At 63.7% G+C, this 55,272-nt stretch carries 59 protein-coding genes, 1 tRNA gene and 3 pseudogenes (1 of these 63 running past the window's edge); 29 read left to right on the forward strand and 34 right to left on the reverse strand.

Translation table 11 applies throughout. The features are described from left to right. Positions 1-87 precede the first annotated feature (87 nt). The gene (locus AB0J29_RS07600; protein WP_364780881.1) at positions 88-699 is read right to left on the reverse strand and encodes a hypothetical protein; all 612 of its coding nucleotides are present in this window, start codon (positions 697-699) and stop codon (positions 88-90) included. 528 nt (positions 700-1,227) lie between these two features. Between AB0J29_RS07600 and AB0J29_RS07605 the strand changes: the two genes are divergently transcribed. From AB0J29_RS07605 to AB0J29_RS07620, 4 genes are all read left to right on the forward strand, one after another. After that, positions 1,228-1,599 (forward strand): rhodanese-like domain-containing protein, encoded by a 372-nt coding sequence (locus AB0J29_RS07605; protein ID WP_364780884.1) that lies wholly within the window; start codon positions 1,228-1,230, stop codon positions 1,597-1,599. Positions 1,600-1,783: 184 nt separating this feature from the next. Then, positions 1,784-2,722, forward strand: a complete 939-nt coding sequence (locus tag AB0J29_RS07610; RefSeq protein ID WP_364780887.1) for a DUF4328 domain-containing protein — start codon at positions 1,784-1,786, stop codon at positions 2,720-2,722. Then, entirely contained in the window at positions 2,719-3,486 is a 768-nt protein-coding gene (locus AB0J29_RS07615; protein WP_364780890.1) for a glycerophosphodiester phosphodiesterase, read from the forward strand. Before AB0J29_RS07610 ends, AB0J29_RS07615 begins: the two co-directional genes overlap by 4 nt. 270 nt (positions 3,487-3,756) lie before the next feature. Further along, the gene (locus AB0J29_RS07620) at positions 3,757-4,680 is read left to right on the forward strand and encodes a DUF5926 family protein (RefSeq protein ID WP_364780893.1); all 924 of its coding nucleotides are present in this window, start codon (positions 3,757-3,759) and stop codon (positions 4,678-4,680) included. Positions 4,681-4,964: 284 nt separating this feature from the next. On the opposite strand, the gene AB0J29_RS07625 is transcribed toward AB0J29_RS07620, so the two are convergent. The 4 genes from AB0J29_RS07625 to AB0J29_RS07640 form a co-directional block, all read right to left on the reverse strand. Next, positions 4,965-5,513, reverse strand: a complete 549-nt coding sequence (locus tag AB0J29_RS07625; protein WP_364780896.1) for a ferritin — start codon at positions 5,511-5,513, stop codon at positions 4,965-4,967. A gap of 71 nt (positions 5,514-5,584) precedes the next feature. Beyond that, on the reverse strand, positions 5,585-6,133 hold the full coding sequence (locus AB0J29_RS07630) for a ferritin (protein WP_364780899.1): 549 nt from the start codon (positions 6,131-6,133) through the stop codon (positions 5,585-5,587). 9 nt (positions 6,134-6,142) lie between these two features. Beyond that, the gene (locus tag AB0J29_RS07635) at positions 6,143-7,522 is read right to left on the reverse strand and encodes an LCP family protein (RefSeq protein WP_364780902.1); all 1,380 of its coding nucleotides are present in this window, start codon (positions 7,520-7,522) and stop codon (positions 6,143-6,145) included. A 108-nt stretch (positions 7,523-7,630) separates the two neighbouring features. Continuing rightward, positions 7,631-8,422, reverse strand: coding sequence for a CPBP family intramembrane glutamic endopeptidase (locus tag AB0J29_RS07640; protein ID WP_364780905.1), 792 nt, complete (start codon positions 8,420-8,422; stop codon positions 7,631-7,633). A gap of 209 nt (positions 8,423-8,631) precedes the next feature. Between AB0J29_RS07640 and AB0J29_RS07645 the strand changes: the two genes are divergently transcribed. Next, positions 8,632-8,763: a hypothetical protein gene (locus tag AB0J29_RS07645; protein WP_364780908.1), complete on the forward strand. Its 132-nt coding sequence runs from the start codon at positions 8,632-8,634 to the stop codon at positions 8,761-8,763. A 54-nt stretch (positions 8,764-8,817) separates the two neighbouring features. Here AB0J29_RS07645 and AB0J29_RS07650 read toward each other — a convergent pair whose 3' ends face one another. Beyond that, the gene (locus AB0J29_RS07650; RefSeq protein ID WP_364780911.1) at positions 8,818-9,579 is read right to left on the reverse strand and encodes a DUF2470 domain-containing protein; all 762 of its coding nucleotides are present in this window, start codon (positions 9,577-9,579) and stop codon (positions 8,818-8,820) included. A 347-nt stretch (positions 9,580-9,926) separates the two neighbouring features. On the opposite strand from AB0J29_RS07650, the gene AB0J29_RS07655 reads away from it, so the two are divergent. Genes AB0J29_RS07655 through AB0J29_RS07665 form a run of 3 tightly spaced genes read left to right on the forward strand, consistent with a single transcriptional unit; the run spans position 9,927 to position 11,951 of the window. Next, complete coding sequence (locus AB0J29_RS07655) at positions 9,927-10,367, forward strand: hypothetical protein (protein ID WP_364780914.1); 441 nt, start codon at positions 9,927-9,929, stop codon at positions 10,365-10,367. A 10-nt stretch (positions 10,368-10,377) separates the two neighbouring features. Then, positions 10,378-11,292, forward strand: a complete 915-nt coding sequence (gene pheA / locus AB0J29_RS07660) for a prephenate dehydratase (RefSeq protein WP_364780917.1) — start codon at positions 10,378-10,380, stop codon at positions 11,290-11,292. Continuing rightward, a complete protein-coding gene (locus AB0J29_RS07665) occupies positions 11,289-11,951 on the forward strand; it encodes a histidine phosphatase family protein (RefSeq protein ID WP_364780920.1) in 663 nt (220 codons plus the stop codon). Before pheA ends, AB0J29_RS07665 begins: the two co-directional genes overlap by 4 nt. 31 nt (positions 11,952-11,982) lie before the next feature. Here the strand turns inward: AB0J29_RS07665 and AB0J29_RS07670 are convergent, their stop codons facing one another. From AB0J29_RS07670 to AB0J29_RS07695, 6 genes are all read right to left on the reverse strand, one after another. Beyond that, complete coding sequence (locus AB0J29_RS07670) at positions 11,983-12,816, reverse strand: ESX secretion-associated protein EspG (RefSeq protein ID WP_364780923.1); 834 nt, start codon at positions 12,814-12,816, stop codon at positions 11,983-11,985. Continuing rightward, complete coding sequence (locus AB0J29_RS07675; RefSeq protein ID WP_364780926.1) at positions 12,813-13,973, reverse strand: PPE domain-containing protein; 1,161 nt, start codon at positions 13,971-13,973, stop codon at positions 12,813-12,815. The genes AB0J29_RS07670 and AB0J29_RS07675 overlap by 4 nt, the downstream gene beginning before the upstream one ends. Before the next feature lie 51 nt (positions 13,974-14,024). Next, positions 14,025-14,336 (reverse strand): PE family protein, encoded by a 312-nt coding sequence (locus tag AB0J29_RS07680; protein WP_364780930.1) that lies wholly within the window; start codon positions 14,334-14,336, stop codon positions 14,025-14,027. A gap of 167 nt (positions 14,337-14,503) precedes the next feature. Further along, the gene (locus AB0J29_RS07685; protein WP_364780938.1) at positions 14,504-14,854 is read right to left on the reverse strand and encodes a metallopeptidase family protein; all 351 of its coding nucleotides are present in this window, start codon (positions 14,852-14,854) and stop codon (positions 14,504-14,506) included. Beyond that, entirely contained in the window at positions 14,854-15,993 is a 1,140-nt protein-coding gene (locus tag AB0J29_RS07690; RefSeq protein ID WP_364780941.1) for a septum formation family protein, read from the reverse strand. Before AB0J29_RS07690 ends, AB0J29_RS07685 begins: the two co-directional genes overlap by 1 nt. 89 nt (positions 15,994-16,082) lie before the next feature. Continuing rightward, positions 16,083-16,340 (reverse strand): hypothetical protein, encoded by a 258-nt coding sequence (locus tag AB0J29_RS07695; protein WP_364780944.1) that lies wholly within the window; start codon positions 16,338-16,340, stop codon positions 16,083-16,085. 139 nt (positions 16,341-16,479) lie between these two features. Between AB0J29_RS07695 and serS the strand changes: the two genes are divergently transcribed. The 3 genes from serS (at position 16,480) to AB0J29_RS07710 (ending at position 21,228) form a co-directional block, all read left to right on the forward strand. Then, complete coding sequence (gene serS, locus AB0J29_RS07700; RefSeq protein ID WP_364780947.1) at positions 16,480-17,742, forward strand: serine--tRNA ligase; 1,263 nt, start codon at positions 16,480-16,482, stop codon at positions 17,740-17,742. Between the two features lie 113 nt (positions 17,743-17,855). Further along, on the forward strand, positions 17,856-19,718 hold the full coding sequence (locus AB0J29_RS07705; protein ID WP_364780950.1) for a bifunctional diguanylate cyclase/phosphodiesterase: 1,863 nt from the start codon (positions 17,856-17,858) through the stop codon (positions 19,716-19,718). Between the two features lie 115 nt (positions 19,719-19,833). Next, positions 19,834-21,228: an MFS transporter gene (locus tag AB0J29_RS07710; protein ID WP_364780953.1), complete on the forward strand. Its 1,395-nt coding sequence runs from the start codon at positions 19,834-19,836 to the stop codon at positions 21,226-21,228. Between the two features lie 176 nt (positions 21,229-21,404). Here AB0J29_RS07710 and AB0J29_RS07715 read toward each other — a convergent pair whose 3' ends face one another. Further along, entirely contained in the window at positions 21,405-22,268 is an 864-nt protein-coding gene (locus AB0J29_RS07715) for an aminotransferase class IV family protein (RefSeq protein WP_364780956.1), read from the reverse strand. 27 nt (positions 22,269-22,295) lie between these two features. Between AB0J29_RS07715 and AB0J29_RS07720 the strand changes: the two genes are divergently transcribed. Then, a complete protein-coding gene (locus tag AB0J29_RS07720) occupies positions 22,296-22,640 on the forward strand; it encodes a MerR family transcriptional regulator (RefSeq protein ID WP_364780959.1) in 345 nt (114 codons plus the stop codon). 330 nt (positions 22,641-22,970) lie between these two features. Then, entirely contained in the window at positions 22,971-24,002 is a 1,032-nt protein-coding gene (locus tag AB0J29_RS07725; protein WP_364780962.1) for a DMT family transporter, read from the forward strand. A gap of 194 nt (positions 24,003-24,196) precedes the next feature. Here AB0J29_RS07725 and AB0J29_RS07730 read toward each other — a convergent pair whose 3' ends face one another. Genes AB0J29_RS07730 through AB0J29_RS07740 form a run of 3 tightly spaced genes read right to left on the reverse strand, consistent with a single transcriptional unit; the run spans position 24,197 to position 27,295 of the window. Continuing rightward, positions 24,197-24,676, reverse strand: a complete 480-nt coding sequence (locus AB0J29_RS07730) for a hypothetical protein (RefSeq protein ID WP_364780964.1) — start codon at positions 24,674-24,676, stop codon at positions 24,197-24,199. Between the two features lie 60 nt (positions 24,677-24,736). After that, entirely contained in the window at positions 24,737-26,335 is a 1,599-nt protein-coding gene (locus AB0J29_RS07735; RefSeq protein ID WP_364781201.1) for a Rieske 2Fe-2S domain-containing protein, read from the reverse strand. A gap of 42 nt (positions 26,336-26,377) precedes the next feature. Then, the gene (locus AB0J29_RS07740) at positions 26,378-27,295 is read right to left on the reverse strand and encodes a hypothetical protein (protein WP_364780967.1); all 918 of its coding nucleotides are present in this window, start codon (positions 27,293-27,295) and stop codon (positions 26,378-26,380) included. A gap of 100 nt (positions 27,296-27,395) precedes the next feature. On the opposite strand from AB0J29_RS07740, the gene AB0J29_RS07745 reads away from it, so the two are divergent. Next, the gene (locus tag AB0J29_RS07745; RefSeq protein WP_364781204.1) at positions 27,396-28,148 is read left to right on the forward strand and encodes a lysophospholipid acyltransferase family protein; all 753 of its coding nucleotides are present in this window, start codon (positions 27,396-27,398) and stop codon (positions 28,146-28,148) included. Between the two features lie 8 nt (positions 28,149-28,156). Then, positions 28,157-28,903 (forward strand): lysophospholipid acyltransferase family protein, encoded by a 747-nt coding sequence (locus AB0J29_RS07750; protein WP_364780970.1) that lies wholly within the window; start codon positions 28,157-28,159, stop codon positions 28,901-28,903. Here the strand turns inward: AB0J29_RS07750 and AB0J29_RS07755 are convergent. Next, entirely contained in the window at positions 28,897-29,673 is a 777-nt protein-coding gene (locus AB0J29_RS07755; RefSeq protein WP_364781207.1) for a helix-turn-helix domain-containing protein, read from the reverse strand. The genes AB0J29_RS07750 and AB0J29_RS07755 overlap by 7 nt on opposite strands. A gap of 102 nt (positions 29,674-29,775) precedes the next feature. Between AB0J29_RS07755 and AB0J29_RS07760 the strand changes: the two genes are divergently transcribed. Both AB0J29_RS07760 and AB0J29_RS07765 read left to right on the forward strand, forming a co-directional pair. Next, the gene (locus tag AB0J29_RS07760; RefSeq protein WP_364780973.1) at positions 29,776-30,651 is read left to right on the forward strand and encodes an NAD(P)H-binding protein; all 876 of its coding nucleotides are present in this window, start codon (positions 29,776-29,778) and stop codon (positions 30,649-30,651) included. A gap of 99 nt (positions 30,652-30,750) precedes the next feature. Further along, positions 30,751-30,826, forward strand: a tRNA-Gly gene (locus AB0J29_RS07765). Between the two features lie 317 nt (positions 30,827-31,143). On the opposite strand, the gene AB0J29_RS07770 is transcribed toward AB0J29_RS07765, so the two are convergent. After that, entirely contained in the window at positions 31,144-31,356 is a 213-nt protein-coding gene (locus AB0J29_RS07770) for a hypothetical protein (protein ID WP_364780976.1), read from the reverse strand. Between the two features lie 481 nt (positions 31,357-31,837). Further along, the gene (locus AB0J29_RS07775) at positions 31,838-32,035 is read right to left on the reverse strand and encodes a hypothetical protein (RefSeq protein ID WP_364780979.1); all 198 of its coding nucleotides are present in this window, start codon (positions 32,033-32,035) and stop codon (positions 31,838-31,840) included. A 56-nt stretch (positions 32,036-32,091) separates the two neighbouring features. Here AB0J29_RS07775 and AB0J29_RS07780 point away from each other — a divergent pair, with 56 nt between their 5' ends. Beyond that, the gene (locus AB0J29_RS07780) at positions 32,092-32,598 is read left to right on the forward strand and encodes a hypothetical protein (protein ID WP_364780982.1); all 507 of its coding nucleotides are present in this window, start codon (positions 32,092-32,094) and stop codon (positions 32,596-32,598) included. A 139-nt stretch (positions 32,599-32,737) separates the two neighbouring features. Here the strand turns inward: AB0J29_RS07780 and AB0J29_RS07785 are convergent, their stop codons facing one another. Next, complete coding sequence (locus AB0J29_RS07785; protein WP_364780985.1) at positions 32,738-32,959, reverse strand: hypothetical protein; 222 nt, start codon at positions 32,957-32,959, stop codon at positions 32,738-32,740. A 6-nt stretch (positions 32,960-32,965) separates the two neighbouring features. After that, positions 32,966-33,112 (reverse strand): hypothetical protein, encoded by a 147-nt coding sequence (locus AB0J29_RS07790; protein ID WP_364780988.1) that lies wholly within the window; start codon positions 33,110-33,112, stop codon positions 32,966-32,968. A gap of 113 nt (positions 33,113-33,225) precedes the next feature. Here AB0J29_RS07790 and AB0J29_RS07795 point away from each other — a divergent pair, with 113 nt between their 5' ends. Continuing rightward, positions 33,226-33,435 (forward strand): hypothetical protein, encoded by a 210-nt coding sequence (locus tag AB0J29_RS07795; RefSeq protein ID WP_364780991.1) that lies wholly within the window; start codon positions 33,226-33,228, stop codon positions 33,433-33,435. Positions 33,436-33,582: 147 nt separating this feature from the next. On the opposite strand, the gene AB0J29_RS07800 is transcribed toward AB0J29_RS07795, so the two are convergent. Then, positions 33,583-33,801 (reverse strand): hypothetical protein, encoded by a 219-nt coding sequence (locus tag AB0J29_RS07800; protein WP_364780994.1) that lies wholly within the window; start codon positions 33,799-33,801, stop codon positions 33,583-33,585. Positions 33,802-34,098: 297 nt separating this feature from the next. Between AB0J29_RS07800 and AB0J29_RS07805 the strand changes: the two genes are divergently transcribed. Beyond that, positions 34,099-35,307: a helix-turn-helix transcriptional regulator gene (locus AB0J29_RS07805; protein WP_364780997.1), complete on the forward strand. Its 1,209-nt coding sequence runs from the start codon at positions 34,099-34,101 to the stop codon at positions 35,305-35,307. Here AB0J29_RS07805 and AB0J29_RS07810 read toward each other — a convergent pair whose 3' ends face one another. The 3 genes from AB0J29_RS07810 to dcm form a co-directional block, all read right to left on the reverse strand. Beyond that, complete coding sequence (locus tag AB0J29_RS07810; protein WP_364781000.1) at positions 35,308-35,706, reverse strand: hypothetical protein; 399 nt, start codon at positions 35,704-35,706, stop codon at positions 35,308-35,310. A gap of 42 nt (positions 35,707-35,748) precedes the next feature. After that, positions 35,749-36,759 carry a DUF4928 family protein gene (locus tag AB0J29_RS07815; protein ID WP_364781210.1) on the reverse strand — a complete coding sequence of 337 codons (1,011 nt, stop codon included), beginning with the start codon at positions 36,757-36,759 and terminating at the stop codon, positions 35,749-35,751. 86 nt (positions 36,760-36,845) lie between these two features. After that, a complete protein-coding gene (gene dcm, locus AB0J29_RS07820) occupies positions 36,846-37,994 on the reverse strand; it encodes a DNA (cytosine-5-)-methyltransferase (RefSeq protein ID WP_364781003.1) in 1,149 nt (382 codons plus the stop codon). Between the two features lie 217 nt (positions 37,995-38,211). Between dcm and AB0J29_RS07825 the strand changes: the two genes are divergently transcribed. Then, the gene (locus AB0J29_RS07825; RefSeq protein WP_364781213.1) at positions 38,212-38,640 is read left to right on the forward strand and encodes a very short patch repair endonuclease; all 429 of its coding nucleotides are present in this window, start codon (positions 38,212-38,214) and stop codon (positions 38,638-38,640) included. Between the two features lie 1,042 nt (positions 38,641-39,682). Continuing rightward, entirely contained in the window at positions 39,683-40,432 is a 750-nt protein-coding gene (locus tag AB0J29_RS07830; protein ID WP_364781006.1) for a hypothetical protein, read from the forward strand. Positions 40,433-40,594: 162 nt separating this feature from the next. Here AB0J29_RS07830 and AB0J29_RS07835 read toward each other — a convergent pair. The 3 genes and pseudogenes from AB0J29_RS07835 to AB0J29_RS07845 form a co-directional block, all read right to left on the reverse strand. Further along, a pseudogene (locus AB0J29_RS07835) lies at positions 40,595-41,365 on the reverse strand (ATP-binding protein). Next, complete coding sequence (locus tag AB0J29_RS07840) at positions 41,362-41,577, reverse strand: hypothetical protein (RefSeq protein WP_364781009.1); 216 nt, start codon at positions 41,575-41,577, stop codon at positions 41,362-41,364. Before AB0J29_RS07840 ends, AB0J29_RS07835 begins: the two are co-directional and overlap by 4 nt. Positions 41,578-41,923: 346 nt before the next feature. Then, a complete protein-coding gene (locus AB0J29_RS07845; protein ID WP_364781012.1) occupies positions 41,924-42,118 on the reverse strand; it encodes a transposase family protein in 195 nt (64 codons plus the stop codon). A 331-nt stretch (positions 42,119-42,449) separates the two neighbouring features. Between AB0J29_RS07845 and AB0J29_RS07850 the strand changes: the two genes are divergently transcribed. The 5 genes from AB0J29_RS07850 (at position 42,450) to AB0J29_RS07870 (ending at position 49,044) form a co-directional block, all read left to right on the forward strand. Then, positions 42,450-43,292: a hypothetical protein gene (locus AB0J29_RS07850; RefSeq protein ID WP_364781015.1), complete on the forward strand. Its 843-nt coding sequence runs from the start codon at positions 42,450-42,452 to the stop codon at positions 43,290-43,292. Positions 43,293-43,296: 4 nt separating this feature from the next. Continuing rightward, a complete protein-coding gene (locus AB0J29_RS07855) occupies positions 43,297-44,595 on the forward strand; it encodes a ParB N-terminal domain-containing protein (RefSeq protein WP_364781018.1) in 1,299 nt (432 codons plus the stop codon). Positions 44,596-44,599: 4 nt separating this feature from the next. Continuing rightward, positions 44,600-46,483 carry a DEAD/DEAH box helicase gene (locus tag AB0J29_RS07860; protein WP_364781021.1) on the forward strand — a complete coding sequence of 628 codons (1,884 nt, stop codon included), beginning with the start codon at positions 44,600-44,602 and terminating at the stop codon, positions 46,481-46,483. 139 nt (positions 46,484-46,622) lie between these two features. Then, positions 46,623-47,426: a DUF3883 domain-containing protein gene (locus AB0J29_RS07865; RefSeq protein WP_364781024.1), complete on the forward strand. Its 804-nt coding sequence runs from the start codon at positions 46,623-46,625 to the stop codon at positions 47,424-47,426. Positions 47,427-47,499: 73 nt separating this feature from the next. Beyond that, on the forward strand, positions 47,500-49,044 hold the full coding sequence (locus tag AB0J29_RS07870; RefSeq protein WP_364781027.1) for a PIN-like domain-containing protein: 1,545 nt from the start codon (positions 47,500-47,502) through the stop codon (positions 49,042-49,044). 756 nt (positions 49,045-49,800) lie between these two features. On the opposite strand, the gene AB0J29_RS07875 is transcribed toward AB0J29_RS07870, so the two are convergent. From AB0J29_RS07875 to AB0J29_RS07895, 5 genes and pseudogenes are all read right to left on the reverse strand, one after another. Further along, positions 49,801-50,025 (reverse strand): hypothetical protein, encoded by a 225-nt coding sequence (locus AB0J29_RS07875; protein ID WP_364781030.1) that lies wholly within the window; start codon positions 50,023-50,025, stop codon positions 49,801-49,803. Positions 50,026-51,489: 1,464 nt separating this feature from the next. Beyond that, positions 51,490-52,404: a serine hydrolase gene (locus AB0J29_RS07880; RefSeq protein ID WP_364781033.1), complete on the reverse strand. Its 915-nt coding sequence runs from the start codon at positions 52,402-52,404 to the stop codon at positions 51,490-51,492. A gap of 114 nt (positions 52,405-52,518) precedes the next feature. Further along, positions 52,519-52,620: pseudogene (locus tag AB0J29_RS07885) on the reverse strand (aldo/keto reductase); the annotation flags it as partial. 371 nt (positions 52,621-52,991) lie between these two features. Further along, positions 52,992-53,297, reverse strand: coding sequence for a hypothetical protein (locus tag AB0J29_RS07890; RefSeq protein ID WP_364781036.1), 306 nt, complete (start codon positions 53,295-53,297; stop codon positions 52,992-52,994). A 32-nt stretch (positions 53,298-53,329) separates the two neighbouring features. After that, a complete protein-coding gene (locus AB0J29_RS07895) occupies positions 53,330-53,566 on the reverse strand; it encodes a DUF6400 family protein (protein ID WP_364781039.1) in 237 nt (78 codons plus the stop codon). A 241-nt stretch (positions 53,567-53,807) separates the two neighbouring features. On the opposite strand from AB0J29_RS07895, the gene AB0J29_RS07900 reads away from it, so the two are divergent. After that, entirely contained in the window at positions 53,808-53,972 is a 165-nt protein-coding gene (locus tag AB0J29_RS07900) for a hypothetical protein (RefSeq protein ID WP_364781042.1), read from the forward strand. A 34-nt stretch (positions 53,973-54,006) separates the two neighbouring features. Then, positions 54,007-54,162: pseudogene (locus tag AB0J29_RS07905) on the forward strand (integrase core domain-containing protein); the annotation flags it as partial. 156 nt (positions 54,163-54,318) lie between these two features. Here the strand turns inward: AB0J29_RS07905 and AB0J29_RS07910 are convergent. Next, a protein-coding gene (locus AB0J29_RS07910) for a sugar-binding domain-containing protein (RefSeq protein WP_364781045.1) crosses the window boundary here: on the reverse strand, positions 54,319-55,272 show its 3' portion. The gene runs 21 nt beyond the window's last position; 954 of the gene's 975 nt are visible here — the last part of the coding sequence; the start codon falls outside the window, past its right edge; its stop codon occupies positions 54,319-54,321.

The raw sequence follows: 55,272 nt of genomic DNA on the forward strand, positions 1-55,272 counted from the left end.
ATGTGACGGGGCAGCTGTCCGGCCGGACCGGGTGCCTGAAATACGACCGCACACCCGGGGTGACCGAGTGTGCGGTGACGAATGGCGCTACAGCTGCGGCACGATTCCGGCGCGCATAGTCCGCAGATCGCCCGCGTCGTGCGCCGCCCACCAGCGCACCCCACCTGCGATGAATTGCTGCAGCGGGATTTCGGCGCCGTTGGTGTCCTGAATCATGATGTCGTCGAACCACACCCGCACATCGAGTTCACGCGGATCGATGCCCTCCTCCTGGGAGAACTCGAGTACGTGCGCGGAGACGTGCGAGTCGATCCGGGTGTCGAAGCTGAGTAGTTCACTCCAGTGCACCCAGCCACTGTCGTCTACATCGATGAATTCCCAGCCGTGCAGTCGACCGCCGCCGAAGCTACGGATGGCCGCGTCCAGCTTGTCCAGTTGTAGTGGCAGCACGCTGGCCTTCAGATCGTCCCACGCCTGCATGCGCAGTGAGGCCGCGACTCGACTGACACCGGTGCAGGTCAGCTGCACGCGATAGTCCTCGGGCGCGGCTCCCTCAGCCGGAAGCGTCAGAACTTCCAGGTCGAGGCTCAGTCGTGCGTTCGCTGTATCGACGTCCACGCCTAGGCATGTGGCCTCGGAGAGTGCTGTGTTGAGTGCTGCCGTATCCATTCCGTCGAGTAGCCCCCTGCTCACGTTCATGCATCCAGGCTACCGACAGCACCTGTAGGAACCCGGTATTTCAGCTATCGGCCGGTGTTGTCGTTTTTCGGGGGAACCGATCGGCCATCAGCGGCGTCCAAGTAGATATCGGGACCTGCACAGCCTCAGATCCCGAGGTAGCGGCGAATGACCGCTCCGGGATGGCAAGGAGGGGAGTCTCGGATCGGTCATTCGTGCCGCGACCGTTTCAGCAATCTGCTTGGCTCGCCCGACTGATGCGGGGTCCAGCACATCGTCCCTCGTAGATCGGCAGCTGCTCGACAACCGCGGTGTGTGATCAGTGTGCTGTTCGATAGCTGAGCCCTGTGGATCAAGCTGTGGATTATGTGGATAACTTCGATCGAGATATGCACAAGCGGCCCCGGAGCGGGGCATCGGACAGGATCCAGAGGCACAGAACATACCCGAGGTAACGTGCCGATGTCGAGGCCGTGAAGTGCCCGTGGGGCAACCGCATCGTGGGGCCGGAACTCCCCGGTGGTGCGCCACCCATGGCAGGATCGAAGCGTGACGAGCCCCGAAGTGTCGTCGGTGCCGGTGGAAGCCGTACCGGACGAATTCGATAAGACCGAGCGTGTCGTGGCGGACGCCCCGGCGGCGATTCTGCTCGATGTGCGCGAGTACGACGAATGGCAGCTCGGACACGCACCGGGGGCGATCCACATTCCGATGGTCGACGTGCCCGCCCGCGTCGACGAGCTGGATTACGACGCCCAGCTGTACGTGATCTGCCGCCAGGGTGGCCGGTCCATCGAGGTGGTCAAGTACCTGGCGTACATCGGCTACGACGCGGTCAATGTCAGCGGTGGCATGGTGGCGTGGCAGCGGGTGGGGCGACCATTGGTTGCGGACGGCGATCATCAGGCGAAGATCTACTGAGGCTAGAGAGAGGGGTACGCGGCATGAACGTCAGGCCCGGAGGCGGCCGCCTGCGTAACCACGTGCTGCCCGGGCATGCCGCAAGGGAGACACCGTGAGTACGGTGGTGCAACCTTGTGCGCGCTGTGGCGCGCGCTGGGCCGTGCAGACGACGCCGATGCACTGGTGTCCGCGGTGCCGGGGTGTGCTGTTGTCACCGGCGCCCATCGATGCCCCCGCCGAGCGGCGCAATTACCGGTGGGTGGCACGCCGCCCCGATCAGCGCACGCGCAAGCTGAGCTCGGGTCGGCCGCGGCCATCCGTGGAAACACCCCGCTACCAGCAGATTCCGCGTTGGGGCCTGCTGGATCCGCCGGTCGAGTCCGCGTCGGCGCCGCAACGGCCGCTGGACCGGATGACCAATAGGGCCGGTCCGCTACTCATCGCGACCGCGGCGGTTTTCGCGGTCGCCGCCTGCGCTGAACTCGGGCGCTATCTGATTCTGCTCCGCAATCGCACCCGGCTGATTCCGCCGTGGTTGCTGCACATCTCCGATGCCATGGTGTGGCTGTCCGCATGGGTCGGCCTCGTTCTGGGGTTGATCACCGCGATCGCGATGTTCGGCTGGTTGATCGAAACGCGGCGGGCCGCCTTCGCCACGCTCGGCCGCCGCGACCCGCGGTTGGTCCGGACGCTCGCGCTCGGCTGCCTGACACCGGTGGTGAATCTGTTGTGGCCCGGCGTCTTTCTCACCGAGGCGGTCGCCGTGCGTCCGGATCCCCGGACACTGCGGGCCGTGCGCATCTGGTGGGTCGGCTGGGTGCTCGGCGCTGGCTGCACGGTCGCGGCGCTGCTGTGGCGGACTGCGGATACCTTGCAGGCCAAGGCGGATGGGGTGCTGTTCACCGCGTTCACCGATCTGGTCGCGGCCGGGGTCGCGGTGCTGACCCTCTGGGTGCAGCGCTCGATGACGGGTCGTGACCTGTTCGGCCGCACCAGGTTCGCGCGGCGGTGGGTGATCGCCGTCGATCCGGCGGTACCGGTTATCGAACCGGTGCAGCCGGGTGGCGGCGCGTCGAAGCGGCCGGTCGCGCCCGAAACAAATACACCGCACCGTGAGTATGAGGAGGTTTTGGCCAAGTGAGCCAGGGCAGTCGCGCACCATTCGTCGTCGCGCACCGGGGTTCGTCGGCGGCACGCCCGGAACATACGCTCGGCGCGTATGAGCTAGCGCTACAGGAGGGCGCCGATGGTGTGGAGTGTGATGTCCGGCTGACCAAGGACGGGCACCTGGTCTGCGTGCACGACCGCACCGTCGACCGGACCTCGTCGGGCACCGGACTGGTCAGCGAACTGACCCTGGACGAACTCAAGGGACTCGACTTCGGGGCCGACGGCGCGCCCGCATCGGTGCTCACCCTCAGTGAATTGATCGGGCTGGTACTCGATTGGCGCAGTAGGCCGACCAAGCTGTTCATCGAGACCAAGCATCCGGTGCGCTACGGCGCGCTGGTGGAGAACAAGCTGCTCGCCGAACTCCAGCGCTTCAGCATCGCCACCCCCGCCTCAGCTGATCATTCCCGCGCGGTCGTCATGTCCTTCGCGGCCACCGCGGTCTGGCGGATCCGTCGCTCCGCACCGTTGCTGCCGACGGTCCTGCTCGGTGAATCATCGCGCTACCTGGGCGGCGGTGCCGCGACCACGGTCGGCGCAACCGCCGTCGGTCCCTCGGTGAAAACCCTGCGCGACCATCCCGACCTCGTCGACAAGGCCGCCGCCGCGGGCCGCGCCACCTACTGCTGGACCGTCGACGACCCCGACGATGTGCGCCTATGCGCCGACCTCGGCGTCAGCTGGGTCGCCACCAACCACCCCGCTCGCACCAAGGCCCTGCTCACGGCCGCCTGAGTCGAATCGGCACGGCCCCGCGCCGTTTCGCAGCGGTGCGGTGCGATCGGTCAGCCCACAACCGCCGAGCGAGGTTCCAGCCGCCGGGACGTCCGCGCAGGACTCGCTCCGGGGCCGAACTCCCTCCCCACTCCGGCGGGTCTCGACGGCTCGGTAACGGAACGTCAGGGGCTGCGGACATACCGCGCACGCGGGGCCGAGAACAGGGCTGCGAACACGCAGCGCCGCGGGCTGCGAGTCCAACGCAGTGACACTGTAGTTTGACCAGCCGTGAGTAAAAGCAAGCGCAATAGTCCGAAGCCCGGAGGGAACCGGGCCCAGCGTCTCGCCGAGCGGCGGGCGGCCTTGGAATCGCAGGCGGCGCAGGCCGGTGCGCGTCCGTTCGAAGGGCTGGCCGCGGAGTGCGATCTGGTCGCGCTGCGCGAATTCGTGCCGTCGGCGACCGCGATACTGCGGCTATCGCCCGAGATCGCGGCGGAGCGTTCCGTCGTGCTGGCAACGGTGTTGCCGGGCGCGGTCGCCGGCTTGGTACGGGCGGGCGAGCCGCCGACCGGATACGTCGCCACGCAGGTGCAATTCCAGGGTCCGGATCCGGCCGCCGATATCGCGGCGGCGATCCTGTGGACGCAGTCCGCGGAACCCGGCGAATCGTTGACCGCGGCCGAAAGCGCCGCGGGCGGACCGCGATTGGCGGATGTGATCGATGCGGACGCACAGCTGGAACTGACCGTGCACCAGGACTTCGACTGGTGGGTGCCCGAGGGTGTGCAGCCCGACCCGCAGATCGCCGCGACCATCGAACAGGCCAAGCAGGCGATCATGCCGTCCGCGCGACTGGATCTCGGCCCCGATTCGATTGGTGCGGCCTGGTGGGTCGATGCCGGTGATAAGGCGCATCTGCGCTGGGTGCGCCCGGAGGACGAGGACGATCTGATGCTGGCGCTGGCGCGCTTGCATGCGTCGGGCGGACTGCATCTCGGCGATGGCTCCCGTTTCGCGGGTTCGTTCCGCACGCACGGCCTGCTGGTGCCGGTCTTCGACCTGGATCCGGAACTGCATGCCAGCGAGTGGACCACACCGGCGATCGAATTCGGGGAACGCCTGGCGGCGGCGCTGGCCGATGACGCTCCGCTCACGGCCGACGAGCGCCGCTCCCGAGACGGGCTGCGGTCGCGTCAGGTCACCCTGCGGTGATTTCAAAAAAATCACGAAGAATTTTGTGAAACACCCTCCTTTCTGATCATTGCTCGGTTAGGTTCTCTGCATCACCGAAAGCTGGTGGTGGTGAGCGAAAGTCTCACCGAAGATGAGGAAAGTAGGACCATCATGGACATCATTCTGACGCTGCTCAGGACGTTGCTCAGCTCCTTGAGTGCCGCATAAGCCGATATGCGGACAGCGGGGTTGCGGCCCCGTCTGTTTCACAGCGACAGGGCCGGCTCGTCGCGACGAGCCGGCCCTGATTCGCCAGTCCTGAATTAAATGATGCCGCCCGCGGCGGACGGAGCGCCGGCAGTATCGCGCGGAGCATTCATTTCACGAGCGATAAAATTCTCCAGGTCGAACAGGTTCGACCCGGCGCGATCGGCGATGGTGAGCAGGGTCGTCATATTGGCGACCTCCTCCACCTGCTCCTTCAGGAACCACTGCATGAACTGTTCACCCAGGTAATCACCCTCTTCGCGGGCGGTGCTCGCCAACTGGATGATCTGGTCGGTGACATTCTTTTCCTGCGCGAGGGCCAGCGCGATCGGTTCGCGAGCATTCTCGAATTGCGATTTCGCGGGGGCGATACCAGAAAGCTCGACGCTGATATCCCGGTCCAGGAAGTACTGCACGATCATCATCGCGTGATTACGCTCTTCGACCGCCTGTGCATAGAAACGCTTGGCCAGCTGTGGCAGATCCGCATTGTCGAACCACACCGCGATAGCGATGTATTGATGCTCGGCATTGAATTCGTGCCGGATCTGATCGTGGAGCAGACCGTGAAATTTGCTGTGTGAGGTGTCCGGATGGCTGGCCATAGTTGCGACATTAGCGCTGGTCATGCCGCGTGTCATCCAAGTGCAGCCTTATTGAGGCTAGTGTTGCCTAATTAATTCTTACTGGCGCCCGCTATTTTCGGAGCGGAAATGTTGGCGCGCGGTGTGGTGCGCAGTTCGCGCGAGATGAACTCCTCGACGTCGAACAGATCGCCCGCGGCACGGTCGATGACGGTCAGCAGGGTGGTCATGCCGGCGACATCCTCCACCTGTTCCTCGAGGAACCACTGGATGAACTGCTCGCCGAGGTAGTCGCCGCTGGCCCGCGCGGTGCCGGCCAATTCGGTGATCTGCGCATTGCGGGCGCGCTCGGATTCCAGCAGGAAAACGACGGCGCCGCGCGGTGATTCGAAGGTGGACCGCACGTCGTCGAGGCCGCCGATCCGCACCTCCAGATTGCGGTCCAGCAGGTACTGCACCATGCGCAGGGCGTGCGAGCGGTGCTCGGCGGATTTGCCGTAGCTGTGCTCGGCCAACTGCGGCAGTCGATTCGAATCGAAGTACACCGCCGCCGCCAGATACTGCTGCGAGGCGGTGAAGCCACGACGGATCTGGTCCCGCAGCAGGTCCGGGAACCGCTCGTCGGATTCGGTATCGGGCATGGCCCGACGCTACCGCGTCAGTAGATCGTCCGGGATCGGTTGGTCCTTCGCGAGATCGTCGAAGAATTGACTCGCACGTTGCTTATCCCACAGCAATACATTTCCGCTATCGGTATCGGTGAAGCCGCCGATCGGGACGGTGGTCGCCACGGTATCGCCGCGCATCGCCCAGCCGAGCTGGCCGAGATTCCAGATGTGATCGCCGTTATCGACCTTCAGCGATTTCGCGGTATCGCTCGCCAGCGGCCACAGCGTGAACGGATTGGCCAGCGTGCCCCCGCTGGTCGCCTTCTTCAGCAGGGCGGCCATGAACAGGCGCTGGTTGTTCATCCGGTCGATATCCGCGAGGGCGGTTGCCCGGCTGCGGACGAAACCCAATGCCTGCGGACCGTTCAGGGACTGGCAGCCGGCAGGCAGATTGATGCCGGCGAGCGGATCGTCGATGGCCTTGGGCACGCAGACTTCGATGCCACCGAGGGTATCGACGATCCCGGCGAAGCCGCCGAAACCGATCTGCGCGTAGTGATCGATATGCACGCCCGTGGCGGTTTCGACGGTTTGCACCAGCAACGGTGCGCCACCGAAGGCGAAGGCGGCGTTGAGCTTGTCCTTGCCGTGGCCCGGAATGCTCACGTACGAGTCGCGCGGCAGGCTGACCAGCGTGGTCTTACCCGATTTCGGAATGTGCACCAGCATGATCGTGTCGGTGCGCTCGGGTCCGACCTCACCACCGGTGGCGAGTTCCTGCTCCTGATCGGGCGTGAGGCCGCCCCGGCCATCGGAGCCGACGAGCAGCCAGTTCGCGCCCGGGGTGTCGCCGACGCGGTCGGAGTAATTGGCGAGTGCGTCGATCCGATTGAGCGAACCGTCGAGTTTGATGACGGCGCCGACCGCCGCGAGAACCAAAACCACCAACAGCACTAGGAACCAGCGGAACAGGTGCAGTTTGCGGCGGCGGCGCGGCGGGCGAGGTTCGCGTTCGCGGCGCGACGGCGGTAGGGAGGGCGGCGGCGGGGGTGCTTCGCGGCGCCGGCTCCGCGGTTCGTGATGGGGAACCGGCTGCTGGGGCGGCGCATAGCCGGGGACGCCGCGCGGCTGGGCCGCGTGGTGCCGCTGCGGCTGCTGAGTCGGCGCATGAGCCGGTCGGGGGTTGCTCGGCGGCCTTCGCGTTTCGGGCGGCACCTGCGAATATGCAAGTGGCGGTGGGTAATCCGACCCGTCGCGACGGATGACCTTGGTGGGGTCGATATGCCTCGGGTTCGGACCGGGTCCGCGCCGCCCCGGATGGGGCTCGCGCCGCTGCGGCGGCATGGACGGCGCACCGGGATTTCCGAAGGGGTGCCGCACCCGGCGCGTCCGCTCGTAGCGCTGGGGGTCGTCGCCGTTCATCACACAGACTCTACTGTTCGAGGGCCGTCAGGGGGCTTGACGAACGGCCCGAAGTTGGTGCGCTCGGGTGAGCGCTTGTCAATACATTCGCCCTGCGGACCCCCGGGGTTACGGCAACCACGAAACGTGACCGCGTAGCAATGTATAGCCGATATAGGCGACCGCATCGATCGTCGCGTGGGCCAGCACCAGCGGCCAGAGTCGGTTGGTGCGCTGCCAGAACCGGCCGAAAATCACCCCCATGACCAGATTGCCGAGCCCACCGCCCAGGCCCTGATACAGGTGATAGCTCCCGCGCAGCAGTGCCGAGGCCAGCAGCGACCGGTTCTCCGACCAGCCGAGCCTGCGCAGTCGGGTTATGAGATAGGCCACTACCAGGATTTCCTCGGCCGCCGCATTCGCACACGCGGACAGGATGAGTGCGGGCAACCGCCACCAATGGTCATGGAGGGAACTCGGCACGATCGTCACGCTGAATCCCAGCGCATGCGCGGTCAAGTACAGCCCGAGCCCAGGCAGCCCGATGACCGCCGCGAGGATCAGTCCCGGCAGCACATCCGAACGCCAACGGACCCTGGCCAATCCGATCAACCGCGGCCCGATCCCGCTGCGCCACAACAGATACAGCCCGAGCGCCGCCCATCCGACCAGCCGCAACGCGCTGAGCAGCTGAAACAACAGGTCGATAGTGGATTGCGCTGCCCGCGTCGGATTCAGTGCGACGGTCTGCCCGCCCACCCCGCCCGGCGACAGCGCGCTCTGGAGCAACGACAGCGCCGCATTCAACCCGCTCAGCCCGAATGTCACCACCAGCACGACCAGGATTTCGAGCCGAATCCCCAGCCGCTCCCGATCGGTCAGCTCGGGCTCGTCCCACCCGGGACCGGTCTCAGCACGCATGCGTCCGAATCTATTGCCCACGCCGACCCGGCGGGTACTGTGCGTGTCGCGTCCTGCTGATCAACGGTTCGAGGCGGAGCCCACATCGCCGTCTATTCGGTTCCGGTCGCTAGCCGTACTTCTCCGCCGCCTCGGCGACCTTGGTAAGCATGGTGCCCGAAACCCGGCCCGCGATGGGGGAGTTGCCGAGCAGCGTCAGCGATTCCGAGTTGGACACCGTATCGACCAGCGAGGTGGCGCTGGTCGAGATCGACAATGCCGTGCGGACCAGTGCCGAGGAGTTGGTAGCTGCAGCACCGTCGAAGAAGGCAACCGAACGCAGGAATGCGGCGGCGCTCTGACCGTTTGTGGCCGGCCCCCGGCTTTCGACGCGGGCTGGGTGTCCGCGGTTCGAATCAGATGCGGCGGAGTCCGTTCAGGAAGGGGCAGCCCGCGAGGGTGCGGACGGCGCGGCTGAGGGATTCGATGTCATCGGCAGGGGAATTGAAGGGGAGGCGGAAGTCGTGGTCACCGTCGTGGCCTTCGATGCGCAGGGTCACCCCGTAGCGGTCGATGGCCAGTGGGTGTACGGCGCCGGTCTGCAGGCGCGGCGGGAGGTGGCGGGCGAGTTGGGCAATGACGTCGGCGTGGTCGGCGTTCATATGCTGCAGCCAGGCGGATTCCAGTGCGCAGAACGGATCTGGCTGAGCCAGTCGGAGTTCGTCGACGCAGACGGATTCGGCGCCGGTCGAGTCGGCCACCACCGCGGAGTTGATCAGCACGCGTAACAGGGTCGAGCTGTGGCCGACATCGAGCAGGTCGGGATGCGGATGGTCCGCGGCGACCTCGGTGGCCAGCGCCCGCAGCGCCTGCGCCGGCACCGCCCGCACCCATCCGCGCAGCCACACCAGCGCCCGCACCGGTTCCCGCAGCGGCAGCGGCGCATGATCGGTGAGCTCCAGCACCGCGGGCGCACCACTCGCACCGGAACTACCGGCCAATACCGCCGCGATCGACGCGGTAGGCACTGCGATCACCGCATCCCCGCACTGCCGCACGTGGTGCACCGAAATCGGCGTCGGATCGATCCCCGGCATCGCCAATACCGCCTGCTCCGCATGGGCACACGCACTCCGAACCCGCTCGGCGGTAGACGGTGCGACAGTCGGCTTCAACATGCAGACCTCCAGTACGAGCGGTGAAATTAGGTAAACCTAAGCTAAGTGACGCCCTCGCTTTCCGCAACCGCTCCCCGACGATCCTCAACTTTCGACCCACCTCCCGACGCCAGCACGTCACCGGCGCACGTCCCGGCCACCACTCGGCGGTCTCATGAAGGACACGATGGTGGCGGTCGTAGCACCGACTGGCAGGCAGAACAACTGCGGTTGCAACGCAGCGCGCTTCGCAGGTAGGCGGACACTTGGCGGACCGGCGGGAGTAGGTGGATGCGTGTGCGCGGGCGGAGGGGTGCACAGGTGGGTTAGGGAAGTGGGTGGTGGACGGGCGTGGCTACGGTGGGGGTATGGCAGATGGCGTGCAGGCGGCGCATGAGGTCGCGGGAGAGCCGGTGTTGCTTTCGTTGGCGGCGCCATCGGCGGCGCGGCGGAGTTTGGACGAGGGGCTGGTTCGGGCGGTAGGAACTGGGGCGGCGGGCGTTCGGGTGCTCGACGCGGATGTGACCGATCGGGAGGTCGCCGATTTTCTGGTTGAGCTCGCACACTCCGATGGCGGCTTCATTGCGCGTACGTCCGATGGGGAGCGAGCACTGGCTATCGTTGCGGGAACGGTTGCGGCGTTGTGCGGTGAGGATGTTCGGGCGGCGCTGGCCCGGCCCGATATCGCGTTCCTGACCTCATTGAAGCCGCCTGCGGTCGAGGCGGCGCGCAGTGTGTTGCTGGCGATCGAAACCGATGCGCCGGACGATCTAGCTGGAACTCTGAGCATCCTCCGCGCACGCAAGTAATGTCGTAACCGTGCCGCGAATCGCGTACTTCGGGCCGTCCGGAACCTTTACCGAGATGGCCCTCGCCAAACTCGAGTCCTCGCAAGCCTTCGACGGATCGGTCGAGCGGATTGCCGCGCCCAGTCAAGGTGCGGCCCTGGACCTGATTCGGTCCGGTGATGTCGAGGGTGCCGTCGTGCCGATCGAAAGTTCGGTCGAGGGCTCCATTTCGGCGACCCTGGATTCGCTGGCCATCGGTCCGCGGTTGCAGATCATCGCGGAAACCGAGCTCGAGGTGAGTTTCGCGATTCTGGCGAAGCCGGGGACGGAACTCGCGGATGTTCGTACCTTGGCCGCCTATCCGGTCGCCGGGGCGCAGGTGCGGCTGTGGGTATCGCGCACGCTGCCGGATGTCGAGCTGTACATGTCGGCCTCGAATGCGGCTTCCGCCGAGGATGTCCTGGCCGGTCGCGCGGATGCCGCGGTCTCTACCACGCTGGCCGGTGAACGCCTCGGTCTGACGGCGCTGGCGTCGGGTGTCGCCGACCACGACCAGGCGGTCACCCGCTTCGTGCTGGTAACCCGCCCGCGCGTCGCGCCGCCCGCAACCGGTGCGGATCGCACCTCGATCGTGCTCGAACTGCCCAACGAACCGGGTTCTCTCATGCGTGCGTTCGCCGAATTCGCCACGCGCGGTATCGATCTCACCAGAATCGAATCCCGGCCCACCCGAACCGGTTTGGGCACCTACCGCTTCTACCTCGACTGCGTCGGGCATATCGACGACACGGCGGTCGCCGAGGCACTCAAGGCACTGCATCGCACGGCGCGGATCCGTTTCCTCGGCTCCTGGCCCGCGACCTCGGCTACCGGAACTCCGCCGCCGCCGGATGAACCGGCCGCCGAGTGGCTGACCCAGTTGCGTAAGGGGGAGGCCGACCTATGACCGGCAGATTGATACTCGTCCGTCACGGCGAGACCGAAGGCAACGTCGCCAAGATCCTGGATACTCGTATCCCGGGTCTACCGCTCACCGAACGTGGTGCGGCCCAAGCGAAAACATTCGGCTCGAGTCTGCTGCGGCCGCCGAAGGCGTTGTTCTGCTCGGCCGCGCTGCGGGCCCGACAGACCGCCGGATATGTCGAGGCGGCGACCGGCGTACCGGTCGAGGTGCTCGATAACATCCACGAAGTTCAGGTCGGCGAACTGGAAGGCCTGAACTCCGAGGCAGCCCATTCGTGTTTCCAGCGGATCTACCGCGCGTGGCACGAAGGTGACCTCGCCGAGCGCGTCCCCGGCGGCGAATCCGGATACGACGTGCTGGCCCGCTTCCTGCCGGTCATCGAGGATCTGCGCACCAAATACCTGACCGACGGCAGCGACGGCGACATCCTGGTGGTCAACCACGGTGCCGCCATGCGCCTGGTATCCCGCAACCTGAGCGGCGTGGCACCGCCGTTCACCACGAACAACCACCTCGACAACACCGAGACCATCGAACTCGTCCCGCGCCCCGTCGGCGGCTGGGAATGCATCCGCTGGGGCCGCTTCACCCCACCCTTCACCTACAAGGTATCCCCGACTGCCGACGACCCCATGGGCTGAATTCCCTTGGGGCACAGTATGTCCCGCCGGATCATCCGGACAATGTCGGATGCCTCGGAAACTCTTCCCGCTCCGGCAAGGAATGGATCAGATCCTCCACAGCGGCGCGTAGGCGGGCCGGAGTACCGCTGGCCAGCGACGACCACTTGGTGCCGTCGTCGGCCACGCTCGCCGTCGAGATGAACCGCCCGTTGCGGGTGTTGAACACAGCGATGTGGTTGTCGACAATGTCGCGGGTGCCGTCCCCGTACAGCACGGCGGTGATCTGAGCATGCGAATGGATTTCGACCACGGCCGAGGCGAGGGTCTGCGCGTCCTGCGCGGGGTTGCCGACCTTTGCGAGTCGGTCGGCGGTGGCAGTGGTATCGCCGATGTCCTCGAAGATCGTGGCAAGCTCCTCGGTCGGTGCGTTCATGCCGTAGAGCTCGAGTGGCTTGGCGGTGCCGAGCGCCGCTATCACGGTGCCGGCCAGGTCAATTCCCACTTCGTCGATCACATAAGAGTCCTGCCCGCGAAGGGCGACGACCGAGAGGTCATCGCCCTTCGCCAGACAGAAACGACTCACGTAACCATCGACGATCAGTCGCATGGCGACGATCCAGTGCGGTCGGTTCAGCACCCGGAGTCGGTCCTCCAAGTCGGGCTGAACCCCGCCGTCGATCAGCAGGTCTCGTTGTTCGAGCGACTCGGCCGCGGTGCCCATGGCCGCCTGATGCGCGGGCACGCTATCGAAGCGGGCGTATGCGTTCAGCACAACCGGAAGGTCATCGAGGTCCAGCTTCTCGCGGAGAAACTGGACCTCGTCGAGCGACAGCACAACCGCCTCGAGTGCGGACGGCCCACCGCTGCTACCGAGGACGGTCACTCAACCGTCCCGGCGTGGGCACCGATCACGCCATCGGCGGCGTAGCGGCCATCAGCGAAGTGATCGGACCGCAGGTCCACCTTGCTGTCGTGCTCGTCCTTGTCGTCCTCGTCGTCGCGGGCTTGGTTCCCCAGCAGCGGGTTGCCCGCGCTGTTACCGATCGACCGGGCCGGTGTGGCGTCGACAGATGCGACTGTCTCGGATACCGCTGTCGCGGTGTTGCCGCCGATCACGCTGCCCGCACCCCAGCCCTCCGGCAGTTTGAGCTGGACGTTACCCACACCGGCCGAGGTGCCAGAGAACGAGACCGCACGGGTCGTGGCAGTACTGCCCGCCGCGGCCATCGCGCCACCCATCGCGCCACCCATCGCCATCGGAGCCATGGTCGACATCGGCGCGCTTGTCACCGTGGCGACCGCATTGCTCGCCACACTGCCGACCGTCGACACACCGGTGCTTACAACCGACCCCACTGCCTGCGCGGCCTGCGTGGCGGCACTGGCCACACCCGGGTTGGACACGAAAGCCTGCACGGCGGCGACCGCCGTCGAGATCGGGTCGGTGGGTGCTTCGAACGCGGCATCGGTGGTCCCGTTCGGATCGGCCTGGCCCGCGCCCGCGGCGATCGGCGGCGGCGGCATGAACTCGGCGGGTGTCGCCACCATCGCCGAGGTCGCCGCCTCATAGGTATCCATCACCATGGCCGCGCGGATATCCATCGCGTGCCTGGCGACCTCGGCGGCCTCATAGGCGCCGCTGAGCGCGCCGGGCGGGTTCGCCGCGGCGACCAACGCGGTATTGACGGCCGCGATTTCGGGCGGGCTCGGCATGGCAAGCGCGGCAACGCCGTAAGCGATGACGTTCGCTGCGGCCTTGCCGCCCATCGCCGCCGCCTGTACGCCCTGCTGTTCGGACCAGCCGAGGAATCCGTTCAGTTTGCCGAGCGCGGCGAGACCGTTGACGCCCTGCATGCCGACGCCGATTTCGGCCATGACGCGTGCAACGGTGGTCGTCGCGTCCACCCAGGCGGCGGTGAGTCCGCCCCAAGCGGTAGCGGCGGCCGAAATCGGGACCGCGTGTGCGCCCGCATGAAGTGTGGCCGAGTTGATTTCGGATGGCCGGGCGATCCACAGGACCCCGGTTACTCCTGCAACCATGCTTGTAACTCCCCTGAATGTCTGAATTGTGGTTGAGGACGGCGGTGCGGGCTACACCTGAATGGCGTTGACTCCGGCGGCGCGCACGACGTCGCCGGCGATGTGCTGAGCCAGCTGCATTCGCAGTGTCTGGGCAGCATGGTGCAGCTCCAGAACGCCCTGGGCGACGGCATGATCGTGGGTAGTCGCGCCCTGGTTGAAGTGGCTGGCGGCCACGAGCGACACCTCTTCGGTACCGGACGGAATCACGTGCGTCGCCGGCGCGGTGATCACGGACGCCGCGGACAGCCGCTCGGCGACCAGATCGAGTTCGGCCGCTGCGGCGAGAACGGCCTCGGGCGAGATCAGTACATGTCCAACCATGACTCGACTCCTTCTAGTGGCTGTGGGGCGGAACCACGAGAATTCCCCCTTCGAGTGATAGGACGCGACGGCAACGCGATCGGTTCCATCGAATCCCCCAATTTCTTCCGGTCATCCGTGCTGGTTTCATGCTCGTCGAGTCGAGCACGATGACAGCGTGGATAAGACTAGCCCCATCCCAGCTCATGCAACCGGTCTTCGTCAATGCCGAAATAGTGTGCAATCTCATGGATCACAGTGATCGCGACCTCCTCGACGACCTCGCGCTCATCGCCGCAGATGTCGAGAATCGCCTCGCGATAGATGGTTACGGTATCGGGTAGGGAACCGCCGTAGTGACTGTCGCGCTCGGTCAACGCGATTCCGTGATACAGCCCGAGCAGATGTGGATCCTCCGGATTGCGCGGTTCGATCAGCACGACCACATTGTCGATGGCACGGGTCAATTCCGGCGGAATGAGATCGAGCGCATCGCCGACCAGTTCCTCGAACCGATCCGCGGACATGGTCACCGCCATCAGCGCGGTTGCGGCTGCGGTGGCAGCGGCGCGGCGCCGGGCAGCGGGGCGGGCGTCGAGCGTCCGGAGTTCGGCGGCGGCACCGGAGCCTGGCCGTTGATCAGGATGTCGCCCTTGGCCGTTCCGGTGATCGGCGCGAAACCCTCACGGTCGGTGCCCTTGCCGATCATGCAGTCCAATTTGCGGCTGCCCGCCAGCCAGCTACGCGCGTCGAGATAGTCGAAGAACAGCGTCAGCGTCTTATTGCGCACCGCGTCGGGTGCGCCGAGGTAGTCGTTGGTCGCGCGCGCGCACTCGTCCTCCATCAACTTGTCCTGGTCGTCTTTTGCGGGCGGGGCGCCGGAAAAGTGCGGGCCGAGGTCGACGGTGGACACGATCTCGACAGCGTGCGCCTGCGCGCAATCCACCGGATCGGTAGGCAGATTCTGATTGATGCCGAGGCAGGTGCCGGGGTCGAAGACCTTGGACTGATCGTGTTCGGCGGCAGCGCCGTTGGTCGGCAGCGGGGTGCCGGTGCTGCCGGAGAACTGGAGTCCGCAGCGCAGTGTTCGGTCGCCGTGCTTCCACCCGTCCGGACTCGGGTACATCAGGCCGACAACGTACCGGCCGCGCGGATCGAACTTGCCGTTCAGATACTCCTCGACCGCGGGAGTGCAGTGCTCTTCCTTGAGTTCGGTCAGACGCAACGAGTCCGGAAAGCGTGAGCCGGGACCGAATTCCACGCCGGGGTATTTGGACATATCGATATCGGCCGCGACCTCGAACAGATGCTTGCTGGAGCAGGCGACCTTCACCAGATCGCCGCGGTCCTGTTTGCTCCAGCTGAGGCAATCGCCCTTGGCCGCGGTGCCGAACTCCTTGTCCAAAGCGGTCTGTCCGGGCGAAGCCGGATTGTGCGCCTCGAGACCCTTGTTGTTGTCGTAGCCGGTGATGAACAGGCCGACCAACGAGATGATGACGGCGCCGGCCGCCGCGGCGAGTAGTACCCAGCGCAGCTTCGGCGCGGACAGATGCAGCTTGCCGTCGGCGACGACATCGCGGTCGATGATCACCGACCGCGGGAACGATTCCGCGCGCGACGACTCGCCCGAGGGCGACTCGGATTCGTGCGGGTCCATGGTCACATCTTCAGCAGACATCGCGACCCATCATGTCAGCGTCCGATCGCTGGTGCCACGACCTCGCTGAATCGATCCGAAGCGCCCCGGTCGAACCCATGCGAGGCGCGTCATCCGCGCAACGAGTTCGACGCCGTCGAGCGGACCGCGCCCTGCTCCAGCGCCGAGAGTGTGGCCGACAGTGCGGCGGTGGCCTGCAGCAACGTCATCGGACCCGACATCCACTCCGCACCGACCAGCGGCGAGTCCGGATCCAGACCCTTGTGCGCGGCCCGCACCCATTCGTGGGAGAAGCGGCCGGTACGCGCGTGGATATCGTCGAGAACTTCGCATCGTCGCCGCCGCGGGGTATGCGCCCACGTTTTCAACCGGCGACAAGATCGTCAATAGCGGTTTCGTCGAAAGTTGTGCCCATAAGCCAACTATGCGCGCGTGCATCGGCGCACAGTCCGCATGCTGGGATATCGGCGTGAAACCGGAATATCGCGACCATTAGGCTGGTCACCCATGATCGACCTCCGATTCCTGCGGGACAACCCCGACGCGGTTCGCGCCTCGCAGCGTGCCCGCGGCGAAGACCCCGCCCTCGTCGACGCCCTGCTCGAGGCGGACGCGGCGCGCCGTGCGGCGGTGGCCACCGCCGATAACCTGCGCGCCGAGCACAAGGCGATGGGCAAGCGGATCGGCAGGGCGACCCCGGAGGAACGGTCCGTCCTGTTGGAACAGGCGCAGGAGATGTCGGCGAAGGTCAAGGAGGCCGAGGCCGCGCAGCACGCCGCCGACGCCGATATGGACGCCGCGCATCGTGCCATCTCGAATGTGGTCCAGGAGGGTGCCCCCGCGGGCGGCGAGGACGACTACATCGTGCTCGAGACCATCGGCATGCCAAGGGAATTCGACTTCGAGCCCAAGGACCATGTGGAGCTCGGCGAATCGCTCGGTCTCTTCGATATGGAGCGCGGCGCGAAGGTTTCGGGCGCGCGCTTCTACTTCATGACCGGTTACGGCGCGTTGCTGCAGCTCGGTCTGTTGCAACTCGCCGCGCAGCGGGCGGTGGCCAATGGGTTCACCATGATGATTCCGCCGGTGTTGGTGCGTCCGGAGATCATGGCCGGTACCGGATTCCTCGGCCAGCACAGCGCCGAGGTCTACCACCTCGAGGAGGACGAGCTGTATCTGGTCGGCACCTCGGAGGTGCCGCTGGCGGGCTACCACTCGGACGAGATCCTGGACCTGAGCGCCGGCCCGAAGCGCTATGCGGGCTGGTCGTCGTGTTTCCGGCGCGAAGCGGGCAGCTACGGCAAGGACACCCGCGGCATCATTCGGGTACACCAATTCGACAAGGTCGAAATGTTCGTGTTCACCACACCCGAGGAGGCCGCGGCCGAACACAAGCGCCTCCTCGCCTGGGAGCAGGACATGCTCGCGGCTATCGAGGTGCCTTATCGGATCATCGATGTCGCCGCGGGCGATCTCGGCAGTTCGGCCGCCCGCAAATTCGACTGCGAGGCATGGGTGCCCACCCAGCAGACCTACCGCGAGCTCACCTCGACCTCGAACTGCACCACTTTCCAGGCCCGCCGCCTCGCCGTGCGGTATCGCGACGAGAACGGAAAGCCGCAGATCGCAGCCACTTTGAACGGTACGCTCGCGACCACCCGCTGGATTGTGGCGATTCTGGAGAATCATCAGCAGGCCGACGGTTCGGTGCGGGTGCCCGCCGCGCTGGTGCCGTTCGTCGGCACCGAGGTGCTTACACCATCGCGATAGGACAACGAAATGGCCCGGCCTACATTGCCTACAGGTAAATAGCTAGAGGTTCGCCATGCCGGATTCGCGGGATGTGACAACTGCGGGTAATCGTTATGTCTAGGCTATTCCCCGTGCGAGAAATCGGGTCTCGCGGCGATACCCGAACGCGGGTGCGGGCCGCGTCTGCGTTGGCGACAGCAATGGTCATGTCCCGGACCACCGGGGCCTTCTATGTCATGGGGGGCGCGCTCGGGCTGCTGATCACGGCAGTTGCCTCGGGCAGCGAAGGTAATCGAACGCTGGTGGGTATCGCCGCCGCGGTGGCGCTGCTGCTCGGACTCAGCCTGCTCGGCTGGGGTCCGCAGTTGCCGCATGGGATTCATCATGGTTATGTCGCGATCGCGACGGTATTGGTGACCATCGCGCTATACGCGTTTCCGAATACCGTCGGCGCGATCGGTATCGCCTCCTTCTATGTCTTCGTGGCCTGTGATGCGGCATTGTTCTTCGCATGGCCACAGGCATTCGCCCATATCGCCTTCGCGATGGCCATGTGCCTGTGGGTGATGCCGGCGCGGCCGGTGCATCCCGCATTGCCGTGGTGGTCCGGGTTGATTCCGGCGGGGGTGACCTTCGGAGTCGGTGTGGTGGTCGGCATTCTGACCCGAATGGCCTCCGAGGCCGATATCGATGTACTGACCGGCCTGCTCAACCGGCGTGGTTTCGACCGGGCATTGAACGGCGCGATCGAAACCGCCGCCCGCAACGGTCAGGGATTGGCGCTGGTGCTGGTCGACCTCGACCGCTTCCGCAAGATCAACGATCACCTCGGCCAGCGCGCGGGCGATGCAGTCCTGCAACGGGTCGCCGACACCTGGTCGAAATTGCTCGCACCCGATCAGCGACTGGCCCGCTACGGCGGTGACGCCTTCGCGCTGCTGTTGCCGAATACCACCGAGCAGGCCGCGATTCTGCTGACCGAGCAGTTGCGGGCATCGGTGACCACCGGATGTTCGGCCGGTGTCACCTCATGGCAGCAGGGTGAGTCGGGTTCGTTGCTGGTAAGTCGGGCCGATGTCGGTCTGTACCGGGCCAAGCAGGCGGGGCGCAACCGGACGGTGCTGGAGTCGTCGCGACAGTTGCCGCTGGCGGTCGAGTTGCGCGAGGCCATCGACCGCGGCGCGCTCGATGTGCACTACCAGCCGATCGTCAGCCTGACCGAGGGCGGCGGCAAGGCGGTGGGTGTCGAGGCGCTGCTGCGCTGGTCGTCGAGTGCGCAGCCGGATGTCACCACCGAGGGGCTGATCCGGGTTGCCGAGGAATACGACCTGATCGCCGATCTGGACGAGCTGGTGTTGCGCCGGGCCTGTGCCGACGCGGCCCGGTTGCAGGAGACCTTCGCGCAACTCGACCTGACGCTGAACGTGAATGTCAGCGGCCTGGAACTGGCCGAGGCCGGTTATGCCGACCGCGTCGCCAGTATCCTGGCCAGCACCGGATGGCCCGCCGACCAACTGGTGCTCGAGGTGACCGAGAGCGAGCTGGCGGCCGAATCCCAAACAGCCATTGGCAATCTGCACATCCTGCGCGAGCGCGGGGTGCGCATCGCGATCGACGACTTCGGCACCGGCTACTCGTCGCTGAGCCGGCTCGCCACCCTGCCCAGCGACATCATCAAGGTCGACCAGTCCTTCGTCGCCGCGATCCGTTCGGACTCGCCCGCGCCGCCGCTGCTCGGCGTGATCGCGGCACTGAGCAGTGCGCTGGACCTGCAGGTGATCGCCGAGGGCGTGGAGACCGAATACCAGGCCGCGGTGCTGACCGAACTCGGTTTCGCACTGGCCCAGGGCTACCACTACAGCGATTCGCACCCGGTTTCGGAACTGATCACCGATTTGAACGAGCATCAGGGGCGAGTCGGCCCTGGGGTCAGTGATCGGGAACTCGGAGACGATGATCTGCATACCGCCAACGGGTGGTTGCCACTCGGCTGAGCACGGCCGAAGCGGAAACCGCTTGACGGGTTCGGGGGCAGGTCGTCAGGCTGACGGTATGCGTTTGCTTATCTACGCCCATTGACTCGATAGATCACTGACCGCCGGGATCGGTGTGCGCGCGCTCACGGTGCGTGCGGTGCTCTTCAAGGGCATCGGTGATCTGATTCCGCTGTATGCGCTGTACACGGTGTTGTTCGCCGATCATGGATTGAGCACCGGGCAGATCTCGTCGCTGTTGGCGATGTGGTCGGCGACCGCGTTCCTGCTCGAGGTGCCATCGGGTGCCTGGGCCGATACGGTGTCACGGCGCGGGCTGCTCGTCATGAGCGGTGTGCTGCTGACCGCCGGTTTCGCGTGCTGGACTGTGCTGCCGACCTACCTGGGTTTCGCGGTCGGCTTTGTGCTGTGGGGTATCTCGGGCGCGCTGGTATCGGGGACATTCGAGGCATTGCTCTACGACGAACTCGTGGCCCGGAACGCGCAGCCGGCGTATCCGCGCATCATCGGATATGCCAGGGCGGCATCGGAAGTCGCGATCGTGATCGCCATTCTCGCCGCGACACCGTTGTATATCTGGGGCGGCTATCCGTTGCTCGGCTGGTGCAGCGTGGCGTTCGCGGCGGTGCACACCCTGGTCGGTCTCTCCCTGCCGAGCGCGCTGAAGGCGGTGTCGGCCGCGGCGGTCGAGGATCTGGAAGACGACGATGATTCGGCTGGCTCGGTCGAGATATCTCGGGAGTCGAGCGCGGCCCCTGCTGTGGATGGTGGCATTCGATCCGAGAGTGCACGAGGATCGCATCCTCGCCGTACCGGTGAACGCGCGGTGGCGGACATTGCCGATATGTCTGCTCCGATATCGACGGACGCACGGCCGTTCGCGACATATCTGAACATGCTCCGAACCGGTCTGGGTGAGGCGATTCGGGTGCGTGCCGTGCGCAATGGCGTGGCACTCGGGGCGTTGCTGTTCGGGATCACGGCCTTCGACGAGTACTTCGCATTGCTTGCCGCGGAGGTGGGGGTGGCGACGGCGGTGGTGCCGGTGCTGGTCGGTATCACCGTTGTCGGTTCGCTGGTGGGTTCGGTATCGGCCGGGCGCACCGAGGGAATGACGGCGCGCGCGATGGCGATCGCGATGGGTCTGGGTGGTGTGCTGTTCATCGGCGGCGCGCTGGTCGCGGGTCTCGCCGTCCGCTGGCCTGGCGCGGTGTATGTGCTTGCGGGCGTGGGGTTTACGGCGATCGGCGCTTCCTACGGCATCGTCTACAACGCCAGTGTCGTTGCGGGGGCTCGGTTGCAGGACGCGATCGAAGGTCCCGCGCGTGCGACGGTCACGTCGGTGTCCGGACTGGCGGCGGAAGTTGTCGCGCTGGCGGTATTCGGTTTCGCCGCAATCGCCACCCGGTGGCTGTCGATGTCGACAACGGTCGCGCTGCTCGGCGCAGCAATGCTTGCGATCGCCCTGCTGATTCCTTCCTCGCTACCGCGCCGTGCGTCCGATCGGTAGGTAGCAGTCCGCTGACACCGCAGCGATATGGGGCGTAGCATCATCGCTCGTTCGTCAGCGCGTCGATTCGATGAGATGGGTTGCGGTCAGCGGGAATTGATCGGTGCAGCGCTCGATCAGCGTGTCGCGGGGGATCGAGCACCGCCCGATTTCACATTCCTGTTCGCTGCTTGCCTTTATTCCGCACTCTGGCGCTCATGCGGGCGCGCAAGCGGTTCGGCCGCGTATGCGTCGTGGAGAACGCGAACAAGGTCGGGCCGTACCGGCAGCGCTGTGTCGGCGATGCGGTGGACGGCTATTGCCGGTGTCCAGGAGTTCATTACCACTGCGGCATCCATTCGGCCTGCCAGGGACAGGGTGATGCTGCGGGTTTCTTGCGGAACACTCATGGTGGTGAGTTGACGCTGCACAATGGCCATAGTTGTGCCTGTGAGAATGTCGGATTCAGGCCAGACTACGGTGTCGCCGTCGAAGAACGCCATATTCCAAATGGATCCCTCGCTGAGGTTGCCGTGTCGGTCTATGAACGCGGCGTCGTCGAACCCCGCGGCGCGTGCACGCCGCATGAAGAAGGTCTTGGCACCCTCGCCCACGTGTTTGATGTCGGGCATAAATCGCTCATGCTCGAAGACCGCCAACGACAACGGCCCGGTTGGTCCCTCCGAGGGGGGAGCGGTTCGTATCAGCGCGTGCAACGACGGGCGATCGTCGTTGGTGAACTCGCCGTTCGAATCGAAGACCGTCACGGTCAGTGACAGATCCGGCGGCGATGTCGACAATGCAGTCCGGATGTAGTCGCGTACCTGCTCGTTCGGTATCTGGGCGTCGAAGAGTTTGCGTGAGGCCGATGCCAGCCGATCAAGGTGAAGGTCGAGGCCACGAACTCCGCCGTCGCGGACTTGCATCGCCGTGAAGTGCGCGAACCCGGCGAACGCTGTCCCGGAAAGCAGTTCCGGGCCGGCGGGTGCGTCATCTAGCAGAGTCAGATACTGAGTAGTCATGCTCCCGAACGTAAACTCTGACATCAATGCCAAGGTCAAGCCGACATTGGCGCTAGGAGTGAGACGATGCAGATCGGTGAACTGTCGGAACGGACAGACGTCTCGCCTCGACTGCTGCGCTACTACGAACAGCAGGGCCTGCTGGACTCGACCCGGCGTTCCAACGGCTACCGCGACTACAGCGACGAAGCTGTTGATGTGGTCCGCAGAATCCGGCTCCTACTCGAGGCCGGCCTGACCACCGAATCGATCCGATCACTGCTGCCCTGCATACATGGCGACCAACCCAGCATCGAGTTGTGCGCAGAGGTCGACAGCATCCTTCGTCACGAAGTGCGAGCAATCGACGACGAGGTCGACCGTCTCACGAAGCGGCGCGAGACCTTGCGGGGGCTCCTGCGCGCGGAATAGTGGTGACCACCGGGTTGAAATGCGCGCCCAACACCGGGGCGAAACATTCGATCAGCGTGAACAGCGCCGATGGTGAGCGTCCTCTGATCGTTACGAATGCCGGATTCGTGGCGACCCGGCAAACAAAGCATACATACGACCGTATGTAATTTCGACTCGGGCCGATGTGGTGCGTGGCGGGCGCTCGGTGGATTTCTGAACGTGAGGTGCGTTCGAGGGCCCGGGGTGAGGGCGACGCGAGATGAGGGTTGCCCGGGGTGAGGGTGCTGGGAGGCGAGGGTGGCAAGGGTGAGGTGAGGTAGCCGGGAGGTGAGGTACCCGGGGAGTGACGTGGCGGGAGGTGAGATCTGGGCGGGTGTGTTGTGGCTCGGTCGGGGGTTGCGTGGATGGCGGTACGGTGCGGGGATGGTGGCGCGGGCGAAGGTGGGGTTGGCCTTCGGGTTCTGCATCGGGGGCGGGGTGGCGGTGCAGGGCCGGATCAATGGGGCGTTGGGGGTGCGGTTGCAGGATGGGATCGCGGCTGCCTGTATCAGTTTCGGCCTTGGTCTGGTGGTGTTGCTGATCGCATTCGCGATCAGTCGGCGGTTGCGGGGCGGGTTGGTGCGGGTGCGGCGGGCGGTGGCCAGTGGTGAGCTGCGGCCGGTTCAGTTGTTGGGTGGGCTCTGTGGTGCGTTCTTCGTTGCGTGCCAGGGACTTACTGTTGCCGCGATCGGCGTCACGGCCTTCACCATCGCCACGGTCGGCGGCCAACTGCTGAGCAGTCTGGTGGTGGACCGGCTCGGGCTGGCGCCGAACGGCCGCACTCCGGTCACGGTTTCGCGTGTCGGCGGCGCGGCGCTGGCCATGGCCGCGGTGGGTGTCGCCGCGGCCGGACGGTCCGGCGCACCGGTCGGTTCCGCGGCCGTGCCCGAATGGCTGCGCACCGGCCCCACCGCGGTGCTGATCCTCCTGCCCGCGCTGGCCGGAATCGGACTGGCTTGGCAGCAGGCGGTCAACGGTCGCGTAGGCGCGGTCGGCGGCCCGTTCTCCGCCGCCTTGGTGAACTTCGGCATCGGCACCGCGGCGCTGTTCGCGATCGAGGCCGGCATCCTGGTCGGCACCGGCTGGCCGACCGAATTCCCCAGCGAGCCATGGCTCTACCTGGGCGGACTAATCGGCGTCGCCTTCATTGCCCTGGCTGCCATCACTGTCCGCTGGATCGGTGTCCTGCTGCTCGGCCTGACCTCGGTAGCAGGCCAACTCCTCGCCTCGATCGCCCTGGACCTGCTCACCCCAACCCGCGCCGGCCTTTCCCCAACCGCCGCACTCGGCTGCACCCTGACCTTCATCGCCGTCATAATCGCCACCCACTCACGAACCTGACCCACCGAAACTTCAGTTCCGGCAGGCCCATCGTGTATTCGGCGCCGATCTGTCGGCACAACGGTCAGTTCGGTTGTCGCAGTTGTGGGTTTGCGGCCTCGCTCGACTACATGTGACCGGATATGGAGCCCAGCGAGGTGACCGTAGGTCGACAACGCCGAGAGCCCTAGCTCGCGGTGCTCGGATTCGTTGGGTTAGCTGCTGCCGAACCAGCCCGGAAGGAACCACCCCCAGTTGCCGAAGCCGTGCCAAGGGTTGCCGTGCCAAGGGTTGCCGTGCCACGGGTTGCCATGCCACGGGTTGCCATGCCATGGGTTGCCGTGCCACGGCTTGGCTGAGTCGGTCCACTGGTTGTCGTAGCTGTCCCAGCCGTTGCCGGAGCCGAAGCTGCCGTCGCCGAAGCTGCCGTTGTAATCGGTCTGTACTACACCGGGTTCAGGCGTCGGCATTACCGTGGCGGGAGCCGCCGCTGCCGTCATCGGAACCGCCATCGCCGCTCCGATCAGTGCGAATTCTGCAAGTAGTCGGCGCGTGGTGTTGCCGCGCGCTTTGTTCGTGATCATGGTGCCTTCTTCCGGCGAGTCGTCGCGCGGATCGACCCGTCGATCGTCGAACTCGTTGCTATTCCCCGACGCTCCTGATTCTAGGAGCGCACGGTGGGTCGCCACCAGCACGTGAGCGGCCGAATTGCCTCGAATTTCAGAAACGATCGAGAGCCGGCAGAAGCCCCCGGATCAGACGAGTTTGCGCGAGCGCAGTTCATGCCCCTTGGAGGTTTTGCACCGCCCGGATTCCAGATCCCACTGCCACCCGTGCAAATTGCAGGTGAGGGTATTACCGTCGACGACGCCGAATTTCGACAGATCCGCCTTCAGGTGTGGGCAGCGGCGCTGGACTTCCCAGCCGGCCAATTCGGTTGAGGAGGAATCGTCGTGCGCCTCGGCGAACCAACCGTCCGCGTAGGCGATCCGCTCATCGGTAAGGCATTTGAAGAAGGTGTACAGGAATTCGTTGTAGCCGCCGATGCGCCAGGCCTGGAATCGAGTGGACAAAAAGATGGTATTCACCCAGTCCGGCTCATTGTCGCGCAGCACGGTGCGCACCAGCTCCGGCGCGATCCGGAAGCCGTAACGGTACTTGCCTTCACCCGCGATCGGCTCGCGTACCGCGCGCATGGGGAAGTCCAGCACCACGGTTTCGGCACCGATAACCAGTCCGACCGGGTAGCCGATCCCGTCGCAGATCAACTCGCTCTGCTTCATGATCGGCTCGAACAGCTCCCGCAGCGGCTCCAGCAGCGACTCGTCACCCGTTGCCCACGAAGCCTTCTCGACCGCCAGCACCGGCGCAAGCCGCTGCGCCATCAGCTCGATGTATTCGGCCTTGTTGTCATAGATCAGGCCCGGCTCGAACGGATGCGTCAGCGACAATTCCGCACCGCGCACATCGGCGACCGAACCCGGAATCATCAGGATTCCGCCCTCGTTGCCGTGGATTTTCATTTGTTCCAGGAACACGATCTGATCCGGGAAGATATTGCCCTCGTCTGCGTCGAATCCCCCGTCGCTTCGCTCGCCTGCGTCTAATCCCCCGTCGCTTCGCTCGCCTCGGCGATCGTCATTGAGGTAGCGCAACTCGTCGTCGAGGAATACCGGCGGACCGGCGGACGGCACCACCCAGGTGGCGCCGACCTGCTCGATATAGCTGCGTGCCCGGTCCATTCCGCGCTGACGTTTCTGCTTGCCGAAATTCGACTTGGTCCGTGCCGGAATGTCGTAGACCATCGGATACCAGATCGCGCCCGAGTACTGCAGCAGATGGATATCGATCTGCCCGAATGCGTCGTGCAGCACATCCATATCCACCGGGCGGGCATCGTTCATATTGAAACAGGTGGTCTCGCCGTCGGAGACGACCAGCCCGGAGTCACCGATCGGACCGTCGGCGGGTGCGCGCAGCGCGATGATCATGATGTCGATCTCGCCGCCGGGTCCGCTCACCCGATGTTTGACCGAGTCCTCGGTTTCGAAGAACTTGTGGAAGCCGAGCTTCTCCAGTTCCCGCTTCAGATCCGGCACCGGATAGTCCGGCAGCAGCACGGTCGCGTCCTTATTGACGTGCTGCGCCAGATGCGCCGCGTCGAAGTGGTCGCGGTGCAGATGCGAGACGTACAGGAAATCGCAATCGCCTAGCTCGTCCCAGTCCAACTGGGTGTTGTCCGGAAACGGGAACCACGAACCGAAATACGCGGGATTGACCCAGGGATCGCAAAGGATCGATCCGGCCGCGGTGCGGATGTGGAATCCGGCGTGTCCGACGCTGGTGATCTGCACGAGCTGCTCCTCCTGACCGTTACCAGCCATCTAGGGTAGTGGTTAGGGTGAGACGTCGCCGATGCAGTAGCCCTCGGTGCCCTCGGTGAGGGTGAAGGTGCGCGTCTGCGTCACACCCGAGGAGTTCGTGACCGGAACCTGAACTGTGACGTAACCCGCCCGCAGCCGCTCCGAGCCGATCTCCTGATCAGTGAATTTGGTGGTTCCGGTCAGTCTGCCCGGATTGTTGGCCAGTGGCGGAGCTGTCGGACTGTCGGTTCCGTTGGGATCCCAGTTCTCCGAACTCGCCTTGCAGACCAGCGGGTATGTGCCCTCTTTATCCGATGCATCGAGCGGGGTGCCGACGAAGCGGGCCAGATAGCGCCGCACGGTATGCCTGGCATCGGCCTCATCGGGTCCGGCTTCGGCGCCGTCCTGCGCTACCCATGGGCAGACGATCTGGGACGAATTCTTCGTGGCCGCCATCACTCCTTCTCGATCGAAGGTGACCGTCGTTCCCGCGTTCTGCCAGGTGACGGTTTTCGGTGTGGTGGTCGCGGGCCGTGCCAGTGCGTTGAGGATCGCCTTCTGCTCGCTGGCCATATCGGCCACATTGCCCGGTGCCAGCATCCAGCATTTGGATCGCAATTCGGCGGGCGTCGAGCCCGCCAAGACAGCGCCGAAGCGGGCCGCGACATCCGCCGCGCCGGACAGGCCGGGAACCTCACCGACCGGCACCGTGTATGCCTCCGCCAAGACCTTGGTGGGTGTGGTCGGTATCGCGGCGGACGATGTGGTGGTGGTCGGCGCCGACGCTTGCTTGGGCTCATCGCCGGGAATGCCGGATACGGAATCGCAGCCGGAAAGCAGGATGGCGCCGGTCATCGCCAGACCACCCATGATGGCCACCAGCCCTCTCCGGTCGCGTTCGCGCGGGTCCTTCCAGTCGCGTTCACGCGGTATCGGGCGGGCGCGTTCCACTTCGAGGGTCCTCTTTCGTAGACGTTGAGCGATGGGTCAGAGGCGCGCAGTCGCGGCGGCTCTGCCGGATGAGAAAGTCAGCGACTACGCTAGCGGAATTGTGGAACCCGTCTACCGGACGATAATCGGGCTCGCCCGTACCGTCTTCTTCGTCGAAGGTTTGAAGTTCAGCGTCAAGGGTGCTGAACAAATTCCGGTGCGCGGTGGTGCCGTTCTCGCGGTGAACCACACCGGCTATATGGACTTCACCTACGCGGGTCTGCCGGTGCGCACTCCCAAGCGGTACATCCGCTTCATGGCCAAAAAGGAGGTGTTCGACAACACCATCTCCGGCCCGATCATGCGGGCGCTCAAGCACATTCCGGTCGATCGGTCCGCAGGGGCCGAGTCGTATCTGGCGGCGGTCGAATACCTCCGCAAGGGTGAGTTGGTCGGCGTCTATCCCGAGGCGACGATCAGCCGCAGCTTCGAGATCAAGGAATTCAAATCCGGTGCCGCGCGCATGGCGATCGAGGCGGACGTGCCGATCATCCCGATCGTCATCTGGGGCGCCCAGCGCGTGTGGACCAAGGGCTTCCCGAAGCGTCTGGGCCGCACCAACACTCCGATCTCCATTGCCGTCGGCGCTCCGATCCAGCCCTATGAGCCCGCCGCGGATCTCACCGCCCAACTCCGCAGCACCATGCAGGCCATGCTGCTGGATCTACAGCAGAACTATGTGCACGAACCAGGTGCGTACTGGGTACCGGCACGTTTGGGCGGCAGTGCGCCTACCCTCGAAGAGGCCGATGCCATGGATGCCGCCGAAGCCGAGGAGAAGGCGGCGCGCCAGGCGCCCAAGGATTCGTTGTAGGGGAAGCTATGTCGCGGGAACCGGTCTATGACATTCTCACCGGTTTGGTTCGCACGCTGTTCGCCGTGCAGGGTCTGCGCGTCGACATCACCGGCCAGGACCGGATCCCGCGCACCGGTGGTGCCGTACTCGCCGTGAATCACACCGCCTATCTGGACTTCATGCAGGTCGGGCTGGTCGGGCGCAAGTCGCGGCGCAATGTCCGTTACATGATGAAGGCCGAACTCGAGCACGGCATCGTCGGCTTTCTCATGAAGCACTGCAAGGCAATCGGGGTCGATCGCGAGGCCGGAGCGGCCTCATATCGACGCGCCGTCGAGGCGTTGCGGGAAGGCGAACTGGTCGTGGTCTATCCAGAAGCGACGATCAGCCGCAGCTTCGAACTCAAGGAATTCAAATCCGGTGCCGCGCGCATGGCGATCGACGCGGACGTGCCGGTCATTCCCATCGTCATCTGGGGCGCGCACCGAATCTGGACCAAAGGTTTCCCGAAACAACTCGGCCGCCATCGGTTTCCGATCAATATCCGCATCGGCGATCCGATCCCGCCCGCCGAATCGACCGACGACCTGACCGCCGAAATCCGTACGCGGATGGGCGAATTGCTCGTGCAGGCGCAAACCGGCTACCCGATGCCCGAGGGCGCGCCATGGGTTCCGGTCCGCCTCGGCGGCAGCGCGCCCACCCTTGCCGAGGCCGCCGTTCTCGAGCGGGAAGAGATGGCCCGCCGTCGCGCACAGCGGCAAACTCACTGAGCTGACTTGCACGGCGTTGGCGCCGGCACCTGTCCCTGGAAGAACTTGGCCGGTGACACACCCATCAGAGCTTTGAAGTCCGCCGCCATGTGGGATTGGTCGTAGTAGCCGTGGACGGCTGCGACGTGGGCCAATGGCATCGCCACATCGCTCGCATCGACGAGTATCCGGCGGACGCGCCCGATCCGGGCGAAATGCTTCGGCGAGATGCCGATTCCGCTGGTGAACAAGTTGCGTAGTTGGCGTTCGCTGACGGCGAGGCCAGTGGCGAGTTCGTGGACCGTTGGCGTCGCGGACATCGCGGCCACCGCATCGCGGAGCAGTTCGCGGTGCATGCGTCGGGTCGCGTCTTCGGAGATGCGTTGCGGGAGGACCTCTTCCAGGAAAGGCAGTACCTCTTCCGTTGGGAGCGTTGCGAGTTCGTTCGCCAATTCGGCGGCGACACCGGGGACGTCGGCGAGGCGGACGACACGATCGGCGAGGTCGGCGGCGGCGACGCCGAGCAGTTGGCGCGTGGTGCCGGGCGCCAAGCGCAGGCGGGCGCAGCCAGCGGGTTTATCGGATTTGGAGTAGGAGGCGCGAGTCCGCGGGCCGAGCACGAATGCTTCGGGGCGATCGGCGGCGCGTAACACGATCGTGGTCTCGGCGTACGGCACATGCGTGAACGGCAGGGACGCATCGGTGACGGCGGGGAAGCGTCCCAGCTCGGTGATCCACGGACGCAGCGACTCCGGTGCGGGCACCGCGGATTCGATCAGGTCTACCTGCATGGTCACCCGATCCACTGTAAGCAGCGCACCGCCGGATACCGGGGCCGAAGCCGTGCCGAAATTTCCTATCGAACCGGGTGACACCGGCGGCACGCTCTCCCCATGATCGTCATCACCGGTGCCACGGGCACCATCGGCAGTGAAATCGTCCGTCAGTTGGTCGCCCGCGATGTGCGGGTCCGCGCGATGACGCGGAATCCGGAGCGGACACGGGTGCCCGCCGAGGTCGAGGTGATCCGGGGCGGTTACCACGACCTCGACTCGATCGCCGCCGCGATGACCGGTGCCGACGCGGCCTTCCTCGTCGGCGTCCTCGGCCCCGACGACGCCGAAACCGATCGCGCGTTGGTCCGCACGGCTCGCGACGTGGGCGTCCGCCGGATTGTCAAACTTTCCGCCATCGGCACCGGCGACCCGGAAGTCGGCCGCGTCGGCACCTGGCATATGCCCGGCGAGCAGGCGGTCAGCCAAAGTGGCCTCGAATGGACCATCCTGCGACCGTCGAGCTTTGCCTCCAACACGCTGAGCTGGGCCGATGCCATCCGATCCAGCCAGCCCGTGCCGAATCTCACCGGGACCGGCAGCCAGGGCGTCATCGATCCGCGCGACATCGCCGCGGTTGCCGTCGAGGCGTTGGTGACACCCGACCACTCCGGGCGCATCTACACCCTCACCGGCCCCGCACTGCTCACCTGCGCGGATCAGGTCACCACACTGGCGACGGTCCTCGGTCACCCGCTGGACGTGGTCGATGTGCCGGAAGACGTTGCGCGCGAGCACATGATCTCGTCCGGCATGTCCCCGGAATTCGCCGACGGGGCGCTGGCGGGCCAGGCCTATGTCCGTGCCGGAGGCAACGCCATACTCACCGACGATGTCCGCCGAGTACTAGGCCGCGCACCCCGCAGCTACGCCGAATGGGTCGCCGACCACGCCGCCGCCTTCACCCAGACACTCGCAGACCAGAGCACGACCTGATGCGCTACGGCCGATGTCTGATTTTCATTTGGAGGTGGTGACGGACTAAAGTTTTGGACGCACGACGTTGCGGCACTCCCAGACCACAACGAAGCGCGTGCGGATGTAGCGCAGCTGGTAGCGCATCACCTTGCCAAGGTGAGGGTCGCGGGTTCGAATCCCGTCATCCGCTCCATGAAAACAGCAGGTCTCAGGGCACCCACGAGCTCTGGAGGCTTCAAGCTCACACCCCGCCCGCGACCCCGTAGCAACGGGTCGATCGCCTGGCAGGTTCCGTTCCAGTAGTACGACGAGACCGGTCGTCGGCGGAAACCTTCGACGCCTTCGAGGCCGCCGCGCGCTGGTGTAGCTGGCTGAGGTGGTCGGGGTCGCCGAGGCGCGCCGGATCCGGGAGATCCAGCTCGGCAGTGCGGTCGGCTGCATGACGCTGGTCTAGTGGTTGCGCAAGTACACCGCGCGCCTGACCGGTTTCGAGGAGCGCACCCGCCGCGACTACATCCGCCACATCGACATCAATATCGAACCGTTCATGGGCTCCTCACTGCCGATAACGGCGTTCAACCAGGTCCGCACACAGATCGCGTTGATCAACTTGTCGTCCCGCTCGATACGGCCGATCGCTTCGTCGGTGAGTTCCACCGAGGTTACGTCACCGGCACGCAATGCGGCCGCGAGCTCTTCGGCCGATCGAAAATTCCGCTCCACGGATCCGACGTTATTGGCCTGCCGCAGCGGACATAAATGCCGCTTCGAGCAAACGGGAAGTCGAACGGGTGACCTTCAGTTCAAATTAGCGCACTCGTTCTGTCATATCCCAGGTTACGGTGTCGGCAGAGCCGACTCGATCAGGGCTTTTGACGCAGTCCATGCTCGAATGTTGGTGGCTTGGACTTGATTTCCGTTTCGATGGGCTGGGCGAGGCGAAGATCCTCACGGAGTCTGTCCCAGAGACGCTGCTCTAGCTCGCTGATCTGCTGCGGTGTCGACGCATCGGTTGCGGGGTGATGTGGCGGTCGCCATCGGCCGTAGGTCCGGGGCAGGGTCCGCTGCGGCGTTGATGTGTATCTGGCATGAGGTGGGGAAACCGTTTCAAGGTGAGGGGCGAGCGCGAGCAAGCGGAAGGGAGCGCATCGCGCGGCGACCCTGTGAGAAGCGGTGGAGATGCACGGCGGAGGTGGGGCGAAGGTCAGGCGTCGTTTGCTTTCACAAGGAATACCGCGACCTGGAGGTGTACGAAGCAGTCGTCGGGCCGGTGCGTTGCGTGGATGCGCTGCAGCTCCATTGCCCGTGCGATGGTCAGCTCCATGAGATGGACATGACACCAGCGCTCGGCCAACGTGCCGTCCGCCGCGACGAACTCCTTGCGATGTGGCGGATCTGGCATCGTCACTGCTCTGTGTGGTTGGGAGCGGTGTCACTGCTGCGAGCCGCGGTAGGGGGTTGCCCGGGCAAATCTTCGGTGCCATCCGGTCGTACCGTCCGGGGTGGCAGAGCGTCGGTGGCTTTGTCTGGCAGTCGAACTCCTCCAGCCCTGACGTCAGCGACCAGCTGGTCGAATGCCTTGATGTGGCAGGACAGTATGTACGCATCATGTTCGCCGTGCTCGGGATCATTTCGGCGCAGGGTGTAGAGCAAGTATCTCCCGGCCAGCCAATTCACCATTTCGGCGTACGACGAACGAGCGGTTGGAGCGCCGGGCTGGACTGTGATGTCCTTCGTATGTCCTTCGGCTTCGTGGTCGATCAGTTCGGTCAGAATCGACAGCTGTTCCTGGACGACGTCAGGAACATTGCGGCGGTGTTCGTAGATCACGCGCTGGATGCCGATGTACTGATGGGCGCAGCGCAGCATGACTGTCGTCGGTTCTTCTGCCCCGGCGAAGACCCGCAGGAAGAGACCGGCATCGTGCAGCGGCTGATCGGGTCGGGCCTCGACGGGTGGCGGTGAAAAGGAGGCTGGCGTGCTCGGGGAGGTGCCCAACACGACGTGGCCCGTCGGTTGGCGGTGCAGTGGCATGAGGCAGTGGCCCTTCAGATTTCGAGTGTGGATCGTCCGCGCGGCGGTTGCGCCCGATGAGTGAGGAACGTCAGTCCCACAGCGCCGCACATGGCAGCGGTGGTAGGTCGGCAGCCACGTCGTTATCGACCGTGACGGTAACCTCTGGAAAGCCTTGGGCCAGTTCGGCGGCGACGTCGGCGGCTTGCTCGGCCGAGGCAGCGAAATCCAGCTTCAGCGCACCGGATTCGATATGAATGTGGCGGATGCGACGCGGTGAAAGGGGTTGTCGGACGGGCCGAAGCGGTGCCATCACCGATCACCGCCCGAGCACCAGTTGCTGGTCGGATTCGATCGCGGCCACCAGACAGTCGTAGCCCTGGCACAGCTGCGCCAACCGGGTTGCCTCGGACGGCTCCTCATCGGTCGCCACCGTCGCGAGCACCAATCCCCAGAGATCAGTCATCGGTGCCACCAACGCCCCGATGCTTTCGGTCTGCACGACCATGACCGGAGTGCCCTCCGGCCCGCCGCTGATCGGGACTGGTGGGGGGCCGAGGGTGGTGCGATCGCCGGCTGTTGTCTGCGGTGGTCGACCGTATCGTCGATGACGGCGATCAGGATTTCGATATCCTCCCGCGCCAAAACCAGGTGCGAGGCACCCTGTTTCAGTTCTTGATGGCCGATCCGCTCGTCGATCAGGGTGAGCAGCGCCTGTCGGTGTTTTCGCTGGTAGGCCACCAGATCGACCGCCGCGTAGACGATGTCACTGCTATGCAGCTGCGGTAGTCCGGCGAAGGACGCCGGCAGTACCTCACTCGACGACAACGCCGTCACCGGCGCCCATGTCGGGGTCGTCTCATTTGGCGTGTGGCCCTGGGCGTTCGGGGGACGATCCTGCCGTGCGTCGTTCTCATGCGTGCTGGTCACAGCCGATCACCGCGGCTTACTCGTGGACAGCACCATCTGGCCGGATTCGACCAGCGTGTCGAGCGCGGATGCTTTGCGCGGGCAGTTCTTGGCCCGGCAGGCCATATGGATCTGAACGACTTCGTGGGCTTGGGCAGTAGTTAACCGCACCATCGGTGCGGCGTGCGCCGCAGCGTCGCAGAGGGCGATGAGCTGGTACATGGCAAGGGAATTGGCGGTGGCCATCGTTTCGGTATCTCCTGGTCGGCGGGCTCGATTGGAGGTGCCCGGCACCGGGGGCTTTCGCCACCGGCCTGCCACTCTGGCGGGTCGATGCGCCGGACAAGGGGTTCGGCGTCGGCCCGGTGCCGGGTACCAGAGCTGACCGTATGGCCGCAAAACCGGCTATTCCCGCTCAAATTGGGAATCGTTTTAAAACATACGGAAATCGGTATAAAGTCCGTACCGGCGTGAAAACGCTTGATAGTCAATGTCGATCCGCCATTAACCATGAACGCAACATGATGTAGCGGGAGCCCGACGATGCACATGACGACCGGTGAGACGATCCGGCGGATACGCAAATCCATCGGTATGACACAGGCGGAACTCGGCGCACTCCTGCACTTCACGCAGCCCGCTGTCTCGCAGCTTGAGCATGATGGCCCGGCCGTTTATGATCTGCGCGTTCTCCGCCGTGTGGCTAAAGCTCTGCAGGTGCCACTCGCCATACTGGTGGTGGAGTCGGATGAGGAGGCGGAGGTGAACCGACGTCAATTTTTCAAATCGGGGGCGGTCGGAGTTGGTACTACTATGGCGGCAGATAGACGACTGATCCCTCCGGCGGTTTCCACAGGAGTCAGGGTTGGCCAAACGGACGTCGAGCGAATCTCCAAGAGCGTCAATCAGATTCACGAGCTTCAGCTGATAGCTGGTGGTGATCGGTTGTGCGAGGTTGCTGCCAACGAAGTGCGGTATGTCGAACAGCTGCTGGATTTGGGTAGCTACAGCGACGAGGTCGGTAAGGCCCTGACCGGCGCTGGCGCCGAGATGATGACTGCTGCAGGATGGGTCCACTACGACGCCGGCCGCTGGGGCGACGCCAGACGTTACTATGCCGATGCCGTTCAGGCTGCTACGGCTGCGGGTGAGGGTACCGCTGCTGCTCACGCTTGGATCAATGCCTGCCTGTTGTCATACCGGGAGGGTTCGCGGCCCAGAGAAGGGGTCCAGTTGGCTGAGGCCGCGCAGCTCGCGGCTAGGAGGCAGGGTGGCCCGAAGCTGCGGGCGCTGGCAGCCATTCGCGAGGCCGAAGCGCACAGCGCGATTGGCGATCGCGCCGCCATGGAGGCAGCGGTAAGTCGGGCGCACCGCGCGTACGACTCGACCAGAGGGCAGGATCCTGCCTATCTGGCGCATCTGCCTGAAGCACAGCTCAGTGGTTTGACCGGGCTGGCCTTCATGCGCCTCGGCAAGCACCAGCCAGCGACGGCCTATCTGCAGGCGGCCATCGACGGCACGGCGGTCTATCCCCGTGAACGTACTGCCTGGCAGATCCGTTTGGCGCAGAACTTCATTCGGGCCGCAGACGTTGCCGACGGATGTGTCGTGTTGACCGATAACTTCGAAGACATCGCCAAGGTCGCGTCGACCCGCCTTCAAAGAACACTTCACGAGATCGCTGATGATCTGCGACCGTATTCATCGGTTCCTGAGGCCAGGGACTTCCTTGGGATGTGGACGGCCCGCTGACTAGTCCTTCACGTGAAGGTATCTAGCAACTCGTCTATTCAGCAGTGCATATCTTTGTCTCGTGCTCTCGTACGACAGGCAAAACTCGCGGGTTGATGCGAAGCCTTTCCGTTTCGGTTTGGGCTTAGAAAACCGCGTCGTATCCGGGAACTGCTGCCGGGTGAGGTCGAGGATGCCGTTATCGACGAAATTGAAATAATGCGAGACTGTTTCACCACTGGGCAGGGTGGCAGTCGTATTGAGAATCTCGCCACCGAGGTAGTCCTGGACCACACACGCAGTGACAGCGCACTGTCCCTTTGCGCGGTTGGCTTCCGTCCAGCCCGAGGCTGCACTTGTATCCACCGACCACGACTGTTCCAGTGCAGTTCTGAGGGCCGCAATGGCGACCGTGCCCATGTTCGGAGAGTACCAAGCCATTGCTGCTCAGCGAGGGTTATGTCAGAGGTGCTCGGGGATCTCGACTTTGAGTGACAGGTCGGCCTCGGCCGTTTCGATGCGGTGATTGTAGAGGTCGAGGAGTCGCCGCAGCTCGGTGCGCACGTGGTCTTGGCGGAAGCTGGCGACCTCTTCGATGTTAGTTCCGATGAAATCCTCGATGGACTGGATCGCGACCTTGTTCGCGATCCCGGCGTCCTCTGCGTGGACTTCTGCTCTGCCGAGTTGGTCTTTCGGGACCAGTACACGCGGTCGAAAGCCTTGGCGGATGTTGTCGGCACAACGTCCCTGGAAGACCGCGATGCTCGGTGCCATGGTGACGTGGATGGCGGTGTGGCCGATCTGGTAGTCGCCAGCGCGTCCGGTTTGTTTATCAGCGGTGGTGTAGCTCTCGATGTTGATCTCTTCGTCGGGAAAACGGATCTGAAGTTTCGCGCCGACCAGGTGCTGGACGATGGCACCCGCTGTGTTGCCGCCGCGCTCGCGACCGGCTGCGATCAGGCTAGCGACGACCGCCCGTATCGACCACGAGGGGTCGATCTCGGCGTTGATCTTCTGTCGACCGAAGTAGTCGTCCCGGACGCGAACGACGAACCATGCTTGCAGCAGCCGTGCCACGGCGTGTCGTTCGAAAGAGGCCAGGTCGTTTATACGGGCCCTCGCGCCTGCGCTGTTGACGACGTCGGCGAGCTTCTCAGCGTGGCGGATGGTCTTCCGGGAAGTGCGGCCGCCTTCCCTGGTGAACTTCCGCTTCTCGTCGTGATCGGCGAGGATGGCCTTCGCCTTGGCTCCGCTGGCCCCCTTCACCTGAGTGTCGGCCGCGTAGACCTGAGATGTCAACGGATATGCTTCGGCCAGGAATTCGGTGATGTAGAGCCCGGCGCACATCACGTTGGAATCCACACTGGCTTTGCTGTTCCGGTTGCCTTCGTACCAGGGCGTGATCGCATCGATAATCGTCTCCGCGATCTTGCTGACTTGCGTGGAATCTTCGTGCCCGTTCGGCCTGACCATGCCGTGCCACGTCCCTCTACATGAAACTGTCGATCTGAAGTCTTGATGGTCGACTAGTCGTTCTCGGCGACCGTGCGGTGCCCGGTTCAGCGGGCGAGCTCTCCGGTGAGCAGGGGGCCTAGATACTCCTCGGCTAGCCACTGCACTGCGTTCACGCAGACCGCGTCGCCGAAGCCCATGATCGACTGGTTCCGGCTGTCGGGCAGCCGGTACGCGGGCGCCCCCATGAGCTTGGCGTACTCCCGGGCCGTCATCCAGCGTACTTTGAGATGTCCTCGTTGAATTCGTACGACCGCCTGCTTGGACGATCCGCCGCGTGCGGTGCGCAGGCAGCCCGCTATGTCGTCGGCGCGGATTTCCCATGCGGGTTTGCCATTTCGGGTGCGGCGATAGGCTGTGCGGTATTGGGGTCGGCCTTTTGACTTTTCGCCGAGTGCCGTGACTCGCGCCATTTGTACAGTGGACAGTTCGCTGCGGAACTTCGCTGTACGCACGTTGTCCCACCATTCCACTTCGGCGGCATCGTCGTCGTCGACGAGGCCCGTCCAGCCCTCTGCGAGCATTGCGGGAGGTTCGGGCATTGCGGCGCGGTGTGTGCGCAGGCCGGAGTCGAGCACCGGATCGAGCCAGCGGGGGCGCAGCACGGTATCGCGGCGCTCGTCCTGCTTGACGTCGCGCAGCAGTGGGGGACGCACGGCGATCAAGAAAAGTCTGGGACGCGATTGGGGCACCCAGCGGCGTGCGTCGAGGGTGACGACGTCGACGGAGTAGTCGAGTTCGTTCAGACGGAGTACCGCCGCCTTGATGTCCTCGCCGCGGTGACTGGTGGCGAAGCCGTTGACGTTCTCGATCGCGACGACGGGAGGGCGGTCGCCGCCGAGTCGCTCCAGCACATCGGCGAAGTTCCAGAAGGTGCCGGAGTGCTGTCCGGCCAGGCCTTGTCGACCGCCCGCCAAGGACAGGTCCGTGCACGGGAAGGACGCCCAAGCCAGACTCAGGTCGGTCGGCACTCGGGCGGCTTCCATGTTCTCGGCGACCAATCGGATGTCGTCGAGGTGGTAGTGCGCGTCATCGTCCTCGAAGTGGCCGATGTACATGCCGTGCTTGTCGGAGTCGAGATCGTTGGCCCATGTGACTTTGAAGACCGTGTTCCGTGCTTGCTCTAGGCCGAGTCGCGCCAATCCGATGCCAGCGAAGAACTCTCCGACCGCGAACTCCGTCGTAGTGCTTTTCACCGCCGTCGCGCTAACGATTCGCTTCCGCGCCTGGATTGGAGAGCTGGGGACAGCTGGAAAAAGACCAAGATCAAGCGCGGAAGTCACGAGTCGATCTTAGGCGATCCTCCGGCGAAGTGAGGCTATGCCACGCGGCGCTCCGCGAGGGCGTCCTATGGTGTATTACGTGGGATCAGGCACGGAATCGTGGGCATCCTCACCGGGGGTGCGCGCCAGTATGCGGGCTAACCGCAGCCGAGACACCCGCCCGGAGTTGGAGCTTCGGCGCGCCGTGCACGCGCTCGGTCTTCGCTATCGCGTCGCGGCTCGGCCACTGCCTGAATTGCGCCGTACCGCCGACCTGGTCTTCAAAGGGCCGAAAGTCGCAGTCTTCCTCGACGGCTGTTTCTGGCACGGCTGCCCTGAGCATCACACTGTTGCGGCGCGCAACGCTGCCTATTGGGCGGAGAAGGTGGCGAGAAATCGCGCGCGCGACATGGACACTGATCGCCGACTCGTCGAGGCGGGTTGGGACGTGGTCCGAATCTGGGAACACGAACATCCGACGCTCGCGGCGCGCAGAGTGTACGAAGCAGTGTCTTCGCGCCGAAGGATGCCGGAGACAAGAACAAAATCCGTACAAGACGATTCGGTCGACGACCGCTGACGATGCTTTACAGCGGGCGCATACGATCGCACCGGCGGGGTGCCGGAGGCCGGACCGTGCAGAGCGTAGGACTCAATGGGTGCATCCTCCACACTAGCAAAACCATATGCTACCTCCGAGGATTCGATGAACTTGTCGGGCGTGCGACGCTTCAGTGCGCGAAACGACGCACGACTGCCCAACACGAATTCAGCGCAACCAGCCCGAGGTCGTCGCGGTCGTCCGCGGAGGCGAGGGCGTAGTTGCCTTCGCGCGGTGCACACAGAATGGCATGGTTGTCCGGGAATCAGTCTTGAGGCGAGTTCGTCTGTGCCTCAGCAGATTCACGCCCTTACTTGATGAAACGGGGTACGTCGGCTGGCTCGCGGAGATGCTCGACGGCGTGGGCGCATGCTTCGTCGACGCCTCGCGCCCTGCGTTCAATAGCCGTTGTGTCCCTTCCGGAGTCACCTCAAGGAAGGCTCCATCCGTGCCCAACCGTCTCCGGGCCGGTGGCACCAACAACCTTCGCGAGTGTGCCGCGGCTCGGCCCGATGAAATCCCGCTACCTGCGCAACCCTTCCAGCGTGGGCATGCCACGGAACCGCATGGATTCTTGATCTTGATCTTGGTCGGCGATCGACGTGAGTCTGCGCACCGCTCGCGGTTCCGACATGACCACGGGCCATGTGCTGGCAAGCCAGGCCTCAACAGAGCGGGCGACCGTTTACTAGGGGACCTGCCGGTCGCGCGGCAACGGGACTGTCTGAGCCAGGCAGGTGTGCCTCCGGCAGTCGATCCGGGTGCAGATCTCGATCGGCATCCGTGGCGACCAGGCGCGGGTGGTTCAGCTCGATGCCCAACGGTCTGCATGCCGAATGACATGTCGGTGTGCTGTGGGATGCTTTGGCGCGTGGCACAACTCGCGCTACAAAGGGCAGCTCGACTACATATTTGTCGAGTGATGCTCCCGGGCTTGCACCTGTCCGGTCGAGTAGTGACACGCCCTGGCGAGTTCAGGTTGCCAGGGATCTCGAGACCGATCTGGGGTGAACGCCAGCCAATGTCCGTCGACATGTTCGAACGCCGTTTTCGGCAAGAGCTGATGAGAGTGCCTGAGTTCACGCCAAACGACACAAGGGACCCGCGCGCCTGGCCGCGCCCGAACTCCTCCGAGGGAGAATTCCCAGCATGGCGTGCGCTGTTCGATGCACTCTGCCTGTATGGCCACAGCACCGGCTACCAATTGTTCTCTTTCGAGAAGTTCCTCAATCAGTGCGAGAAGGCATACACCGTCGACCACCCGTCGGATCGCTTCCAGCGGTACTTCACGGGTGATCTGCGTGACGGGATGATTCAGCGCGTGGGTGTCTGGTATGAGGCGGGCATGGCGGAGACATACCTGTATGTGTGTCTGGTTGAGGCGCTTGAGGATCACGCGAAAGCCGGTATCGTGCTTTACGATCCACGGGCGGACTGGAAGCTGAAGGCCGACACCATCGTGACGATGAACGGTCGCACGATGCGAGTCAGCGGGTACACCGGTGAGACCGAGGACAGGGCCGGCATCGAACAGCGGCGCGACGGCATCGAGCGTGAGCGTAAACGGAACACCGCGGAGTCGGCGCACTGGGACAACGCTGCGCTTGCGAGCATGCCGACGTTCGATATCGCGCTGAATAAGAGCGACGCGCAGGTCGTGAACGGATGCCGCCTGTTCAAGCTCAGCTCCATCAATGATCTGCTTGATCGGCTATACGATTATGCTGAAGTCGCTTCGGAGATTCGCTGGACCTTTCCGCTTCGCAGCTGAGCGCTACATACGCGGCGGGACTGGTGAGTGCAGAGTATGAACCTGGTAGTCGATAGTGATTGTCAACGGTCATCGGGATCTCCGGGCGGGTGGACCTAACGGGTCCAGCTGGGCGGACAGCAGATCTCCGGGCTGATGGACATCAGTTCTCCGGATGAGTTCTTAGGCCAACGGCATCACTCCTTTGCCGGCGAGGGCTTCGGCTAGGCGGTGCGAATCACCCTTTGTCAGCACGAGATGTGCGTGATGAAGGAGCCGATCCACTGCCGCAGTGGCCAAAGTCTTGGGCATGATCGTGTCGAATCCGGACGGATGAATATTGCTGGCCACCGCAATGGAACGCCTCTCACATGCGGTCGATCACGCGGTAGAACGCCTCGGCGGCCTCCGGGCCGACGGGCAGCATGCCGATGTCGTCACAGACGATCAGGTCGCAAGAGCAGATGCGGGCGACCGCGCGGGCGATCGATCCGTCGGCTTTGGCCTTGCCGATGGTGGCCGCGAGGGATTCGAGGTGAACCAGGAGACCCGCAGGTCCTTCTCGATCGCCGAGTGCGCGAGCGCTTCGACGAAGTGGCTCTTGCCGGTGCCGGAGGTTCCGGCGACCACCAGATTCTCGTGCCTGCCAACCCATTTCAGTGTGGACAATGCGTTCTGGGTGACTTCGGGGATTGTCGATTCCTCCGGCAGCCAGGACGAGAACGTTTTGCCGGTGGGGAAATTCGCGGTCTTGCGGCGCTGACGTCGCGTCGCCGAATCACGGCCGGTGACCTCTTCAGCCAGCAGCACCCGCAACACCTCGGCCGGATCTCAGCGTTGAGCACGGGCGGTGGCGAGCACGTCGGGCGCGGCCTTGCGCAGGGAGGGCAGCCGCATCCGGCGGCAGATCTTGCCCAACTCTTCCGGCAGCACTGGGGCTTTCGGGGAACTCATGCGCCGAACCTCCCCCAACCAGCGGTCCCGGACTGGACCGAATGCGCCTCGTCGGCGCGCACCACCTCGGCCAGACCGGAGAACTTGGCGAGGTGATCAAGGATCGAGGCGAGATCGCCGTCGTCGAAACGGCCCGCGACCGCGGCCACCCCCAACGCTTCGTCGACCGCTTCCGGCCCGGTCACCGCGGCCAACTTCAGGGCGCGAGTCATCTTCGACTGGATCCGTGACACCCCGGACGCGGAGGCTTCGGTCAGCCAGCGGCGGGCGCCTTCGCCGAGCTCGAGGAACGCGATCTCCTCAACCGTCGCCTCTAAAGATATTGAATCCGCTCGGCGAAATCATCTACACCCAGCACTTTTACCGCGCCGACCGGTGGATCTGGTACTCCACGGACCAGTCGCAGCAGCGCGTCCCGGCTGGCCGACAATCCGAGCCGCTGCGCCAAGCGTGCTTCGGCTCGGCCGGCCAGGGCCAATCCGATCGTGGTCAGCTTGTTGATCCGACGCGACCGCTTGGTTCCATGGCGTGCCCGGCGCGATGTAGGCGATCCCTACCTTAGTCACCGCAGAACCGTTGCAGCGCTTGGGAAATCATCTCCGTACTGTTGACGAGCCGCAGCATCTTCGGCGCACCGCGGACGTCGAACACCCGCTCGAGTTCGGCCACGAGGCGCTTGGCAGTGATCGAGCGTTCCACCAGATGCAGCAACGATTCGCGGGTGTGCTCGTCGACCATCGACGCGATCTTCACCGCTCGCCCGTCCGTGGTGGAGTCGAACTGGAAACCCTACGCCCACACCACTCTCGGCGCAGCCGCCTCGATTAGCGGCACCGACGGCAGTTCCCAGGAGGGTGGGCAGGCGGGGCTGGTAGTTGCAGTGCGCGCTTGTCGATACCTCTGTGGTCGAATACGGTTCGATATGTGCGGGGTAGCGGACATCCAATCCGCGAAGGTCAATGTCGGTGCATAGGGGTAGGTTGTGATGGCAAAGTTTGTTGCGGCCATGGTTCCGACTTGGGTTGCTAACCTGCACAACCGAAGTCGGTGCTGAGTGCCGCCATCGGGAGACAAGGGTGGATGAGTGGACGCTGAGTTGGCCGCACCATGTCAGCATGCGGGCGCACCGCCGGCAGGGGTTGTCGACAGTGTCACCAAACTCATCCAGGGTCTAGCGGACGATCAGGCCGTACTCAATAAGTACGGCCTGACGCAGGACGAGTATCGCGTGGCGTTGCCTGCTGCGATCGAGCAGCTCCGCGGCCGCCAGAGCGCAAGTGTGTCGGAACGAAAGGCGTTCTTGTTCGACCTTTTACAGGCGTTGGCCGACGGAGGGCACGTCGAGCGCGTTGAGCGACCAAAGTATGGCTCGGACACTGTGTATCGACTTACCGTCGCTGGCTTCGGCGACGTTGCTATCATCCAGAAGGGATGCCCCGACGGCGCCCACAGCAGCGTCCGATGGAAGGCGCCGGACTGGGCGCGCGAAACGTACCTGTGGTGGTTGTGCGACAGCATGCGCTACCAGCCTGGCGAGCACATCGATAAGGGCGTCAAACGGCTCCTCGGCGAGTTCTTCGGTCCTCGTCCCGACACACTGTCGGGAGTCATCTTCCACAACCACCTTTGCGGAACAAAGCAACGCCCCTGCCCCAAGAGCGTATTCACGCTTCGCGTTGGAACTCAGGATGTTCCGCCCCCGTGCGTTTACGTCATGCCAGATCGAGACGACGACGCCTCAGCCTGGAACTGGAACGGCGAGGTGACACGAATCTTTCCCTCCATACTCCTGCAAGCATTCGGCATTGCTCCCGCGCAGGTAAGCCAGTTCACCGGGCACGTCGGATTTCAGCGACGCCATGGCGCGGTGCGAACCACCATCACATCGCGGTTTGGGTCCGGCCGCGCCACCACCTTCAGGAGCTGACGCCATGCTGCATACTCTCGACCCAGACCGCACAGCATTCCTGAAGGCACGCACCAAGACCAACACCGTGCGGGTGCCAGCGTGGCCGAGGAGCGACAAGGACCTGCCACAGGCCGAACTTGAGACCACCTGGGTCAAGTTCTCGGTCTCCAATCACCGCACCCGCGCTGAGCAGGAACGCGAAAAGCGTGCTGTCGGTCGCGAAGACCTGTTCACCACTGACCCGATGGGGCCCGATGCGCAGGCAGCTCAGTACCGGATCCTGTGCGGCCAATCAGGATTCGATGAGCTGAAGAGGGACATCAAGGCGCGCGGTCAGCAAGACCCGGCGATCGTCACCGCAGATGGCATCCTGATCAACGGCAACCGACGCACTGCCGCCTTACGCTCGCTCTGGATCGAGGGAGAACTCTCGGCGAAGTACGTCAGCTGCTTGGTGCTTCCTCGGGACGCCACGACAGACGAACTTGTGGACCTGGAGGCAGAGCTGCAGGTTGCCAACAGCTTGAAAGAGAACTACTCCTGGGTGAACGAGGCCATACTCATAGAGGAGCTCTATGACCGGGCCGACAAAAATTGGGACCACGTAGCGAACCGAATGCACCGCACAGTCGCGGACGTACGCGGTATGTACGACAAGCTTCAGCAACTGCATCAGCTTGTGGAATTGTCTGGGGGCACGCGATTGCACCTGGACTTTGTTGAGAACGAGTCGGTCTTCGACGAACTTGCCAAACACATCAAAAACAAGCCGCAGAAAGAGGCCGACTCTGTTCGAGCCGTGTACTTCCTCGGCGCGCTGACCGGCACGCCGTATCGAAAGCTCCGTCACTTGAGGCGGTCGGACGCAGCGGCGCTCGTCCGAAATGAGATCGTCGACGACGCAGCGATGAGGCCGATTCTCGATGCGGCCGAAGCATCTGCGTCGATGACATCCGATGACCTGCTTGATGACCTTCTCGGCAACAGCGAGCAGATCTCGCCTCTGCATGACCTCCTCGCATTCGTCGCGCAGAAGCGACCAGAGGCAAGCGTCGCGCTAGACAACGGTGACCGCGTCCAGGTACAGGAGGTGCTGACAAGCATCGGAACCTCCATCTCGGCTGCGGCGGAAGAAGCCAAAGAGGAAGAGCGTGACCATTCCGCGCTACAAGCTCCGCTTACCCGCGCCGACAAGGCCATCGCAGAGTTAGAGCGTGTGGTGGCCACGCTTGCTAAAGCCCGTGCATTCGCAGAATGGGACGAAAGCGCTCTCGTTGAACGAGTCGCCCGGCTCGATGAACTCATCTCTAAAATTCGGTGACACCGTGATTTTTGCCGAGTTCGAGCAGGATGGACGTCCGGTTGTCGCTTTGGAAAAGAGAGCGGACACGAAATTCGGCGCGTGGGCGCGCCTGCAGGAAGCGCTATCGAGAGGAATCGTAGGCGGAACTGCGAGCACATCACAGATCCGCGCCGATGTGTTCTTCGCAGAACTGAAAGTGCTTCAAGAGGTGCGCCTGCTATTCAGCGAGACCTTCGACTTCGGTCCCGTGCTTACTGCGCAACTTCGTACCCTGTCACGTGATCGCCGCGACCGCGAAACCGCCATGGCTAGGCCGATCAACCTCCCCGACTCCGATCTGCAAGCCGAACTCGAACGCGCTGGGTTCAGGCGGCAACTGATGTCCTTCCAACTGGAGAACCTCGCGTCCGTGCTTCGAATGCCGCACGGGGCGGACTTTTCAGTGCCCGGTGCAGGAAAAACTACGGTCGCCCTGGCCAACTACACCCTGAACAGAGCGCGGGGCTCCGTTCAGCGGCTGCTGGTGATCGGGCCGATCGCGTCGTTCCAAGCATGGAAGGAGGACTCGGCAGCCTGTATCAACCCCGTACCAAGCGTTGTAGTCCATGCAGGCAGCGGATCGCTGATCCCTGATGACACCGACATCTTACTGACGAACTACAACAGGGTCGCTGCTGACTACGACCGAATCCGACATTACGTGGCGACCAAGCCCACCCAAGTGGTCCTCGATGAAGCTCATCGGATCAAACGCGGGGAGCAGGGCGTTCACGGCCGAGCAGTGCTCGACCTGGCATACGCGGCGCGCCGCCGTGACGTTCTTACAGGTACCCCGGCACCGCAAGGCGCTTTCGACCTCATCGCGCCGGTCAGATTCCTTTATCCGGGGCAAGACCAGGAAATCCTTCCGGAACTAGTCTATAACGAAAAGGCGAGCAGAGACGACGACGTAGTCAGAGCAGCCAGCGCTGCCATCGCCAAGTACTTCGTGCGGACACCGAAGACGAAACTTGGCCTACCTCCTACAGTGTTTGATGTTGTTGTAGAGCCGATGATGCCAATTCAGCAGGCGATCTACGACTCACTTCTCGGCCAATATCGGGGACAATTTAGGCTCGACACGCAAGATAGACGTAAGTTCGACCGCCTTGGGCGGATCGCCATGTACCTGCTGGAAGCTGCGACGAACCCGATGCTGCTGACAGCAGGGTCGGACGAAGATGACCAAGAAGGCTTCGAGCACCCGCCCTTGGAGATCAAGGGCAATGAAGCGGTCGCCGACCTATTGCTCCGCTATCGGGAACTCGAAGTACCCTGGAAATACGACCAAGTGGCTGCGATCGTCGATGCTGCTGCTCGTAAGGGGGAGAAGGTCATTGTCTGGTCGTCGTTTGTTCGCAATCTGAAGCTACTTGCTGCACGCCTGCAATCGCACCAGCCAGCGCTGGTCCACGGCGGAGTTCCATACTCTGACACGGCAAAACCTGGCGAAGTGACACGTGATATCGAGTTCGACCGGTTCCGCAACGATCCGAATTGCCATGTCCTGCTTGCCAACCCCGCGGCGTGCGGTGAGGGCGTCAGTCTGCATCACTGGTGCCACCATGCGGTCTATCTCGATAGAACCTTCAACGCTGGGCATTTCCTGCAAAGCCAGGACCGCATCCACCGGCTCGGTCTGGCAGATCACACCATCACCAGGTTCACTCTGCTGCTCAGTCACGGAACCATCGACGAGCTGGTCGACGGGCGCCTCCGCGAAAAGGTACGCGCTCTGGCGAAGTTGATGGCGGACCCCGGCCTTGTGAAAGTAGCTCTACCCGAACCGGATACGGGTGCCCGTGAGCGGCCAGGGACTGACGACGACATCGCCGCGGTTTTGTCCATGTTGCAGACAGGACGATGAATTGCTGCCCAGACACGGTGCCGCATACAGCGCATTGCTACTGACCCATGTTGCTGGATTGACCCCGAGGCTCACGGTCGATGACTGGGTGCGCACGGCACGCAACACCCACGGTTCGCATCTGGCGTCAACTGTCGATATGGAGACCTACGCTAACTATCTCATCGACTGCGGATTGGCACGTCTAGACAGTCACGTACAGATCTCACCGCGATTGGTCGCAGCGGCACACATTCCCGATGGACGCGCGATGGTTCACATCGCGCAGGTGTTGCTTGGCGCTCGCCCGCCGTTCTGGCTGTATATGGCGGTGAGCGGAGACCGCGTAGAGCGCGAATTCATCCCCACCGAGGATCTCAAAGCTTTGCAGTGGCTGGAACCGCAGCTCGATCAGGTCCTGATCAGGGCTTGGGCTGACACCAAGCCACAGCATGCCGACCGCGCTGCAAAAGCGATCGGAGACGCCGCTGAGCTTCTCCTGATGGCCGCCTTGGCTTACGAGGGTCGGCAACCTATTCATCTCGCCAAACTCAGCGACGCCTATGGCTACGACATCGAAGTCCCGGGTCGCGACGTCGACTGTATAGAAGCCAAGGCGGCTAGTCTTGCCACATCAAACTCCTTTCACATCACCCGAAATGAATTCGAAACATCCCTGAGCCGCGGAAGCCGCTGGCGACTCGTGCAACTCGTTTTTCAGAACAACGCATTCTCGGTCGACACGATAGGAACGACTCATGTCAGCACGATCCGAGAGCTGTCGCACGAGACGTTGCAGTGGTTCGTGCCGCCAGATACGGCCCACTTCAAATGGGAAAAGTCTGCGCTTATCTCGGTTCCTGAAACGGCATGGAATGAATCCGAAATTGTCCTCGACCCGGACTTCTACGTGCCCGGACTAGTGTCCGGCAAAGAGTGGGACAGGGCACCTGTGGCATCCTGATGAATACTCTCGTACGCTGTCGATAAGGATCTATTTGATCCATAGGCTCCTGGTCATCAGATTGGGCATCGAAATGAAGACAATACTCAATGAGTGGTATGGACCCAGTTCTGACGAACTCGCGGAGTTCTACAAGAACGGCACGATCGCTCTGGACGCGAACGTCCTCCTGTCGCTGTACCGAGTGAACGGCGCTCAGCGTAATCAGATTCTCGAGGTGCTAGGTAAGATCGCTGACCGGCTCTGGATTCCTTATCAGGTCGCCTATGAATATCAGCGGAACCGGCTCAGTGTTGCGTGGAGCGTAAACGCCGACTTCGATGCAATCGAAACGATGCCGGAAGCTGTGATGCAGAGTGTAATTGAGTCGGCTCGCGCATCTCTGGGTGAGTACTCTTCAAAAGCTGGAAAGCGAGTACGGGATCGCGAGATCCGGAACACTATACAGCGGCAGTTCGAGGACGCGCAGAGCGACCTGATCGCTCTGGCAGAGAAGCATCAGTCGAAAATGAAGGATGAATTCAAGTCTATTCGCTCCACTCACACGATCGGGTTCGATGATGTCAAGAACAACGACCCCGTCCGTGACGCTCTGGACAGCTTGATTGACGAGTCAAACACGGGTCGTCCGCCGTCGGCTGAGGTCGAATCCGCGCGTCGAGCAGACGCCAAAACCCGCATCGAAAACGAAGTGCCGCCAGGCTATATGGATGTCAAGAACAAACCGGACCCGTCGGGCGACTGTTTGATCTGGTTCGAGCTTATTGAGCATGCAAAAACGACCAAGAGGCGAATACTATTCGTCACCGATGACGTGAAGGAAGACTTCTATATCAAAGTTCACGGGCGGACGATAGGTCCACGATCAGAGATGATTGCCGAGATGGCAAAAGAGGCCGGGCAGCCCTACCATCAAACTACGTTGGACGGATTTCTTCGGTCAGCCAATGCATTCTTGGATGCTGAAGTCACAGAAGAGACCATCTCTACCGTCCGGTCGGCTCGAGAGTACACCAATCGGGTAGAAATATCGAATGCTGTTTTGGCAGATGCTATGGAGTCGCCGATATCATACGCGCCTACCGATCTTACTTCGGTCGAGTACGATGTCTTCCTTGCCCTCATTCGGGACATCGAATCTAGGGCAGAAGGAAATAGCGACGCATCGATGGGCGTGCCTGCTCTCGGTCTGCTTGGGTCTGCAACCGCTGCAGCGGAATCCAGAGGCGACGTCGAAACGCTCGAGAGAGTACTCGAACTTCATACCCGACTCGGTGCTAGTTCGTCCGCCATTATCAACACTCAGGTGTCGATCGCCCGCGTTCTTCTGCGGGAAAAGCGCCCCGTCGACGCGAGCATCTATCTCGAAGGTGCATATGCGAATGCACGTCGAACGCAAAGTATGCGCAGGTTCGATCTTGGTAGACAACTAGCTGAGGCATTGATCCAGTCAGGCAGACTTGAGGCTGGCCGCCGGGTGCTGACAGATGTGCTCGTCGAGATCGACTCGGCTGCTGACGGGAAAGGAAGTCTTATAACCGGTGAACGTCGGAGATCCGGTGAGCTGTATCGGAACATCTTCGGAAAGGAATTCCCAACGAGTGGTCATTCTGGTTGAACCACCACTTCCGGCTCGGTCGAGGTAACGACCTCCACTGAGCCAACTCTCTTTCCACGCTACGTGCCGCCGTCAACCCACACCGCAATCGATCCTCTGCCTATCGGGTGTCGTGGCGTCCGCTATCGCTCAGCCTATTGACCAGGCGAATCGTGCAGCGCCAAAACAGGGTTCGAATCCCGTCATCCGCTCCACGAAAACACCAGGAAACAAACTAACGGCCTGACCAGTTACGTTCAGTCCGGACGCGGGTGACTATTCAGACCCCACCTGTCCCATTGCACGGGATCGGCGCGGATCGAGCCAACCGGCCACCGCTTTCCAATCGGCGGTGGTCATTCGCGCAGCGGAATATATCTCCGACGCGAGACAGTGCATGTGTAGGCGGCGGCGCCGATCCATTTCCGATAGCAGCGCTGTACCGCATCGTGAGCAGAATCTATTCGTAGTCGCGTAGTCATCTTTGTGCATTGTTCTTCCCAGTAGAGGATCGGAACCGATTGGGCAGCCATGCCGCACGAGATCGACTTGGCCAGCGCGAGGCGACCTTGATCGGGCGCGCTCGGCATCCGAATACGCTGTCGCGCGTCGGCTGTGCGGTGCTCGTCGAGCTCTCGGGTTGCATGTGCGACACGGCGACCCCGGTGCACACCGCCCTGACACCCCACCGGTTAAAGGACTGCTCGAGCTCGTAGTGGCCTCGACCGCTCACTCGCGCGGTTCGATTCGGCGCTCTGACTCGAAGCGGACCGTATTTCAGACGGTCACACTTGCCCGCAGCCGGTCGATTCTTTCCCACCAGTGGTTGTGCAGTGTTCGCCAGTCCTCGGCGGCGGTGCGGGTCCACTTCATTTCCAGCTCCACCGCAGCCAAAGCGGGTTTCTCCCGCTCGACTTCGTTCTCCGCGTGTGCGGCGCGGTCGACCAGTTCGGTCCAGCGATTGAAATCCTGATGTAGTGCTTCTTCGACCTTCTTGTGCATGGCCAGCTCCTTTGGTGACTGTCAGTGATCTTGTTCTCGGAATCTGTGCTTCTAGATCGTGTGCTCGGCTCGCCAGAGGTTGAGTCGCCTGTCGCCGGTGTTCGCTGCGGGCAATGACTCGTTGGCAACCTCGTCACCTCCTGCTTCGCGCGAGTGAAACCGGTGCGGTCCATCGGCAGGTGCGGGCACGGGTATCGCGGCCGTGGTGCGGGTGACGGTGATGTATTCGCGATGCGGACGGCGGTGGTGGGATGAATGTCGACGGTAAGACATTGGCGATCGGTTTCTCGAACGAGGAGGATTCGGGTCCGGCAGCGTGATCGGTCAGTACGCGCCGGGAGTGAGAGCCGCTGAGGCTCGCCGATGCAGCAGTTCTGGTGTTGTGTGGAGGGGAAGCCCGCAGACTGCGCGTCCGTTACGGACTCCTGCTCGCTGATCTCGCGGGTAGCTTGCCGGACCGGCGTCGTTTCAACCGAGCGTCCGCAGGGCCTACCAGCTTCCGCAATCACATGTTTGATTTCAACTCGGTCACAGTTTACGCACTATCAGTTAACAATGCCTAGGGTTCGAGTGGAAGATATTCCAGAAAATCGCAGGTGCGCGAGTATTTCGTCGCATATGCAGGAATGTTGCCGAAGATATGTGACTAATATCACATTTAATCCCTATTGACAATCTATTGACGTGCCGGAAGCGTCGGCGAATCGACCGGGCTGCTGTTCCAGTTGCGTCGGAGACTGCTTCGGCGGCAACCTCGGTCGGCTTCGAACCGCGCAATGCAGTCCACCGTGGGCAGACCAGCCTTGCGAAGTGATCTGCCGTTCCTCATGTAGACGATAGATATCAACAACTGGTAGATCAAACCCCTGGTCGACGCACGCTCATCGGCATCAGCGAGTGCTGAGGAAAGGCTCCCGGTCCCGCGCAGAGGCGCAACCGACTGCCCACGGGGGCCCGACGATATATAGGACCATCGCGCCAGAACACCCCCGAAGACGCCGTCGATGGCGCAGGTTCGGTAGCAGCCTGGCCACGGTCACCATGCGGCCGGCGATCGTGGAGGGTTTGAATCGGCGGACTTCGCGCATCCATTCGACGCAGCGTTCGATCTCGGGTCGTGTGATCGTCAACGGGATCAGCTGGCGCTCGGTACACCACACGAAATACCGGCGCAGATCCGAACTGCGGTGCTCCCGTGACGTTCCGGCATACCGAGCTGGACAGGCGGCAGAGGCCAGCCGCAGTACGAGGTCGTCACCAGCGAAGGCGACATCGATATCGGTCGAGGTACCCATGCCCACGACGACCGCGATCGGCGAGCTGTTCGCCACCCGATCGCGGCATGTCTGCCCAGATGCGCAGGCTGTAGCCAGGTTGGCGAGCGGGTGACGGACACGGTTGTCTTCTGGCCGCGAATCGTCCTGGTGCCCACCGGGATCCGCGGGCAGCCTGCCGCGTTCGGCGCTAACCGATTCGCAGCGCGCTCAGGATCGGGTCGTAGGCCCAGTTCAACATGCGCTCGGCGTCGTCTTTCGCGGCGATGCCGCTGTCGGGTGAGCTATTCAGGACCACACCGATCAGCGGTATTCCTGCCCTGACCGACTCGAACAGCAGGCAGGTTCCCGCAGCGTCGGTGGATCCGGTTTTGATGCCGATGGTGCCGGGATAGTCGCGCAGCAGCCTGTTCGTGGTCTGCCAGAGGTGATCGCGGTTGTCCGGGCCGGCGGGCAGGTGATAGCTGTGGGACCCGGCGATCTCGCGGAACGTTGGCAGGCTCATCGCGCGCAGGCCGAGGGCCACCAGGTCCGCCGGTGTGGAGTACGTGGAGTAGTCGGTGGGGGCGGGCAGTCCGCTGGGATCGGTGAAATGTGTTCCCGCCAGGCCCATTTGATGCGCGGTGTCGTTCATTTTGGCGATGAAGCCGTCTTGGCCGGGCCCGTAGGCCTCGGCAAGGGTGTAGGCGGCGTCGCAGCCGGACGGCAGCATCATCGCGTAGAGGAGCTGTCGCGCGGTGAGCACCTCGCCGGGGACCAAGCCTGCGTTGCTTCCGCCGTATGTGGTGTTGTAGGCGATGCTTTCTTGCGGCACGGTAATGGTCCGTTCGAGGTCGCCGGCGTTGATCACGACCAGTGCCGTCATCACCTTCGCGATGCTGGCTATCGGGACCGGAGTGTTCGGCTCTCGCGACCACAGCACCGTGCCGGTGATTCCGTCTGCCAGCGCTGCTCCCGAAGCCTGCACTGCGCTCGGCTCAGGAGTCAGCCAGGGCAACTGGATATGGGCTTCGCTCGCGGCGGGAGCGGCCGCGACGCCCTGACCTGCTACCACGATCAGCGCCCCGAAGACGGCAGTCTGCAACAATCGGGCAAATGTCCGCATGGGCCACATTCTGCCGTGCGACCCTGTCAATCAGTGGGATTTCATCGACCGAACTACCGCGCGGCTCCGTGGCAGCATGCAATCGGCTAATTCGGGATGCGGGGAGCCCGACGCTTCGAGATCGATATCGCTGAGTCTGATCGCGCCGATCTTTTCCTGCTCGCGCAGTGCGACAAGTTCGGCGAGTTGGCTGTCGAGGTCCACACTTTGGTCTCCTATGTAGCGGCGATGGTCTGTGGACCTCAGCAGCGCTGCGCTGCACCGAAATCGGCGTGCTTGTCGATGTCGCAGACAAGATCTGCCGCTGAGCGCCGGTGAGCCGCGCCCGCCGACCACTCTCGCTGGCCGGTTCGTCAGCGCGATATTCGGCATGACCGGATGTCCGACCTGTTGGCGTTTGCCTCTCGTTCGTTTGCCCGAGCTCGTCGCACCAGTCCGAGGGTCAGTACTGATTCTTGATGACGAAGTAGGAGCCGCGAATGGTTCCTGCCAGCTTCGACTTCTGCCTCGCGAACTTGAACGAGCCGAGTTCCGTGGGGATTTCCATCCCTTCGGAGAGTTTGAACCCGACCGCCCGCTTGTCAAGGCTACATCACATTGATCGACAGACCGTTCTCGTAGAAGACGTATGCGAAGCGAATGTTCTCCACCTGGAAGGCCGTAGCCTCGAGCGGGCGGGATGAGACGACGATGCCACGTTCATCCTCGAGTATCCGGCCCACCCAGTCGATGGTCGACTGGGCGTTGTTCGCAGGCTCCACCGTGAAGACGTGGCCGTACTTGTTCTTGAAGTATCGGGCCTCGTTCGCTCGCAGACCAGCTAGCGCCGCCGCGACCGGCGACGATTTCAGGCCGACGGTCGATACGGTGTTGAAGTCCACTGTGTAGGACATGGCGAACTCCTCAGCGCGTGTGTGCGGTCATATCAGTCGGCAATACGTTGCGCCCGATCCGGAAGGATCCCGGCCTGGACGAGTTCCTCGTAGATCCGCTGCTGCTCATCGTCGAGATTCGAGTAAAGCATGTCGTACGCCAGTTCTTCCTCGGTGAGCGCCGCGACCGGATCCCAGTCGTCACCGAGCGCCGCGACGACGGCGCTGCGCCGTCGTATCTCATCCAGCGTGAGGTCGTAAGCAAAATCGTGGTCGGTCATTGTGGGCATCTCCAACCAGGTTCTTTCCAAAAACGAATTGAGACGATGCCCAACCACGCTTTCTCGGGCAATGATCTACATCACGTTCCATGGTTGGACTTCGTCACATTTGCTGCCCGTGCGCGGACCGGACCGCGGAGTAAATGCGTCCATATAATCGCCGCGACACACTTCCCGCAATCGGCAACCAAGTGGCCGGTCGCGTCGGATTCTTCCTCCGCGTCGATGATTTCGATGAGACCTCCGCAGAATGAGCTCTGCGGGAGTGGAATTCGTGACCAAGCCCCGTCGCGAGCCTTATGGACTAGTCGCCGTCTTCCTCGACATCTCCGGCAACCAGTGGGACTTCTCGGTCCATCGGAGCCGTCCACGGCATGACCCGAACTCGGGTCCGGTTCGTCCGCGCATCGGCTAGAAGAGGATGGGCACGGGGTGGCCCACCGATAGTGCTGCGCCCGGACAACGGTCCGGAGATGATTTCACATGCGCTGCAACAGTTTTGCGTCGATCGGGTCGGGATCGTGTACATCCCGCCCGGCGCACCCTGGAACAACGGCCATATCGAATCGTTCAACCGGCGCCTGCGCAGTGAGTGCCTCAATCGCAACCACTGGACGGAAACAAATTTCAAGATAATTCACGCGTTCACCCTGGCAGCGACCTGGTGACGCCTGTCAGGACATGGTTGCGGCGCCGGGGCGAAGCTGACGCGGCGCGCCACCTCCGCCTCGGCGACCACCTGGGTGAGTCGTGTCGGTCAGCTATCTGACCGCAGCCGCTCTGAGGAGACCCTCCGCCGTCGGGCTGTCGGTCACGAGAGTGTTCAGGTAGCCCGCGCGAGCCGCCACGAGGATGGAATCCACCTTGTCTTCGCCGACGGCCACGCCGATTGTGTGCGGAATGCGCGGAAGGTCCTGGAGCTGGATGGCGATGAGCCGCTCGAATCCGCTGGACTCGATCGGCGCTCCGTCGGGTCCGTAGGGCCGGGCGCAGATGTCGCCGACGGCGTGCTCGAGTGTTGCCTCCCGCGCCGAGATGACGCTCGGCAGTGACGAGCGGTGCAGCGGTGGAGCGCCGATCCCGAGCAGTGCGGCGCGCGCCGACCGCCACAGTTGCTGGACCCGTTGGATCTGTGGGTCGCTCATCAACGCCTCGTGCAGGGTCGGGGTCGGCATGGCAGGGGCGTAGAGCATGACGGGGACTCCGCCGACCCGCAGCGCCAGCGCCCGCGTGATCTCGTTCGACTGGTAGTGCGCCTCTGGCTCTTCGATACCGCCGACTGTCGGGCACAGGACGACGCCGGGCAGCGGCGGGAGATTCTGACGTGCGACTGCGAATACCGTTGCGCCGGTTGATACCAGAAGCGCGTCTCCGGGGCGCAGCTGTGATTCGGTGAGCGCGTCGGCGACGCGGGGAGCGAGCAGCGTTCCCAATTCGACGCCGGGAGACTCCGGCGCCACGTATGCCGCAGTGAGTCCAAGCGCCTGGCGGAGATCATGCTCGAGGTCGGTCAGCGCCCGTTTCTCCGGGTTACGGACTGTGACCTGGACGATGCCGGTCTCGCGCGCCTCGGCGAGGAGACGACTCACGGTCGCACGGCTGGTGCCGATCTGGTGTGCGATCTCGGCCTGAGTCGCGTTGTCCAGGTAGTACAGCCGCGCCGCCTGGTACACCAGCCCGGAAGGAAACCGGCGGCGGGCGACGGCATCGATACC

This window comes from Nocardia sp. NPDC049707, assembly GCF_040674855.1.
In the GTDB taxonomy this organism is placed as follows: Bacteria; Actinomycetota; Actinomycetes; order Mycobacteriales; family Mycobacteriaceae; genus Nocardia.

What these genes read in the sequence shown, in the direction of transcription:
- AB0J29_RS07685 (WP_364780938.1), bottom strand. Translation starts at nt 14,854, where the DNA reads ATGGCGGTGACCATGTCCGCGGATCGGTTCGAGGAACTGGTCGGCGAT.
- AB0J29_RS07635 (WP_364780902.1), bottom strand. Translation starts at nt 7,522, where the DNA reads ATGAACGGCGACGACCCCCAGCGCTACGAGCGGACGCGCCGGGTGCGG.
- AB0J29_RS07655 (WP_364780914.1), top strand. Translation starts at nt 9,927, where the DNA reads ATGGCAGATGGCGTGCAGGCGGCGCATGAGGTCGCGGGAGAGCCGGTG.
- AB0J29_RS07750 (WP_364780970.1), top strand. Translation starts at nt 28,157, where the DNA reads ATGTCGCGGGAACCGGTCTATGACATTCTCACCGGTTTGGTTCGCACG.
- AB0J29_RS07890 (WP_364781036.1), bottom strand. Translation starts at nt 53,297, where the DNA reads ATGTCCTACACAGTGGACTTCAACACCGTATCGACCGTCGGCCTGAAA.
- AB0J29_RS07815 (WP_364781210.1), bottom strand. Translation starts at nt 36,759, where the DNA reads ATGGTCAGGCCGAACGGGCACGAAGATTCCACGCAAGTCAGCAAGATC.
- AB0J29_RS07830 (WP_364781006.1), top strand. Translation starts at nt 39,683, where the DNA reads ATGTCCGTCGACATGTTCGAACGCCGTTTTCGGCAAGAGCTGATGAGA.
- AB0J29_RS07665 (WP_364780920.1), top strand. Translation starts at nt 11,289, where the DNA reads ATGACCGGCAGATTGATACTCGTCCGTCACGGCGAGACCGAAGGCAAC.
- AB0J29_RS07675 (WP_364780926.1), bottom strand. Translation starts at nt 13,973, where the DNA reads ATGGTTGCAGGAGTAACCGGGGTCCTGTGGATCGCCCGGCCATCCGAA.
- AB0J29_RS07805 (WP_364780997.1), top strand. Translation starts at nt 34,099, where the DNA reads ATGCACATGACGACCGGTGAGACGATCCGGCGGATACGCAAATCCATC.
- AB0J29_RS07855 (WP_364781018.1), top strand. Translation starts at nt 43,297, where the DNA reads ATGCTGCATACTCTCGACCCAGACCGCACAGCATTCCTGAAGGCACGC.
- serS (WP_364780947.1), top strand. Translation starts at nt 16,480, where the DNA reads ATGATCGACCTCCGATTCCTGCGGGACAACCCCGACGCGGTTCGCGCC.
- AB0J29_RS07870 (WP_364781027.1), top strand. Translation starts at nt 47,500, where the DNA reads ATGAAGACAATACTCAATGAGTGGTATGGACCCAGTTCTGACGAACTC.
- AB0J29_RS07875 (WP_364781030.1), bottom strand. Translation starts at nt 50,025, where the DNA reads ATGCACAAGAAGGTCGAAGAAGCACTACATCAGGATTTCAATCGCTGG.
- AB0J29_RS07825 (WP_364781213.1), top strand. Translation starts at nt 38,212, where the DNA reads ATGCGGGCTAACCGCAGCCGAGACACCCGCCCGGAGTTGGAGCTTCGG.
- AB0J29_RS07720 (WP_364780959.1), top strand. Translation starts at nt 22,296, where the DNA reads ATGCAGATCGGTGAACTGTCGGAACGGACAGACGTCTCGCCTCGACTG.
- AB0J29_RS07650 (WP_364780911.1), bottom strand. Translation starts at nt 9,579, where the DNA reads ATGTTGAAGCCGACTGTCGCACCGTCTACCGCCGAGCGGGTTCGGAGT.
- AB0J29_RS07880 (WP_364781033.1), bottom strand. Translation starts at nt 52,404, where the DNA reads ATGCGGACATTTGCCCGATTGTTGCAGACTGCCGTCTTCGGGGCGCTG.
- AB0J29_RS07865 (WP_364781024.1), top strand. Translation starts at nt 46,623, where the DNA reads ATGGAGACCTACGCTAACTATCTCATCGACTGCGGATTGGCACGTCTA.
- AB0J29_RS07690 (WP_364780941.1), bottom strand. Translation starts at nt 15,993, where the DNA reads ATGTCTGCTGAAGATGTGACCATGGACCCGCACGAATCCGAGTCGCCC.
- AB0J29_RS07785 (WP_364780985.1), bottom strand. Translation starts at nt 32,959, where the DNA reads ATGGCACCGCTTCGGCCCGTCCGACAACCCCTTTCACCGCGTCGCATC.
- AB0J29_RS07755 (WP_364781207.1), bottom strand. Translation starts at nt 29,673, where the DNA reads ATGCAGGTAGACCTGATCGAATCCGCGGTGCCCGCACCGGAGTCGCTG.
- AB0J29_RS07640 (WP_364780905.1), bottom strand. Translation starts at nt 8,422, where the DNA reads ATGCGTGCTGAGACCGGTCCCGGGTGGGACGAGCCCGAGCTGACCGAT.
- AB0J29_RS07630 (WP_364780899.1), bottom strand. Translation starts at nt 6,133, where the DNA reads ATGCCCGATACCGAATCCGACGAGCGGTTCCCGGACCTGCTGCGGGAC.
- AB0J29_RS07810 (WP_364781000.1), bottom strand. Translation starts at nt 35,706, where the DNA reads ATGGGCACGGTCGCCATTGCGGCCCTCAGAACTGCACTGGAACAGTCG.
- AB0J29_RS07900 (WP_364781042.1), top strand. Translation starts at nt 53,808, where the DNA reads ATGAGCTCTGCGGGAGTGGAATTCGTGACCAAGCCCCGTCGCGAGCCT.
- AB0J29_RS07840 (WP_364781009.1), bottom strand. Translation starts at nt 41,577, where the DNA reads ATGACTCGCGCCCTGAAGTTGGCCGCGGTGACCGGGCCGGAAGCGGTC.
- AB0J29_RS07680 (WP_364780930.1), bottom strand. Translation starts at nt 14,336, where the DNA reads ATGGTTGGACATGTACTGATCTCGCCCGAGGCCGTTCTCGCCGCAGCG.
- AB0J29_RS07800 (WP_364780994.1), bottom strand. Translation starts at nt 33,801, where the DNA reads ATGGCCACCGCCAATTCCCTTGCCATGTACCAGCTCATCGCCCTCTGC.
- AB0J29_RS07625 (WP_364780896.1), bottom strand. Translation starts at nt 5,513, where the DNA reads ATGGCCAGCCATCCGGACACCTCACACAGCAAATTTCACGGTCTGCTC.
- AB0J29_RS07790 (WP_364780988.1), bottom strand. Translation starts at nt 33,112, where the DNA reads ATGACTGATCTCTGGGGATTGGTGCTCGCGACGGTGGCGACCGATGAG.
- AB0J29_RS07760 (WP_364780973.1), top strand. Translation starts at nt 29,776, where the DNA reads ATGATCGTCATCACCGGTGCCACGGGCACCATCGGCAGTGAAATCGTC.
- AB0J29_RS07775 (WP_364780979.1), bottom strand. Translation starts at nt 32,035, where the DNA reads ATGCCAGATCCGCCACATCGCAAGGAGTTCGTCGCGGCGGACGGCACG.
- AB0J29_RS07600 (WP_364780881.1), bottom strand. Translation starts at nt 699, where the DNA reads ATGAACGTGAGCAGGGGGCTACTCGACGGAATGGATACGGCAGCACTC.
- AB0J29_RS07895 (WP_364781039.1), bottom strand. Translation starts at nt 53,566, where the DNA reads ATGCCCACAATGACCGACCACGATTTTGCTTACGACCTCACGCTGGAT.